This is a genomic window from Aquimarina sp. AU119 (genome assembly GCF_900312735.1).
GTDB classification, from domain to species: Bacteria; Bacteroidota; Bacteroidia; order Flavobacteriales; family Flavobacteriaceae; genus Aquimarina; species Aquimarina algiphila.
The window spans coordinates 634,385-692,055 of the sequence record NZ_OMPF01000022.1; the positions used below are offsets into that span (position 1 = coordinate 634,385).

At 32.3% G+C, this 57,671-nt stretch carries 41 protein-coding genes (2 of these 41 running past the window's edge); 12 read left to right on the plus strand and 29 right to left on the minus strand.

Annotated features, from left to right (window positions below; translation table 11 throughout):
- A protein-coding gene (locus DK442_RS20605) for a LysM domain-containing protein (protein WP_109437769.1) crosses the window boundary here: on the plus strand, positions 1-5,927 show its 3' end. The gene continues 6,202 nt to the left of window position 1, outside the view; only the last 5,927 of its 12,129 coding nucleotides appear in the window; the start codon falls outside the window, past its left edge; it ends in the stop codon at positions 5,925-5,927.
- Between the two features lie 102 nt (positions 5,928-6,029).
- Here the strand turns inward: DK442_RS20605 and DK442_RS20610 are convergent, their stop codons facing one another.
- The 12 genes from DK442_RS20610 to hisS form a co-directional block, all read right to left on the minus strand.
- On the minus strand, positions 6,030-8,414 hold the full coding sequence (locus DK442_RS20610; RefSeq protein ID WP_200825147.1) for a hypothetical protein: 2,385 nt from the start codon (positions 8,412-8,414) through the stop codon (positions 6,030-6,032).
- Between the two features lie 403 nt (positions 8,415-8,817).
- Positions 8,818-9,252: a lipocalin family protein gene (locus tag DK442_RS20615; RefSeq protein ID WP_109437770.1), complete on the minus strand. Its 435-nt coding sequence runs from the start codon at positions 9,250-9,252 to the stop codon at positions 8,818-8,820.
- A gap of 178 nt (positions 9,253-9,430) precedes the next feature.
- Positions 9,431-10,099 (minus strand): hypothetical protein, encoded by a 669-nt coding sequence (locus tag DK442_RS20620; RefSeq protein ID WP_109437771.1) that lies wholly within the window; start codon positions 10,097-10,099, stop codon positions 9,431-9,433.
- A gap of 6 nt (positions 10,100-10,105) precedes the next feature.
- Entirely contained in the window at positions 10,106-15,040 is a 4,935-nt protein-coding gene (locus DK442_RS20625) for a hypothetical protein (protein ID WP_160114272.1), read from the minus strand.
- A 66-nt stretch (positions 15,041-15,106) separates the two neighbouring features.
- The gene (locus DK442_RS20630; protein WP_109437773.1) at positions 15,107-15,547 is read right to left on the minus strand and encodes a hypothetical protein; all 441 of its coding nucleotides are present in this window, start codon (positions 15,545-15,547) and stop codon (positions 15,107-15,109) included.
- A gap of 6 nt (positions 15,548-15,553) precedes the next feature.
- Entirely contained in the window at positions 15,554-17,752 is a 2,199-nt protein-coding gene (locus tag DK442_RS20635) for a fibronectin type III domain-containing protein (protein ID WP_160114273.1), read from the minus strand.
- 48 nt (positions 17,753-17,800) lie between these two features.
- A complete protein-coding gene (locus DK442_RS20640; protein WP_235011000.1) occupies positions 17,801-19,126 on the minus strand; it encodes a PKD domain-containing protein in 1,326 nt (441 codons plus the stop codon).
- Positions 19,127-19,194: 68 nt separating this feature from the next.
- Positions 19,195-22,644 carry a T9SS type A sorting domain-containing protein gene (locus tag DK442_RS20645; RefSeq protein ID WP_109437776.1) on the minus strand — a complete coding sequence of 1,150 codons (3,450 nt, stop codon included), beginning with the start codon at positions 22,642-22,644 and terminating at the stop codon, positions 19,195-19,197.
- A gap of 3 nt (positions 22,645-22,647) precedes the next feature.
- Entirely contained in the window at positions 22,648-24,702 is a 2,055-nt protein-coding gene (locus tag DK442_RS20650; protein ID WP_235011001.1) for a fibronectin type III domain-containing protein, read from the minus strand.
- 77 nt (positions 24,703-24,779) lie between these two features.
- Positions 24,780-29,564 carry a hypothetical protein gene (locus DK442_RS20655; RefSeq protein ID WP_109437777.1) on the minus strand — a complete coding sequence of 1,595 codons (4,785 nt, stop codon included), beginning with the start codon at positions 29,562-29,564 and terminating at the stop codon, positions 24,780-24,782.
- 526 nt (positions 29,565-30,090) lie between these two features.
- Positions 30,091-30,597 (minus strand): hypothetical protein, encoded by a 507-nt coding sequence (locus tag DK442_RS20665; protein ID WP_109437779.1) that lies wholly within the window; start codon positions 30,595-30,597, stop codon positions 30,091-30,093.
- Positions 30,598-30,677: 80 nt separating this feature from the next.
- Entirely contained in the window at positions 30,678-32,048 is a 1,371-nt protein-coding gene (hisS, locus tag DK442_RS20670; RefSeq protein ID WP_109437780.1) for a histidine--tRNA ligase, read from the minus strand.
- Between the two features lie 226 nt (positions 32,049-32,274).
- On the opposite strand from hisS, the gene DK442_RS20675 reads away from it, so the two are divergent.
- Positions 32,275-33,510, plus strand: coding sequence for an ABC transporter permease (locus DK442_RS20675; RefSeq protein WP_109437781.1), 1,236 nt, complete (start codon positions 32,275-32,277; stop codon positions 33,508-33,510).
- A 30-nt stretch (positions 33,511-33,540) separates the two neighbouring features.
- Here the strand turns inward: DK442_RS20675 and DK442_RS20680 are convergent, their stop codons facing one another.
- Positions 33,541-34,020, minus strand: a complete 480-nt coding sequence (locus DK442_RS20680; RefSeq protein WP_109437782.1) for a DUF6495 family protein — start codon at positions 34,018-34,020, stop codon at positions 33,541-33,543.
- A gap of 201 nt (positions 34,021-34,221) precedes the next feature.
- On the opposite strand from DK442_RS20680, the gene DK442_RS20685 reads away from it, so the two are divergent.
- A complete protein-coding gene (locus DK442_RS20685) occupies positions 34,222-35,475 on the plus strand; it encodes a M20/M25/M40 family metallo-hydrolase (protein ID WP_370444673.1) in 1,254 nt (417 codons plus the stop codon).
- Positions 35,476-35,551: 76 nt separating this feature from the next.
- Here the strand turns inward: DK442_RS20685 and DK442_RS20690 are convergent, their stop codons facing one another.
- From DK442_RS20690 to rpsF, 4 genes are all read right to left on the minus strand, one after another.
- Positions 35,552-38,773, minus strand: coding sequence for a carboxypeptidase regulatory-like domain-containing protein (locus DK442_RS20690; protein ID WP_109437784.1), 3,222 nt, complete (start codon positions 38,771-38,773; stop codon positions 35,552-35,554).
- Between the two features lie 103 nt (positions 38,774-38,876).
- Entirely contained in the window at positions 38,877-39,329 is a 453-nt protein-coding gene (rplI, locus tag DK442_RS20695) for a 50S ribosomal protein L9 (protein WP_109437785.1), read from the minus strand.
- An 18-nt stretch (positions 39,330-39,347) separates the two neighbouring features.
- Positions 39,348-39,647, minus strand: coding sequence for a 30S ribosomal protein S18 (gene rpsR, locus DK442_RS20700; protein ID WP_189457518.1), 300 nt, complete (start codon positions 39,645-39,647; stop codon positions 39,348-39,350).
- Complete coding sequence (gene rpsF / locus DK442_RS20705) at positions 39,647-39,985, minus strand: 30S ribosomal protein S6 (protein WP_062059209.1); 339 nt, start codon at positions 39,983-39,985, stop codon at positions 39,647-39,649. Before rpsF ends, rpsR begins: the two co-directional genes overlap by 1 nt.
- Positions 39,986-40,225: 240 nt before the next feature.
- Between rpsF and DK442_RS20710 the strand changes: the two genes are divergently transcribed.
- Positions 40,226-40,909 carry a LytTR family DNA-binding domain-containing protein gene (locus DK442_RS20710; protein ID WP_345742918.1) on the plus strand — a complete coding sequence of 228 codons (684 nt, stop codon included), beginning with the start codon at positions 40,226-40,228 and terminating at the stop codon, positions 40,907-40,909.
- A gap of 199 nt (positions 40,910-41,108) precedes the next feature.
- Complete coding sequence (locus DK442_RS20715) at positions 41,109-41,816, plus strand: LytTR family DNA-binding domain-containing protein (protein WP_109437880.1); 708 nt, start codon at positions 41,109-41,111, stop codon at positions 41,814-41,816.
- On the opposite strand, the gene priA is transcribed toward DK442_RS20715, so the two are convergent.
- From priA to nadC, 7 genes are all read right to left on the minus strand, one after another.
- Positions 41,813-44,266, minus strand: a complete 2,454-nt coding sequence (gene priA / locus DK442_RS20720; protein ID WP_109437787.1) for a primosomal protein N' — start codon at positions 44,264-44,266, stop codon at positions 41,813-41,815. The genes DK442_RS20715 and priA overlap by 4 nt on opposite strands.
- Positions 44,267-44,405: 139 nt before the next feature.
- Positions 44,406-44,972 carry a chalcone isomerase family protein gene (locus DK442_RS20725; RefSeq protein WP_109437788.1) on the minus strand — a complete coding sequence of 189 codons (567 nt, stop codon included), beginning with the start codon at positions 44,970-44,972 and terminating at the stop codon, positions 44,406-44,408.
- Between the two features lie 115 nt (positions 44,973-45,087).
- Positions 45,088-45,519 carry a DUF2147 domain-containing protein gene (locus DK442_RS20730; RefSeq protein WP_109437789.1) on the minus strand — a complete coding sequence of 144 codons (432 nt, stop codon included), beginning with the start codon at positions 45,517-45,519 and terminating at the stop codon, positions 45,088-45,090.
- 109 nt (positions 45,520-45,628) lie between these two features.
- Complete coding sequence (locus DK442_RS20735; RefSeq protein ID WP_109437790.1) at positions 45,629-46,189, minus strand: chalcone isomerase family protein; 561 nt, start codon at positions 46,187-46,189, stop codon at positions 45,629-45,631.
- A 155-nt stretch (positions 46,190-46,344) separates the two neighbouring features.
- On the minus strand, positions 46,345-46,911 hold the full coding sequence (locus DK442_RS20740; protein WP_109437791.1) for a chalcone isomerase family protein: 567 nt from the start codon (positions 46,909-46,911) through the stop codon (positions 46,345-46,347).
- 26 nt (positions 46,912-46,937) lie between these two features.
- On the minus strand, positions 46,938-47,861 hold the full coding sequence (locus DK442_RS20745; protein ID WP_109437792.1) for a YihY/virulence factor BrkB family protein: 924 nt from the start codon (positions 47,859-47,861) through the stop codon (positions 46,938-46,940).
- A gap of 3 nt (positions 47,862-47,864) precedes the next feature.
- Positions 47,865-48,722, minus strand: a complete 858-nt coding sequence (nadC, locus tag DK442_RS20750; RefSeq protein ID WP_109437793.1) for a carboxylating nicotinate-nucleotide diphosphorylase — start codon at positions 48,720-48,722, stop codon at positions 47,865-47,867.
- 139 nt (positions 48,723-48,861) lie between these two features.
- Here nadC and rlmH point away from each other — a divergent pair, with 139 nt between their 5' ends.
- Entirely contained in the window at positions 48,862-49,335 is a 474-nt protein-coding gene (gene rlmH, locus DK442_RS20755; RefSeq protein WP_109437794.1) for a 23S rRNA (pseudouridine(1915)-N(3))-methyltransferase RlmH, read from the plus strand.
- A 16-nt stretch (positions 49,336-49,351) separates the two neighbouring features.
- Here the strand turns inward: rlmH and DK442_RS20760 are convergent, their stop codons facing one another.
- The 5 genes from DK442_RS20760 to DK442_RS20785 form a co-directional block, all read right to left on the minus strand.
- Entirely contained in the window at positions 49,352-49,768 is a 417-nt protein-coding gene (locus DK442_RS20760) for a hypothetical protein (protein WP_109437795.1), read from the minus strand.
- Positions 49,769-49,796: 28 nt separating this feature from the next.
- Positions 49,797-50,243, minus strand: a complete 447-nt coding sequence (locus DK442_RS28305) for a hypothetical protein (protein WP_143917881.1) — start codon at positions 50,241-50,243, stop codon at positions 49,797-49,799.
- A 68-nt stretch (positions 50,244-50,311) separates the two neighbouring features.
- Positions 50,312-51,517 (minus strand): serine hydrolase, encoded by a 1,206-nt coding sequence (locus DK442_RS20775; protein ID WP_160114274.1) that lies wholly within the window; start codon positions 51,515-51,517, stop codon positions 50,312-50,314.
- Positions 51,518-51,540: 23 nt separating this feature from the next.
- Positions 51,541-52,221 (minus strand): response regulator transcription factor, encoded by a 681-nt coding sequence (locus DK442_RS20780; protein ID WP_109437799.1) that lies wholly within the window; start codon positions 52,219-52,221, stop codon positions 51,541-51,543.
- Between the two features lie 5 nt (positions 52,222-52,226).
- Positions 52,227-53,624, minus strand: coding sequence for a sensor histidine kinase KdpD (locus DK442_RS20785; RefSeq protein WP_109437800.1), 1,398 nt, complete (start codon positions 53,622-53,624; stop codon positions 52,227-52,229).
- A 268-nt stretch (positions 53,625-53,892) separates the two neighbouring features.
- Here DK442_RS20785 and DK442_RS20790 point away from each other — a divergent pair, with 268 nt between their 5' ends.
- From DK442_RS20790 to DK442_RS20815, 6 genes are all read left to right on the plus strand, one after another.
- Positions 53,893-54,795 carry a geranylgeranylglycerol-phosphate geranylgeranyltransferase gene (locus DK442_RS20790; RefSeq protein WP_109437801.1) on the plus strand — a complete coding sequence of 301 codons (903 nt, stop codon included), beginning with the start codon at positions 53,893-53,895 and terminating at the stop codon, positions 54,793-54,795.
- A 3-nt stretch (positions 54,796-54,798) separates the two neighbouring features.
- A complete protein-coding gene (locus tag DK442_RS20795) occupies positions 54,799-55,386 on the plus strand; it encodes a Maf family nucleotide pyrophosphatase (RefSeq protein ID WP_109437802.1) in 588 nt (195 codons plus the stop codon).
- A 42-nt stretch (positions 55,387-55,428) separates the two neighbouring features.
- On the plus strand, positions 55,429-56,361 hold the full coding sequence (locus tag DK442_RS20800; RefSeq protein WP_109437803.1) for a septum formation inhibitor Maf: 933 nt from the start codon (positions 55,429-55,431) through the stop codon (positions 56,359-56,361).
- Positions 56,362-56,385: 24 nt separating this feature from the next.
- Positions 56,386-56,673: a 4a-hydroxytetrahydrobiopterin dehydratase gene (locus DK442_RS20805; RefSeq protein WP_109437804.1), complete on the plus strand. Its 288-nt coding sequence runs from the start codon at positions 56,386-56,388 to the stop codon at positions 56,671-56,673.
- 131 nt (positions 56,674-56,804) lie between these two features.
- The gene (locus tag DK442_RS20810; protein ID WP_109437805.1) at positions 56,805-57,524 is read left to right on the plus strand and encodes a YebC/PmpR family DNA-binding transcriptional regulator; all 720 of its coding nucleotides are present in this window, start codon (positions 56,805-56,807) and stop codon (positions 57,522-57,524) included.
- 120 nt (positions 57,525-57,644) lie between these two features.
- Positions 57,645-57,671: the 5' portion of a site-specific integrase gene (locus tag DK442_RS20815; protein WP_109437806.1), read on the plus strand. 1,164 nt of this gene lie beyond the right edge of the window; only the first 27 of its 1,191 coding nucleotides appear in the window; it begins with the start codon at positions 57,645-57,647; the stop codon falls past the right edge of the window.

The following is a 57,671-nucleotide window of genomic DNA, read 5'->3' on the forward strand; positions in this document are numbered from 1 at the left end:
GTATTATCGTTGATTATGCAGGCAAAGATTCTATTGTCGTGCAGTCCGGTAATTCATTGAATAGTTTAGCAAAAGACTTTGATGTTACTTTAGATGAATTACTAACGAACACAGATATATTAACAAAAGAAGGGTTGTTAATGCCATCTTCGGTATTAACAGTATCAGATTTTAAAGGGATGACTCAAGACGGAGATACCTTGATTACTTTCTCTGCAAGATACGGAGTAAGTATTATTTCTTTGGCAATTACAAGTAATGATACTATCATTGATTTATTTAATAGTAGTGATAATAATGGACAATTAGTCTTAAATGACCTGCCGCAGTTTGAAGTTGGTAAATTGATTGCAGAGATTCAAGCTGATAGTGGATTACAACAATTATCTGGTATGGCATCACGTTATTATCTTTCAGGTTTACGATTACCAACTTCGGGTATTACACCAAAATATCAGGGGATGTGGTTAGATGACACATTGGTTTATGAACAAGATACTGCAGGTTTATTTGCCTTGACAGGGCAGCAATTCCCTCTACCTACGTTAGCTGATAAAGAATCTTATGATATTACCTTTACAATCCCATCTGATATTACATGGATAAGTTTTGAGAAAACGGGAGATACCTTAATCATAGAAATTACTGATGATTCTTCATCTTACGAACAAATCAATACGGTTAGAAGTTATGCAACTAAGAATTATCTGGATTTGGAAATTCAACATCTGGGATTAGGTGATATGTTTAGTAATAGCTGTGGACATTATACCTTTAGTACGGTAAGTCCATGGAAAGCTGGTTCGGCCATTGCGTTACCCTATAACGGATCGACAAATGAATCACAAATTTTAAATATTTGGTCATTACCAGCAAATTTGATGGAGATCGCAAATCCATCAGGAAGAGCTGTGCAACCCCGATTTGAAGTAGTAACAGGTGCTGTAGATCCTACAACGAATGCGATGAAATCGACGCCAGTTACTAATTATGGTTGGGGAACACAAGTAACTTTTACAATCAAAAAAGTACCTCCGGTAGACAACAGTCCAGCTTCATTAACTACCTATGAGATTAGTGGTGCAGATGGTAATAATGCTTTATTGTTAGAACAAATGGTTACTTATTTAGAGAACAATGATAACCTGATCAATCAATTAGCTTTTGGATATATTCCAAACCAGTCTAATGGCGATAATCCGGGTGTTCAAACAGATCCAATAAATGATCTAACAATAGGTGTTGCACAGGCCAATTTATCTACCTTTACAAGACCAGATACAGCAACAATACAAGCTTTTTTGAAAACATTACAAATTGATAGTGAGGCTAGTAATCTTTTAAACAAACCAACAGACTTGATTACTTTGTTATGGCAAGCCAGTATTACTAGGGATGGAGGATATTATTTATACTATTACAATAGTGAAAATGGTACCGGTTTACCAGATCATATTTTTAATGATAAAGGAGAGGCCAGTCTATCATTGATAGTATTGTATACTGCTCCTGTACTAAGTGACGAGCAGAATATATTACAACCATATATGAATACCTTTGTTACAGGAGAAGCTATTAATGTTAATAATAGTTCTGTATACGCCAAGGCTAACCCGGTAAGTAAAACAGTAGTTTTTAATACGGGAGATACGCTAAGTGATTTGGCGTACCAATACTATACTAATATTGCAGACGTCGTAGAAGACAATTTAACCGCTATACTAACGGCAGGATTATCAATAGACGTGCCTGAAGGAACTTATCAGGTTGGACAAGATGGTAGTGGACAAGGGGAATCTCTAGAGGCTATTGCAATTAAGTTTGGAACTACAACAGATGCTATCAAAAAAGCAAATCCTTTAGTGACTAACTGGCCGGATGTACTACCCTTATATTTTGGACTTAGGTTACCTTTATTAACAATAACTTCGGGCGAAGACAATAGTAAAACATTACTAGATATTGCTACGTATTATGGTATGGATTTAGCTGCTCTGGCACATTATAACAGTACATTGGTTAACTTATTTTCTAATGGTACTCAATTAACAATGATTGGTGGTCCTATTACACGTGTTGCCGCTGTACCTGCAGGAGTAGTATCTCTAGAAGGTAAACGTATAGAACCGGCTGAAGTACCAGATAAGTATAGTGACCCTGATTATGCAAAAATCTTCTTGCAAAATGATTTTTCTATATTGAGTTTTCAATTGATCAACAATGATTGGTTCAAAGCCAGTAAACCAAGTTTACCAACTGGACCAACAGCTCCTAAATCAAATGATGGTGACAGTTGTGGTAAACAACCCGATACTAGTGGAAAATGGATGTTCCAGCAATCCGTGCCATACAGCAAATTTGCCAATACACTGCAAAATAAAGGAAGGAATGGATTACCAGATACTTCTAATAGCCCATATAAAGGCATTGGATATCTTATACAACCAGACTTCATGTGGATGGATATTTATGGAAATACTGCATTAACTACTATTTCAGAACCACCCCGTACATCGGATGATATTAGTAACAAAACTCCAATATTAACAAGGTATACTGATGCTATTTTAGGAATTAACCAATGGCCTTCTGTATCTTCGCAATGGATCGTAGCCAAAGATACTACTGCAGAAATTCAGATTCCGTTGACTTTTGATATCTCTGCGTATAATGGATTACTTTCTGCAAAGGCAACAGATAATACCACGATACTATTGACCTTCACAGAAACTTTAGATGCTACTACAGCAACTTCTTTAGGTAATTATGAAATCAGTCCAAATCTGGTCATCAACAATGCAAAATTAGGTGCTGATACAAAAACGGTAGTACTCACTGTAGATGAGATGTCTGAAGGTGTAAAATATACCTTGGGTATAGGAAACATTCAAAATGAATCAAAGAAAACCACGTTTAATGGTCAAGCTACATACAGCTACCCTGATATGAGCGAAGAATCTAGCTCTACAGTATTGTCACGAGCAACAAACGACTTTATAGTTTATGAAAAGTTAGCATATCAACTTACAGATCCCAACGGGATAATTATAAATATGCGAACCAGTTTGTTTGATTCGGTTTTTGAAGTTGGGGATGCTATGTATTCTGATTTGGTATATGACTGGATTGCATCTATTTATAATTTCTTACAAGATCGAAAACAAGGAGGAACAAGCGTTGCTCCTCCATCTCCGGTCTTTACATTCAAATTTGCTATTGACCCCACTCAGGTAATTAGTGATCAAATTATAGAATTGACACTTGATATGAACATTTCTAGAGTTGGAGGTGCAGTTATGGGTGAATTTGAAACTACTGGAGGTATCAAAAAAGTAATAACTGAAATTGCACCATCATCTAATGATAGTAACAATAACTCTAGAGCATTGAATGCATTTGCAGAGGCTTTTGAAGAGATAATGACTATAGACAACCAATATTATCTAAAAATAACAACAGGAGCCAATAGAGAGAACAACAACCAACAAAAATCAGATCGAACCATATGGGCGGTGCGATTAGGAATAGATCATAAACAACCTATTTCATATCAGGTAAATACTCCTGGAGTACCTCAGTTATTTGCGCCTAGACCTGTTTCTAATAAACTTGAAAGTAGAAATGGAGTTTCAATCTATAACTATACTACCGGAAAAGGAATCAGTACTGAACCAGATTCTCAAAAGGATTTCACAGAGATTGATATGGATCAGTGGGTAAGTCAGTTATTTACTGCAATTGATGATATTCTCACACCCGAATTTACCGGTCCAATACAGTTAATTGATAAAAAATTAGGCGCTACTAACCTAAAAAATATACAAGATACAAAGGAGTCGTTGGCAGAAATTACAAAAATGCTAATGGTCCATGTTTTCAAAGATGAAACAGGAAGCGCTTCTGCTATACAAGAAGCTTTCTTACAATCATTACTATCACAATTATCAAATTTATACAATACCAGTTCTGGTATCCAGTTTGATGTTAATGTTAAGGCAGATAAACCTGTGGAAACTGCACCTAACTTATTTGGTAATATCATTCAAAATACTGTGTTTGAAGGTGCAGTTTCTTCTGAAGATAAATTGACTATAGTAAGCTTGTATTTTAGTGCTCCATTGGATAAAACTAGTGCAACCAATATCGTCAACTATACAATTACAAATCCATTAACAGTAAAATCAGCAATTCTTGATGATGATGCCAAGAGTGTGGTACTAACCATTTCTGGTAATGTTGTACTAAATAATACCAGCGTAACTATTGGCGATGGTTTACTTGATGTTAATTTAAGACCCATCGAAGGAACTAAAACCTTAACTATAACAACTAATTTCGTAAGTTACTCCAAACCAGACCAGTTAACCATAACTTCAGCAAAAATTGAGCTGAATAATGATGATCAATCATTAGCTTTTCTATTGAATACTCCGGAAATTGTACGTAGTGAAGGTGGAGAGGTATTATCCAAAATAAACCTGAACCTGAATTATAAGGGAACGAATATAGAACATCAGATTGCAACTCCTATTAATGGATTTACACCTTCTACCTGGTTAAATTTTGTCATACCAGACAAAAATATGCCATTAGAAAATGAATTAGGAGGGTTTGAAGTGCCAATGATTTTAAGAGCTTTCCCTCAAAATCCTTCTTTAGTAAACCAATTAGGTGAGGCCAACAACCCAGAATCAACCGATATTAGTAAATTGTTAGAATGGAATTATGAATTCGAATATTCCCAACCATTCCACTATCCCCAGGATACGCTTTATTGTACCGTAGCATTCAATATAAAAACAAATGATCTCAGGGCAATGGCACTAGAAATGGATATATTTGATGCTCTTGCAGAGTTTATTATGGTATACCCTTCTGTAGATAAAGATCTAAAATCTTTGGTTACCAAGATTGATGCCCAGGTATATAATGAGAGCAACTCAAGTTCTGAGGAACTCTTTACAAATGCCGGTATCGCCATTAGTTCATTCACAGAACTCATCGATAATGTCACTCAATCTGCTAATAAAGCTGGTGGATTGTTAATTAACAACACCAATCGTATCTACAAAGCAGGAAATGAGGATTTATCTTATGACTTCCAGATCCGAGAAGCCGGCCAAAGCCTAAAAGTTGGAGAAAACATAGAGCAGGTACAGGTCATTACAGTATATGGTAAACCACCTAGTGGTGTCAGTATTCCTGAGATACATATTGATAATTACACTATGCACCTATGGACACAAGGTACTTGTGATGGTATTGTTTGTTATTATTATACTGATTCTGATGGGAAACCGCTATTAAGTGATGAGGCACAAAGTATACAGAAACGAACCGTTATATTACCAAAACTAAATATCTTACAACGTCAGGATGCGATGACATCTATGTATTTAACACGTAATGAGGGGTTAATCCCTGGTAAAACCATTAATTCACAGTTTGTATATACTACAGGAGAATTATCATTCTCTAATCCATTGTTACCCACAATAACGAATATGCAAACTATTAAGATTGCTAATTTACCTAATAACCAAGGTTCTCCTACGGTAAGATCATTATACGAGCAATTACAGGTATTAATGCAAACACTATTAAAAGAAAACACAGAACCATCTTTACGGTTTCAGATGACTTGTAGTTATGATTATCAAATTAATAGTGGATTAAACCCGATTAATTTACCAATATTAATGCAATCCCTTATTTTGGTAGAATTGACAAGTGAATTAGATCCAATGTTACAAAGTTGGGCAGATGCCATTAATGATTGGTTTAAGTCCAATAACCCTAGCAGAGTAAGTGGTATTCTAAACTTTGATTTAGTTATTTTTTCTAATTTGACTCAACAACCATATCCATTATTACATTTGACGAATTTGGTTTTAAATTTAAACTATATCAAACCAGCATTAGGATAACCTGAACATAAAAACACCCTATGCTAATAAGCGCATAGGGTATTTGCTTCAATACAGTATACCTACATCTTATAGGAAAATAAGAAGTAATTATAATTACTCTTATTCTTTGAGCACTTTATGAAATAAATCCGCTAATCGTATTTCAATAAATTTTATGATCTTTTCTTCGGAAACTTCATTCTGATACATTGTAAACACTTTTGAAGCATTACGCTTTTTGAGCAGTTTAATATCACCTTCTGGGTTCTCGATATCCTCAAGCTTCAAATTCCATTTTAACAACGATTGTAAAAGTTCTGTATGCGATTCATATCGTTTTTCGAGTATTTTCTGTTTTTCAAGATCTTCTGGATCTTTCTCTTCTGCACTATTAATTCTGGCACTCAATACTGTAAACTCATCTCGTATTTGGCGATCTATTTCTCTTGCTTCATTAACCAGTTTAACGTAAGATTCATAGATTTTTTTATTATAAAATTCTGCAAAATCAAGATATTCGTCCATCGCTTTAAGATAACTAATAGCTATTTCTTTATATACTCTTTTATCTTTTTCTTCAGTTTCTTTAAGTTGCTCTCCTAATTCACTTAGCCTTCCTTTTTTATCTTTAATAATATGTGCAAATCCCTCTTTTTCTGGTAAATTTAACAGTTGAGGGGTAATATCTTTTGGTAAACCTTCGTAGCGATATTTTCTATATTGAATTTTAATCGAATCATTATCTTCCTTCGGTTTTTTCTCCTTCTTTTCTCTCTTCTTGAAGTTAATTTTTGGTTTCTTAAGTCCGAAAGCATAGTTGTATCCAAAAGTAGCAGTAAACTCACTTAAACCACCACTATTCCCGCCATTTCTAAACAGTTGAACAGCGTTAAGATTAAAATTGTGCCTTTCTTTCAAAGTATAAGTTACCGATCCCCTAAAATTGGTGACATTAGTATTTGCTGTTGCACTATTTGAACTATTGTATCCTGCAGAAAGTCTGGTGTTTAAGGTTTTTTCAAAATACCTTTTCCCAACGCTTATGGTAGGTCCCCACGTAGTAGATTCTTCTCTACCAATGGTATTATATGTACCATTTACAGAAGTACTAATATTAAGGTTTCTTTCTGAAAAATCTATGGTATGCCCTATATTCATATTATGAAAAGTAGAAGCATCTCCAAGTCTTACAATCCCTCCTTGTTCATTAGATACATCATTTAACGTATAATTAGTAATAAGGTTTTGTCGTGAGGTTTTCTTATTTGAAAGGACATAACTAACGGTAAGGGTAGCAGTTTGAGACAACTGTTTATAATCCAACTCTTCAATCTGTTCGTCTAGAAGATCTCCATCATTAATCTCATCAAATTGATTGGGTTTAATATTAGTAAACGTACTAAAATTAGAATACGATCCAGAAATATTTAATCGTTCTGATACTGAGAGTGTAGCATTTAATGATCCTACAGTACGATTTGTATTATTAGCTTTTAAATTATCTAGATCATCTCTTTGGTAGCCTATATTAAGAGCCAAGGTTAATCTATCTCTAAAAAAAGTATTAGAAGCATCCAAAGTGATATTTTCGAAATCATTATTGAAAAAATATGCTCCAAGCGTCTCATAACCTGGATCGATACGCTCATATCCTAAACCAAGATTTACCCGGCCAAAAGCATATCCTAAGCGAGTTTTTACCGCATTATAATATTCTGTAGAGGCACGGTTATTAAAAATTGCTGCTATTGGTGAAATCCCTGAATTATCTGCTTCTTCTGCTCTGGTATCTTTGGTTATCGCTGTAGATGCATATTCTGCTTGTAGGCTAAAACTTTTTCCTAGTTTAACCTCTCCTTCCAGACTTATCACCAGGTTTTCTTGTGGTAAAACTCCTTTAACTTCTGGTATTGAATCAATAGAATTTTGATCATCTTTTGCATAAAACCCTATTACTCCAATTTTATATCGTTCCTTTTCAAAGCTTGTTTTCAATCCATAACCCATTCGATTAAAAGCCGGGATGGTTCTGGGGTCATCATCATCATTTGTTGCTTTGAGCAAACGACCAGCCATGGCACTAACCTTTAACGGGCCAGGTGGTGTAAGGTCCACTCCACCTCCTGTAAACTGATGACCGCTTAATGTATAAGGAGAAAAAGTCATATTTACATTACCTATATGTCCTGTTACCCATTTATACTTTGGATGTATACTTATACGATTAAAATCAAAAGGTATTTGATATCCTAAATCTTCTCCTTGATTAGAGAAACTATAGGAAATAGGAATAGAGAAGCTATAGATATTGATATTAAGTGCTCCTTGTAAAAAATAGGTAAAAGGTTCTCTGTTATTATTTTGATTAGAATTATAATACACTCCTGTAGCAGATATTTGTCCACTAACTTTAAGCGGTTTACTTTGAGTTATAGATTCATAGTCTAATGTTTGACCGATAGTCAAAAAAGGTAATCCGAAGAATACTAGTAGTAGTTTTTTCAAATACTTAACATTAGCAGGTGTACTCAAAATAATTTAGGCTTAATCCCTTCAATCTCTTCATTACAAAGAAATTGCAGGCGCGAATTTACTAAAAAAAACATATAATAATAACAAAATCTTATGCTTTTATAATTGATTTTTTCAACTTAAATGCCTATAAATAAATCCTGTTTTTCTTTATTATATTACTAAAAACATTTCTTGTTTATTTCTATGAACAAGTCATGATATCAAAAGTATTTGATTCTATATATTTATTATAGAATCAATTTATATTCGCTTTGATTTCGTATATATTAGAACGATAAACTCTATCTCTCAAAAGTCAAAATAAAAAACCACTCTATTATAGAGTGGTTTTTTATTTTGACAGATACTTTATTAGTAACAAAAATCAATATGATTATTGTCTATCAAAAGACCTTTCTATAACGACATTTCCAGTCGAAGGATCTGTGTCTATTATTTCTAATTTGTCTGCTGCTACAGAAAAAGTAAATTGTGATTCAGTTGATGTAATTACTGCACCTTGGGCATCAAGAAACTCAATTTTATCCCCATTAGTTCTATAACTAGCAGAATTTTCTGCTACAGGCAAACAATCTGTTCTATCCTGATTTGCTTCAAAATTTCTTTGACTAAAAGTATTATCAGTAAAAGTATATATTGTATTTTTCTCGCAATCCAGCAGATTAATTGGAGCACCATCAGTATCAGTTGCATTGGCTAATTTCCAAGCACCTACTATAGAGTTATTGATCTTATCATCATCGTCATTTTTACAAGAAGTAAATGCTATTGCTACAAGTAGGATACATAATAAAAAAGGCTTTTTCATATTTAATAAGGTTTTAAGTTTACGTATTTAATTAGTGGGTCAAAAGTAAAAAAAAAGAACGTCTTCTAATAGTATTTTATTGTATTCATTAAATATACTCCTGTTGGTAATTTTTTTATATTAATCTTTAAATTATAGTATTCATTTACAACACTTAACATCATAAAAACAGAATATTTTATACGGATTGAGAAAGTTCATTCTTTAATTTTGCTAGATTATCAAGTATTAAAGAGAATGTTCTTTGATTTTTTAATGGAGCCAGTTCTTTCACAGTTTCATCATAAAACTCTATTCCATCTTGTGGATTTACAAAATATTTAATAGCCATAATGCGCATAAATGTAGAGTTATTTGTATTCACTATCATAGAAGCTTTTGTTTCACTTGGTAATAAATTCATTTCATCTATAATATTTTTTAAATCTTGATATTTACTAAAAAAAGATTTTACTTCATTTATAAAAAAATCTTCTATCATTTGAGAAAATAATTTTATTTGAGAATAATCCTCAATAAAAAACGAATTTATGAAATGATTTTCATTTTTAACAACTTCAAAATCTGAAGGTATCTCGCCATTCCATAATTCTCTTATGGTATAATCTAAAGCGTTATTATTAACAGAATTCAAACATTTTTCTATTTTATTAAATCTTTTGAAAGCAGTAATGTTTTGTATTAGAAAACGATTATATTCTGCCCAAGAAAAACTAATCGCATAAGCTTCATCTTGCGATTTCTTTTCAAAATAAATACTAGTTTCAATGTGCACAAACTCATATCCTAAGTTAATTAACCATTGAAAATCCTTCTTCACTTGTTTTATGAATAAATCTCTATCCATTTTAAATTATTTTAATGAATTTATACCATTGATTACCTTTCCGTCTCCATCGCTCCAAACCTTAATAAAATCATTAATTTTTAGGTTATCTTGATTAGTTATTTTATATCCTCCTGCATTAACTTTTTCAACAGATCGTACATCAAAAGCATTAGAATTGGATTTAACTTTTGCTAATGCATTACCTTGAGGAGAAGTAAGATTAGTTCCTGAACTTAATTTAGTTTCTAAAACGATCACATCATCAAAATCTAAAACCTCAACCTCAATTCCTTGAACTATTTTGGTCTCTCTTTTCACCATTACCATATCTGCAACAAAATGTTCTGTTCCTACACCGGTTTTTATCTGAACTTGAGTAAAAATCTCATATTCGTTTATGTTAATGTGAGGATATTTAGCAGAAATTTTTGTGCCTAAAGTACTTAAGTTGCTAATAACAAATTCTTCAAAATCTTTTCCTTTTTGAGTTATTATTTTAAAGAAATTAGCTTTTGACCATTTTGTCCATAGACTTCCTCCGTTTTGAGAAATTCGAAATGCATACGAAGGATCTTCTTTTAATAATTTCCATGCATCAATATCCTCTGCTGTTTTAAGCAAGCCTCTTAATTCAGACCCATTACTTGCTGAAAGTAAATCTTTATCCAGGAGTTTCCAATAATCACTTCCAATTTCATCTAGTTTATTTAATAAGTTAGCATCCGTCACATCATCCAGACTCCCAATCCAACCTTTTAAAGAAGCATACGAATTATCTATCCTATCCAGTAATCTACTTCCTGTACCTGCTCCAATTAATTTCTTTGCGGGAAGGTTAACTTCTTTCATAAATTTTTTCGGATCCTTTGATCTCCAATTATCTACAAATTCATATTGATGCCCTCCTCCCGGATAATTTTGTCCAGCATTCACTCCAGTTTTCTCTACTTGGGGGCCTATTGCTCCGCTCCTTGTTTGTAGAGGTTCTATAGCTTGATATTCTCTTACTACAATATCATCAACTGTCGGGTTTTTCCAATCCTCTAATACAGCTAACTTTTTTCTTAGTTCTTCTATTGTTGTAATAGGTTCATTAGATCCAAAACCACCTGGAACGTCCTGTCCTTTATATTCTACCACATAAAATGTCTCTCCTTTTTGTATGGTAAAATCTGTAACATCTGTACCGTCCATATAGGGAGGGCTATTACCGCTACGTACATGTAATTCATTAATTAAATCTCCTTTTCTTACAAAACCTTCTTCAAACTTGGGTCGAAATATAGGATCACCTCTATAATTTTTTACAACCTCAATATTTTCTTGATAGACTTTGCCTTTTACTTTTACAGAAATTTTAAAACTTCCCGCTACATCATTATAATTTTCGGCTTCTTTAAATAACTTTACATCTTGTAAAATTCCTTCTGGAGAAAGCTTAAAAATAGTTTTTCCTTCAAAAGAATATACAAGAAGTTTATTTACAATAGCTTGTTTTAGCTTTGCACTTGGTAAGGTATTAATAACTGTCTTAAATGCCTCAGGTGCTTTATCAAGGTAAAACTGAATTGCCATTCCTTTAGAAGCGTCATAAATCTTTTTAAATTCATCAGAAGCTCCTGTCCCCAATCCTGCTAACTTTGTTCTAAGATTACTTTCTAAATCAGATACTTTCTTAAAAAGCTGAGCTCTTGCCGTAGGGTTATTTTTTAATTCTTTTAAAATAGCTGGTAGCTTAGTTATAAAAACTTTTGTATCAATAGTTATACCTGCTATCTTTTGTCCTGTGCCAATCACAGCTCCTCTTCCATAATTAATAACAGTACCTGCTTTAGTTCTTAGCTTTACTAATCCTTGTGGTAAATTTTTCAAGGCTACAGGTAAATTAGCTAACCCATAAATCATATTGGCCATTTCTAACGCATGAGTAAAATCACTCCCCATTGTGGCATCAATTTCTTTCTTATAAATTGCAATAACCGCATCTGTACTTGCAAAGAAAATTTCAGCAGTAGCAGCCATTACAACTGGTGTTAATGTTCCTCCAGAACCTGCTATTGCTATAGCAGAAGCTACAATAACCACTCCATCCATAGTTACTCTTGCTGCCACAGAGTTTTGTTGTGCCCCAATACTACCATCCATCCAAGCAACATAGAATGCAGGAACAGCTATTATATCTCCTTTGGTAAAAGAAGCTTGGGAGTTAACCTCTGTATTTTCAACAAATTCGACGAAAATATATTCGAAAGGGTCGAAGGATTTATTCATTATTTCTTTTCCTCCTATTTCTAAATCGATATTAATCAATTTAGATGCTTCCGGTTTCACCTCTGCGTCTAAAACATATCTATTCTCTCCATCTGTATAACCAAAAAAGTTGGCTCTTGACATTGGAAGATAATTTGTCTTTATTTTGTCTATTTTGTTAGGGGAAGCCGTTAAGTATTCTTGTTCTTCATCAAAATGCTTTTCATATTTTGATTTTTCCCAACCTATTTCCTCTTTAGATAGCTCTAAAATTTTTGATAAATTAATTACAAAGTTGGCAAATCTCTCATTATCACTATCTATGGATGCCCACCAATTTTTGGTTTGGAGAATAGTCCAGATTTCCTTAAACAAAGAATAATTATTAGCTTTTAATGCTGTTACAATTGACTCTGCATCTCCAGGCGTAAGTTCATTAAACATTGAAGAGATTACATCTTCGGTATCAGAATACCAGAACCAACTCCAATCATCACCTTCTGCTACTGCATGTTTTATAATTGCAACCCTGTCATCTACATCTCCAAAACCTTCGAGTATTAAACTAATGTAATAGTTAATAAAATCAATCTGCTTATCATAACCGCTTAGAACTCCTTCAGCAGTCATCTTATTAAAATATTCGTAATTTTTCTCTCCTGTTCCTAAAATCCCCCCTTTATAAGTTAAGAAATTATAAATTTCCTGACGATCATTTTTATTTTCAATATTCTTAAAAATATTTACTACAAGATTTTCATGAGCTCTATTAAAACCAGAATCATTATCTATTGCCCATTTGGCCAGTTCAAGACGAGTTTTAATATCTTTTTGGGAATCAAGAATTTTTGTTAATCCTTCATAAAAAACATTAGCATAGAGTTCGTAATCTTTTTCAGAAGTCTTTTCTATAATTAGCTTAAGGTTTTTAAGCTTTTCTCCACCTTCTTCCTTTGTAAAATATGCATATATATCAGAAGATTCTACAGGAACATGTCCAAACATTCTAAAAACAAGTTCAGCTATCCTTAGACGTCGAATAGGATCTACAAAAAAGTCTACTTGTTTATTATTAAAAGCTATCTCTAAAAACTCAACATATACTTTTTGGTTCTTTCTTGCCGCAAAAAACTCACCTAATGCATCTCCAACATCTCTTAAGTTCTGTTGATCATGAGCGACAACATCCCATGTTAAAAATTGCAATATATTAAGTAACTCTTCATATTCATTATCTATCAAGAATTTTTCAAAGTTTTCATCATCATTATCAATGTTAAAACCTAACACTTTGGTAATAGCTTTTGCAATAGGATTTTTATCCCAGTTAAAATCCTTCTCTGCAACTAAGAACGTTTGTAAAAGGTACCCTCTTTCTTTTTTAAGATATTCTCCTTGATTTTGATTTCCAATAAAAAGCAGAGATCCAATAAATGAGGTGTAATTATCTCCATCAAATGGGTTAATGGATCGATCATCCATTTCCTTTAAAAGTGTTCTTAACAAAGCATTTTCATTTGCCTTAAAATCGGCAAATAAACTACTATAATCTTTACTTTGGATATTATGCAAAAGATATAAAACAACAGCTTCTTCTTTATCATTAATATCCTGCTCTGAAATACTCTTTATCGCTTTTATAATTACTGAATACTCGACATTTGTTAATACACTAGAGCATAGACGTCTTGTAGCGTCAACAATTTTCTCAACATCCTTGGTATTTACTGCTGCAATAAACTTAGCTTTTTGACTTTTTCCTTCTTCACTGCTCAGGCTACTGCATTTACTGTTATTAATCATTCCTTTGAGAATCTCTTCTAAAAATTGAGATTCTGGAAGATCTGCATCTGTTAGGTAATTATACCAGGCATTAATTCTTTTATGATTTTTATCACCACTCGTACTTGAAAGGTTTGCAAAATGAGCCTTAAGCAAATCTCCATCAATTTTTTCTACTTTATTCCCAAGTAGGTAGTTTTTGAATGACCACCAGGAAATATTTGCTTTACTACCTTCTTTCCCTTTACCTCCTTTTAAGATAGCAAAATAATATCGTGATAATGCAATAGCCTTTGTCCCCCCTTTACTTAAAGTTTGTTGTATAAGAGCTTTTTTATTTTTATCTGCCTCTCCATTTTTCTTAAAAAACTCCTTTAACGTTTCATACGTTTTTCCTGCGGCTTCAGAATTATCTGTCTTTACCGGACTGTCAAATGCCTTTTTGTAATAATCCCTAAGTTCTGTTGTGGAAGAAGATGAAACTTTGTATTTATCTCTAAATGGAAAAAAAGGCGCCGCAATAGCTTTTTTTCGATTTGCTACCCCATAATAGATTACCGGTTTGCCAACATTTGTCAATTTTTCATTGACTTCAATAAGTTTTTGATTAAGTTCTTCTATTTTTAATGGAGTATTACTTACTCCAATATCGGTTAAATCTAATTGATTTTCTACATAACCAGAAAGGAGTGCAGGATTAAAGGTATCATCGCCTACAATATAAACATACCAATTTTTATCACTTTTATTATTTGCTTCGTTTTTTTTATTGTAGTCTATTAAGAACTCTAATTGATTGGAAATACCAACATTTACTTCTTCTATAGTTTTAAAATCAACCGTTTTAGCTGATGGTGCTTTATCGTTTGCAAAAACAATTGACTGTATACCCAAAAAGAATAATACCGTGCAAAAAAATCTAAGCATTGTTTTCGTATAGTATATAGACATAGTAAACTTTTTATATATCATAGTTTTCTAAAAATCTTAATTTTAAAATCTCCCTCCCCAATTTACCAACTTTATAAATTGACAGGTTTCAAGGTCCAAATATTGTAATTCAAAATACATTCCACCATCAGAAATCATCATTTCTGCATATTCCTTTCCTTCTATTATTTTCATTCCCTTAAAAGCATCTAAAAAGCCTTGTTGAGGCTTTTCTTCAAGAACCTTTCCCCAAAAATTTTTCACTTTTTCCTTATGCGGATGAATAATCCAAACATCTCTTCCTTGTCTTGAATGTTCTTCATTTTTAATACCATGTATCATTTTATCTGATTTAAAATATGGTGCTTCTATCCAAGATTTCAAAGTATTATCTTCATAATAGACTGCAGCATTTTTTGGATGTTTATGCTCAGAGTTCCTACCATAAATGATAAGTTTCAAATTATTTGGTAATGAATACTCTTTATTATTATGTATCTGCATAATCTACTATTGTTCCAGATAATTATATTTATACTTATCGATTAAGCCTTTTAGTGCTTTTTCTACAGATTCCATAAGAGTTTCTATCGTCTCAATTTCAGAATCTCCATCATCTTGAGATTTCTTTAAAATTTTAGGTAAATCAATGTCTGTTTCCAAAGCTTTAGTGATAAACTCTTTAATCGTTTCTTTATCCTCTTTATTTTCTGCAATAGCCTTAGAAAAGAAATAAAGATGAAACTTCTCCTGAACATCAAAAGCTTGAGTAAACTCTTCTGGAACATTGCTGATTTCAGCCTCTCCTTCGAATTCAAATTCAAACTCGCCATCTACATTATCTTCTTCTTGTGTTGTTGTATCAGATGAAGAAGCTCCTAAATTATAAATTTCTTCATATGCACTTAATAAATTTGATTCTTGTGATTTATTTTGTCTGTAGTACTTTTCTATTGCCTTAATAATTAAATCAGAAATCTTATCCTTAACCTCATCCAGTTTATCGGCTATCTCTTCATTTAAAGCATCGATTTGATTTTGTATTTCTTCTTTTTCTTCTTCTGTTTCTGCTACTGCCAAATCATCTTCAAGAGTACTTACCTGATCACTCAACTCTCTTACATCTGCTATCTCATCTGCTGGTAAATCTCCATTTATCTTATCCAATAAAGCATCAATATCTTCTCCAGTCAATTCTCCTTCTCTAATTTTATCTGCAACATCTTCTAACACATCCAAAATACTTTCAGTAAGATCTATAACCGCATCAATTTCATTCTGAATATCGTCTACCCCTCCCCAATTTTCATCATAATCAGTCACAACTACACCATCCATCAACTGGTAATCTGTATTAATGCGAATACCGTCAAAACTTACTTTAAGTCTGGTATCTTGCAAATACGGAACAACGATATATCCCCAACCAGAGAAAGATCCGTTTGCTCCTTCTACTTCTTTAACTTTTACTGGGAAATCCCCTGCAGTAAACACTTCATTTACCACTAGTTGTTCTAAAGGGTCTTGATTAGTAATTACAATCTCAGGGGTTATACCACAATTATAAGTAGATGTTTCATCAGAGGTAATTGTAGTTGTAAATTGATAAATTTGAGAATAGGTATATGGACCATTATCAAGACATTGCCCTCCTACTCTAAATTCATAAGTAGTACCTGGTTCGAGATTATAAATCGTAGTATTTTCATTTATAGTTCCATTTTCAAACCAAATTGCATTTTCTGTATCTTTTTTACGGTATTGCACATTATATCTTAAATGTTCTACACCTTGCCAAAGAATTTTTTCTGAAGTAGTGCTTTTAGCCTCTGCAAGAATATATTCTGGCTCTCCACAACTACCAGTATATGTAAAATAGTATATTTCACTATATCCATCATTTTTAAAAACCGAAGTTTCACTAATTCCATCACTAACCATTGCCCTTACGCGCCATCCATATGTCTTATCTGGTAAAAGTGGCGTCTCGCCTGGTCCATACAACAATGTCGTAGCAAAAGTATTCGTCTGATACAAGGGTCGGCTCGCTAAAAAAGCTGCCTGAGGATCCATCTGGTTATCCCAAATTTCTGCTAAAGTAAATTCATATTCTACATTAGTTGCGTTAAGATGGCGAGGAGTCCATTGAAAAATAATATTTTGAGGATCTCGCATTAATACTTGTTCTCCTCTATTAGGAATATTTAAAAAAGGCGGATCATTTAGTACCAAATAAACTGCGGTACAACTTTTTCGTGAAATTTGTTGTCCGGATTGTGCATCATATACTTCAAAACAAAAACGATATAATCCTTCTGGCAAAGGAATACTATATTGTTGTGGATTAATTCCTCTCAGGTTTTGAAGCTGAAAATAGGGTTGTAGATCAATATTACTAAGACGTAATGGCACTCCCCCATCTAAAAATATTGGATTTGCTCCAATAACAACATCGTTACTTTGGATAGATAGTCCTGCATTATTTTCTACATAGAATTTAAGATTAACCTGACGATTAGATTCTGTAATATCAGTCAATAATAAATTAAGTATTAACTTATCTGTAACAGAAGTACTATACTCTGATAGTTTTAAACTATATGGTGGTATTACTTGAGGAGTAACATTTACAGGGAAAACTTGCGCCTGTGCCACATAGGAAAACATTAAAACAACAAGTGCTATTATGCATCTATATTTTGTAAACATACATGATTTTTTTATCCTATTTATTATACTTAGATCCATAAAAATCAATTATTCTTTTTGGACTTTAATATCTACGGAGATGAAAGAGTTTTGTCCATCATTGACAAAGTTCTTAATCTTTATTGCTCCTTTTTTTCCTTCTTGAGTCTGAAAAAGAACAATTCTTGGCAATACACTATTATCAAAATCCTGAAGTCCACCTGGAGTTTCTTCTATCAGCAAGCTGCTTAATAAAGTATCATCTTGCATCGCATCAAATTGAGCAACCGATAATGAAGCAGAACAACCACATAGTTCTTGAGAATTTATAAAAATTGTACTCTTAGGATTTTGCAAAGCATCAAATGTTGTTCCTGACAACTCATCAGGGCTCACAAAACGATTACGTACAAATGTACTACTTAGTCCAAAAAACACAATATCAATACGTTCTGATATCGCCGTAGTAATTTCTTCTGCTGTGTACACTGTTCGATCCGCTATACTATAAAAACTACCTGTAGTATTAGAAGTATGCGCTGTGTTTATTCCTAACCTAATATCATTTAATTCTCTAAGGTTAGTGTTCGTGAAAAATGAAATCTCTTTACTAAGTGATTTTGTTTCTTTCCCGTTTAAAGCTGTCAAAGTAATGGTTTTTGGTCCCGTTTGATTGAAAACAACCTCGGGGTTTTCATCATTGGATGTTAATACATTAGCTCCTTGAAATTCCCATTGATATGAGGTTGCACTTATTGACTTATTTTCAAACTGTATTCTTACGGGTATTTGAAGATCATCATCATCAAAAGCTATTTCAAAATCAAAATCAGGAACTAAAAATGGCGCTACTGTAATTGTTTTTTGTTGACTATATGTCTCCCTTCCATTACTTATCTCCAAAGTTATTTCATGATCACCTGGTTCTGTAAATACAACTTCACCTGGATTTTCACTAGAAGAATTTGCCGGAGTTCCTCCTTCGAATGTCCAAGAAAAACTGTCGGCTCCTGAAGAATTATTTTGAATACTAAATGTTGCTGGAGAAAAATTATCTACCAAATTTGTTACTTCAAAATCAATTAATACAGGATCATCTATTTGAATTTCTAATATCTTGGTATCCATTGACCCATCCTGATTACTAGCTGTTAATTCTATAGTATATGTTCCTTTTGCTTCATATTGTATCACTCCTGGATTACGGTTCACCGATCTTGATGGCACTCCTCCTTCAAAAGTCCATTCATAATCCTCTCCTCCTTCTGTTTTATTAAAGAACACTACTTGCACCGGAATTGAAAAATCATCATTAAACACATCAAATTCGAAATCTACAATGACAGGTACTGCCTCTTCTTTGGCACAGCCATAGAGAGTAAACACTAGTATCATTAATATAAATCTTATTTTATTCATCGTATAAAAGATCTCTTATATTAAGTGTAAAAAAATTGAAAAAATCATTCAAATACCAATTTACGTGTTTCTGATCCTTTCGGTGTTTCTAATAACATTAAATATACGCCCGTTGGTAATGCAAGAGAATAATCTAATAAAAAGTCTATATTATTTTTTTCTGTTCTTTCATCCATCGTTGCTCCCGATATAAGATTCACAATTTTTAATTTGATATTAGATTCCTCAGCTAGACTTATTTTTGTTTGAAAAGTTCCATTATTTGGGTTAGGGTACACTATAAATTCTTCTATAAATTCTCCTTGAGATGCAAATACTTCTGGGCTTTCTAATGCCGGTTGCACCAAAATTGTTTTTGTAAAATCCTCATAACAGTCTAATTGAAACGATCTCAAATTAATATCATAAGCGCCTTCTTGTTCAAATTTAAGGACCAATTTCTCATCACTTTCAGAAACGATTTCAACTCCTTCTGGTATGGTCCACTCTACTTTTTCTCCCATAGGCTCACTTACATTGACTAATATCACCTCTTCCTTACTATAGGCCTGTGTAGTTAATAAAAAATCTGAATCAATTGGAACATCAAAGACTTCAACATCTATTTCTCCAATTCCAATACAGCCCAGACTACTGGTAATTGTAGCAATATATCTGCCTGATTCGGTAATCTCGACACTACTTTCTGAGCTTGTAAAACCATTTTCACTAGACCATGAATATACAGCTCCAGAATCATCAATAGCAATATCTAGATTAAGTGATTGGTTACCACAAAGTGAACGCTTATCCTCCATATTTACTACAACAGGATCCGGATCAACAAGTGTTTCTTCATAAAAAGCTTTACACCCCTTCCTATCAATTACTTCTATTCTATATGTACCTGATGATAAACCATTAATAGAAGTTGATTCTGTTCCTGTATTCCATTTATAAGTATAAGGTGGATTACCTCCTGTAATATCTACTTCTATTCTACCGTCATCTCCTTCAAAACAAGTAGGTGAGACTGCTGTTGTTGCGGTTATTTCCAGCCCATTAGGCTGTTCTATCTTGATACTACCTTCTATTTGACATCCTTTACCATCGGTTACAAAAACTATATATGTACCCGCAATAAGGTTATCAATTGTCGCTGTTGTTTCGCCATTACTCCATTCATAAGTATATGGTGTTGTTCCTCCTACAACCAATGCTGTAGCTTGCGCATCGTCTCCATTTGCACAGGTAACAACAGAACTAGTAAATGAAATTCCTAATTTATCTGGTTGTGGCAAATATCTAGTACTATCAATTTCTTCTACAATTCTATACTCTCGCGAACCGTCAGTATCTGTAAATGACTCATATCTTCCTAAGACAATTCCATTACTATCTTCGATATTAAGTGCATATGTACCTACGCTTTGATAGGTAATAATACTATCATTCACAGGAATATCTTGCCATACACCCCCCACATTCTTTTTCCATCGATAGCAATACCTTCTAAATGGTGTTCTACATTGCCCTGTGGTATTACCACTTGTTTTATCAAAAGGAACTCCACCTGTTACAGTAGCAATTAATGCTCCATCCTGAAATTGATCTGGTATACCAAAAGGAGCATTAAAATCAACACCATCACTATATTCATTCTCTATATGACATGAAATAGGGTTATCAATATTAATAGTTACTTCTAGAGGATTAGGTTCTCCTAAATTATAATCCGCATTGATGAAGAAACAACCATTTTTATCTGTTGCAGAATCAAAATTAGCATCCCAAGCACTTAAACTATATACTCCTTTTCCAATAGAATGAAGTATTACCTCATATCCTTGATCACCTGGCAAAACATTTGTAATCGTTGTTGTTAAAAGTGTTCCTACAGCATCCCTCCATTCAAATCTATACGTATCATCACTTTCTGCAGTACCTCCAAAAATTCTTGCTCTTATTCTACCATCTTCAAATCCAAAAGCTCTTGGTTCATTAATTAGTGTTAACTCAAAATCAAGAGGCGCATCAGGTTCATCTATTATTACAGTCTTTACAATTTCAGGACCGAGTTTAATTTCTCCTGCTACATCTATTTGTTCTTTTGCAACACATTTATTAGCATCCCGTATTTTTATTTCATAGGTATCTGCGGATAGTCCTGTTATCGTATGAGTAAATTGCGTTGAGAACGGTATCCATTGGGTATCATCGTTGTCATTCCAAGGTTCTCCCGGTTTTCGAATAATATATCTATAACCTCCTACTCCTCCTTCTGCTCTAAGATCTATAGTCCCATCACTTCCATTGATACACCAAACATCTACTTTATTTGCATCATCATTAGGTTCTCCTACAAATGCCACTGGAGAAGGTCTGTTAATATTAAAATCTCTAAAATGATCTACACCTTCGGTGTAATAATTACTACCATTATAGAATCCTAAAACGTCTACACGAAATCCAAAACCAACTGCACTTGCAGGAAGCCCTGAAATGGTATGTGTATTCCCAGGTCCAAATGAAGTAATATTATTATCATTTTTAACTACACTATTAGTTCTAAGATCAATGACAGAAAAGTTAACTTGATCTCTAGCGGGATCTAATGGCCTGTCAAAAGTTAAGGTAATTGCCCCATCTCCATTACCACTGTCGTCTATTGAGTCATAACATGTGACATCTTTAGTACTTATTCCAGTAATATGAGGTGCCGATTTCCTAACTTGATATCCTACTAGATTTGATGCTTCTTGACCACAGGATTGAATTCTAAAAAAAATCTCTCTTCCTATAACATCTTCTGTTAAAAAGTCTTCTAAAACAACAGAAGCATTTGCAGTGTTTGTGATAGGTAATTCAACCCAATCATAAGTAGGAACATCACAAAATCGAATAGGAAAAATCCCACAGAGTACAGAAACTGTTCCTGTTTGAAAGCCATATTGCCAATTATATACACTATTATTAAAACCAGGTGAAGCTATAATACTAATTGGATCTTCAAACCCAGCAATATTTGAAGCACCCGGTGCTCTAGCAATTGAAGGTAAAGATATAAGCTCAACTACAACACGACTACTAACAGAAACGTCACTACTATTAGAAGCAGAAACATTTAAAACTCTTGTACTACAAGGATTAAGAGGTACATTTCTATCATCTGTATCCTGTGCTACTCTTGCTCCATCACAAGTATCACCAAATACTTGATCCCTTGCATCGCTGGAAAAAACATATAGTTCTACCCTGTTTACAATTCCATTTAATGTAAAAGTTCTTTCAGCTGTACTAGAACCTTCAAATGCTTTAGGCTGGCCATTTGTTAAGTATAAGAAATCATCTGAACCTCCTCCTTGATAATATGCTCTAAGGCGTAATTCTTCTCCACATCGACGATCTCTATAATAAGAATCATATTCGTACTCATTAATTTTAATTATAGTCTGCTGTCCAAAAGACATTGAACAGAAGAATATTACAAATACTATGGTTAAAATCCTTTTCATATTCTAGAAAATTACTTCTTTTGTTTTCATTTTAGAATGATTTCCTTGTTTTGTAATCACCTTAAGGCTATACACATAGGTATTACCAGGAGATATCGAATTATCTATAACTTTATTTGTTGAATTCGGCATCTGTTTAAACAAAATAGGTTTCTCATCCTTTTTTGACTTATATATCGTAATTTCAAGGACATCTTCAGGCAACTTTCTCCAAGAAATTGAAATATTTTTATTTACTCTATCCGCAACCAATGAAAAACCTTTTATTAAATCTTCATCTGTAGAGGTCTGACTTGTTATCGTTATTGGTGTTGATGGAACGGATTGCAAACCGCTATCATCTTCAGCAAAAATCGCATATCGATATTTAATTCCTGATTCTATATTACTATCAATATATTGGGTTATCGTGTCTGTTTCAAAAATTGGAAGCCAACCTTTTTCTGATTGATCCATACGTTGTCTAAAAAGCTTATGAGCTACAACATCATCACTTGTACTATTTATCCATTTTAAATATATGCCTTTAGGATCAACTTTATACCCCTTAAAAACTGGTGATGAAGGAGGAACTACATCCGGTTTTTTCAAACGCAATTTTTCAGAATAGTCAGACATATTAAATCGCTTATCCACAGCAACTATTTGATAAAACACACTACTATTCAATGACTTAACCTGTACCGTATCTATAAACGTAGTTCTATTTATTGGATCAATTGTAATTTGAGAAAGTTCTTCTTTATCTAAATTTCCTCTAAACACCCTATATCCTAACATATCCTTTTCTAGATTTGCTTCCCATTGTAATTTCACCAAACCCAATGTATCTACGGTACCTAATAGACCTATTGGTGCGGCGGGTGGTATTGAATCAATAGTTTGCACAAATGCTGTTAGTGATGTTGTCTTTTGGTTGTTTTTCCCCAGAGCAGTAACTCTAAAGTAATTAGAAGGCTCTGGTTCTGCATAGGTTGTTTTTCTACTACTTGCTGGAATTCCTGTTTTAACCACTTTATAAGGCCCTTTTTCCTGTGCAGCCCAATTTAGTTCAAAACCTGTTATTTCATTTTCAGTTTCTTTTGCAAAATCCCAATTTATAATTACACCTCCTTTGTTATCAAATTCATGACGAGATATATGAGGTACAGAAGATAATTTTTTAATTCCCTGAGCAGAAACTACCTCTGAAGGTGTTCCTTGCTCTCCAAAAGGAGAAACCCCTATTACTCTATAATGAAATGTTTTATTATTTTGAGATAACGTATCTACATAAAACATTCTACGCGCAGGAGCGCCTGGTTTATCATTTAAATTCACTAATGGCGTATCTCCACCTAATCTTTTAAAATCTATTCCATTTTCAGAACGTTCTACAAAATAAGCATTATAGATAGACTTAAACATTGCATACTCCCATGTAAGTAGTATGTTTTTATCATCAGGAACAGCAATTAGATCAATAGGAGCAGGTAAAGGTTCTGCTTCTTTAATTTTTATAGTTACTATACCTGGTTCTATCTTCATTAATTCTTCTGGAACTAAAGAAATTACCTTATATAAATATTCTTCATTATTTTTAATATCCACATCTTCATAACCAAGAGCTGCCATTTTTGAAGCTTCAAAGTTTAAATCTGCTGCAAATAATGCAAATGAGAATCGTTGCTCTATTTCTCTGGATTTATTGATGATCTGCGCGAGTCCGCCTTGAGTTTCTTCAACTTCAAAAGTTTCTCCATATAAAGCTTGTGCCATAATTGCAGCATAATCATTTTTTTCCACTGCTTCCTTCCATTGTTCAAGTGGCATCGGTATTGCAGTAGCTAAACTCTTTTTTTCTGGAGGATTTAATAAATTTCCATCACGAAGAACAGTATATCTTTCAATTAAATATCCATATTTATTTCCTCTTAACCATGAAGAAGGTGTTGTAGCAGCCCATCTCAATAGAACTTTATCTGTTTGGACTCTGGCAATAACTTTTATTTCATTTTTTTCATTATCCTCTTGACTAAAACCAGTAATGGATATGCCGTATGTAAATAATACGATCACACATTTAAAAATGTATCTAAAATCTATTTTATTGATTATAATCAATTCTATTAATTTATGTTGTTAATTTTATTTCTTTACTGTCTTCCCAAAATTGGGTTTTTATACTTGTAATTGGCAGAAGTTCCTTTTATTCCTCCTGGCAAATTATATTGTAGTTTTATATTGTATTTACCATACAACATAAATTTATACTCCTCTGATATAATACTTAATTCTTGTGAGCCACTTGAGATCAATCCATTTGCATAATCATTAATCACTCGATCTCTAACGTCCAAATAATCAATAAAATATATATCTGGAAGATTGTAACGAAATGGAAAACGTGTAGCCCTCCAATTTAAATCTACGTTATTTTCTAAACTGGTTATATAATTACTTAAAATAGGTAGTGCTCTTTTAGGTGTGTATCCATATTCAGAAGCATCTCTACTAATACTATATCGTGAACCTTGAGTATATTTTTGATAAAGTATAGGATTGATATCTTTTTTGAAATAATCATCTTGTAAATCAGACTCTACTTCTACCAATGCTTTATTATCAGAATAAGAATTACCAAGAAGTTCTACGATATCAAATCCTTCATTGTATTTTATCTGTGATGTTAAATAAATTACAACAGAGTTTATTTTACCCCAATTGTCGTCATTTACTTTTATACTCTTTATTTTATCGGCAAAGGTTTTGTATTGACTTGATTTAAACTCATAAGCCAATCGTTCTATTTCTCCTTCTTTTAAAACATTTTCTGCGTTATTTGTTCTTACTTCTAAAGTATTATCATCTCCATAATCTGTAGTTTCAGAACTTGTTTCATTACTAGAAGAACCTCCAGAAGATTTTGTACTACTTATAATTGACATATTATAACCAAAATCATTTTTTACTTTTGGAAATTTATAACTTACCTTATTATCACTATTACTATAGTTAAAATCTGCTGTAGAAACGTCTCCATTTTCATCTATGTACTTAACAACACTCTCCCATTGACTATTATCAAAAAGGTAATCTTGACCTCTTTGTAATTGAATATATCCATTATTATGTTCATCAGGATAGAATAGTTGCTGATCTACAACAGGATAAGAATATTGAATATTATGCAAAGGAATGTGATCTGGAGCAGTTCCCGTAGTAAAATTTCTTTCTTCTACTTCAATGGCCTTTTGACCATCTTCTAAAATTGTCTGGAACGAACCATTAACTTTTTCCTGAAAACTAACTTCTACAGTAACTTTTAGTTTTGTTGCTGGAGGTAGAATATCATCTGATATAAAAGTAGCACGATCATTCATTTGTCCCCATTCTAATGTCCCTACAATTTCTTTTCCAGACTCATCGGTGACATTAAATTTTTCTAAAATTACCTTGTATACATTATCTCCACTATCTTCGGGAATAACAATAGGTTGATTAATTTTCATTGCAAATGCTGCTTGAGGTGCGGCAAAAACGTCAATATCCCCATCACCTTCTTTTGGAGTTACATCGGTAATCATCTTAATACCACCCATTGGAGCTGTATTCTCTAGTTCACACTCTTTTCCTATGGTTAGTTTAAATCTAAAACTTCCTTTTATTAACCCTCCAAGTAAATTATAATATCCACCGGCATATCCTCTAAACCAAAATGGATTTGGCCCTTTTCCTTGTAATAATACAGCTGCTCCTCCTTTTATAATCGGGATCTTTTTCTTTATAAAAAATAACTTAATATTTATACCCAATTCTCCTTGCAGGTAGGCATAGGACTGTCCATTAGCATACCATCCATTAATACCAACCTCATCTCCTGTATTTACACATCGAGCATCTCCATAATCCTTGAGCATAATATCAAAACCTACTCCTGCTTGAAAACGTGCATACAATATCAAAAACCGGAGATCACCTGTATCGATACTAAAATCAGCACCAAAAGCAAATCCTCGACCTTCTCCCAACGCATTTTCATCACGCATATAATTCAATTCTTCGGCATCTACTCCTAATATTTCTGCGACAATTGCAGGTGGTGGCGGACTACCTGGGATACGATCTCCCATCATAAAATATCCTCCTGTCTCAATAGAAAAACTACCTACTCCCATCTTGAGACCTAGTCGATCTGTCGGTGTACCCATATGTACATACCATTCTTCTTTAGATATATGTACTACACCCCAACCAGCACGTCCACCAGAAGCCCTTCCTTGTACAATACCTCCAGCTACGTTTACATATAGATCAAAAGTTGCATGGAATGAATCATTAACAAAATCAAACTCCATTCCCATTTTTGCACTAATTGCCGCTTCTCCAACTATTTCTGGTTCATATTCTAAATCGGCCTTATCCAAAAATGTTTTACCTGCTTTACTATCCATCACTCCATTGATCAACTCACTATCGACCATTCCACTTAGCTTATCTGTAAGCTTACCTACAGGATTAGGGAAATCAAATGCTTTCATCAGTTGAGCTTCTCCAAATAATCCTAACCTATTTACTCCTCCGTTATTGTTAAATTCTATTTCGAAACCAGCCCCTACTGCTATTGCACTTTCATCTCCTATAGCGGCAAAAACCATTGCTTTTACACCAAGACTCGAATTTTCACTAGGAACATACGAAAGTCCAGAAGGTGAAAAGTCTGGTCCCGCATTTGGTCTTCTTGTCATTTTATAAAATGCTCCTCCGGCAAATCCTGATATTTGTAATGGCCCAACTTGTATCTTTAACCCTCTTACTGCTGCATCAACATACCAATATCTAAATTCATTCTTCCCAAAAATTGCTTTACAGGTAATAGGGCCAAAACTACCAAATGTACCTTCTATTTCTGCAGAAAAACCATCTCCATATACAGGGTCATTATTCATAAGTTCCAATCCACCTTTTAGCTGGATTGCACCCATATTTGCTTCGATATTGATCCTGGATAGATCTAACCGATCATATTTCCATCGTTGCTTATAATTTTCTTCCTCAAATTTACCGAAGATTCCTAAGCGTGCATCTGCAGCAAAACCTTTACTTTCTTTACCCATGAGGTTAAGCATGAGATCAAACTCAATCCCCGCTTCATACTCATTAGACATAAAAGCGATATTGGCAATAGAAACCGGAAAATTAGCAAGCTTCACCTCATCCTTATAACCAAAATAATCGACTTGAATAACGGGAGATGTGGTTTGTAATACCAAATTTTGAAACTCTATTCCTTTAAACTGAACCGTATGTTTTTCCTTTTTATCCCCTTCACCAGTTGTATATGTACTCCCTTCATTAGCCAAAGATTCTTTCTGACTAGCAGAAATGGCCATACGACCATTAAGAACAGCTTTTGGACGGAAGTTTCCATCAATTACCATTAGTTCTACCGATGAGTTAGGTAATAATTCTGCTTTTGCTTTAAATACATCAAAACTTAAGGTATCCAAAGTAGAAACTACCAATCCGTATTCATTTTCAGAAATGATACCAGCATAACCTAGTCCCATTCTACCATCTTCACCTTCTGCTGTTGTTCCATTTTTATCCCCTTTATCAGAAATAGGAAGTAATATTCTTCCATTAAAATCGGCACCAATCAATCGGTTTGATGCCAATTCAATACCTATCTTATCTACAGAATATGCCCAAGATTTGGATTCTGAAGTTCTACCTGATTTTATTGGAATTATATTTTCTGCAGAGAAATACCCTGAAACACCATAACTATCAATTAATAGATTAGCCGCTTCAAAAGTTATTCTATTTTTTTGTGATATACTTTCTTCTGTTTTGAATTCTTGTGGGAGACCTACTTTTAATGATTGTACATACACTCCTCTCCAAGTATCGGGGTTGGGTAGTAATAACCCTTCATCATAATAATGCTGGGGGAAATTAACATTTTCTGTTCTTAAATCACTAAAATCAAATACTGCTTGATTTACAGAAAACATAAATTTATCAGGTTGACTAGCCATAACAAATGGAGATAGACTAATCTCGACAATCATATCATTCCAGTCTGAAGCAACTGCTTTAAAAGCTCCTCTAACTCTATTAGGTATTTGTATTGGTTCTCTAAGCGCACCTTGGTAAGAAACTGTTTCTGGTAAAGGTTTTCCTGCGACATCTACTGGTAAAATCATATTACGAGAGAATTGCACCTCTCCTTCTATCCCCATTTCTTTAACACCATCACAATCTATAGTAACATAGGTTCTGTTTTGGGTATCTCCAGTTTTATAATCAAATCCTCCTTTGAGGATAAGTAACCAATTACCTCCATTAAAAGGTATAAATATATCTCCAAGTAAGACAAGATTAGCTTCTCCAATAATCCCTCCTTGATGAGATAACTTAACATTGTTTGCTCCAAAAAAGAGTTCTATTGGCAACCCTTCTTCATCTGATTGAGGTAAAATAATTTTTACAAAAACAGTAAGTTCTGTATACTCTTTGGTAAATCTTGCTTTAGTAAACCCTAATTGATATTCGACTTCATTAAGTTTATGCTTAATTCCTACTGGTAATACCTGAATATCTTCATTTCGAAAAGAAGAAATCCATCTACCCGTGCTATCAATCTCATTAAATCCTTTTTCAGCTTCTGATCTAGAATCGTTAACACTAGTAACCGGAGCTGGAAATTCATTTTTGAGATTAGCAAAAGTAAACTCTGGCAAAGTAATTTTATTAACTAAATTTTCTATTGGGAATTTTTTATCCAACTCTGGAAATTGGACAAATTGTGCTGTCTTTTGTTCACTTGTAGGATGAGTATTCTTTTTTAAGGATAAAGAATCTTTTTCGTTTGAATAAAGGTTAAAAGAGTTTAAACTAACAAAACATATAACAAGTAGTAATAATTTTATTTTCATAAAACAATGTTAAGATTCAGGATTGCAATAATACGAAAAATATGCAACCTTAACAACTGAAAACCAATCAACATAACACATAAAAGACTAGTTTTCTAGTAAGGTTTTCATTAAAAAAAAGTGTATTTTCGACACCTATTCAAGTACGATAATAGTACATAAAAAACAAAGAAAAGTTCTGGATATATAACATGTTTAAGATACAGAACTTATTTTTTGTTAAAATCTACCGTTAATTCTTAAATATTTCATATCTAAGATTTATCTTCATTATCAAAGCTTGTTTGATTTAATATTGCTAAAGTAGACCATATAAGGATTAACCAGAAGATGAAACATAAATATGATTTATCTGAATCAATATTCGATAATATTTGCTTTTTATTCGCAAATAAAGAATTAGAGTACATTTCAAAAAAGTCAAACCCTCCAAAAACCTCATAAACAATAACTTTAAAAACTTTAGTCAACAAAAAAACCATCTTAACAGAGTCAAGATGGCTTATGATTAAAACTACTGTAGCTTTTACATTTTAGCAGACAATGCATTTAATTGTTTGGATTTTGCTTGCATGTACTTACTTATATTTTCTATTTCTTCACCAGAAAGTTGTGTCATTAAACTATTATACTGTTTGGTAAGATCACTACTCGCTTCGTTTAACTTTAAAAAAGACTCCATATCATGTGCTTCTACCGCTTTTTTATAGTTTGCTACATATTTTTCATAGTCTTTAATATATTTTTTTGCTGCAGAATTTTTGGTATAACCAGATGTACCTGGAATAGGGATTAACTTGTTCGTTTTTTCAAAATCCTTTTTTCCATCTAAGTCCGATTTCTTTTTCTTATTAGGTTTTTTCTTTTTTTTAACTTCGGGTTCTTTTTCCTTATCAACCTCTTCAACAAAATCAGATGTATCTCCTCTGGCAACTTCTACTGTATCCAAAGTATCCGATTTAGGATCTTTTTTACAGGAAAACGCAGATAGTAGTACTGCACTAAGAAAAATAGTTAAAATGGTTTTTTTCATAATTTCAATTTTAGGACTATCAATGGTTAAAGTATTTTTTATATAGGTACTTTCTATTATAATTTTAAGATACTAATTTTTTATTGCAAAAGTAATTTTAATTCTTCAAAATTCACCTCTTCTTGGGTTCCAGACTCCATATTTTTAACAGTAAATGTTTTAGTATTCATTTCAGAAGTCCCTGCCAGCACTACAAAAGGTATTGTCCTTTTGTTAGCATACCCCATTTGCTTTTTCATTTTTGCACTATCTGGATATAATTCGGCAACAATACCATCAGCTCTTAATTTATTTACAGCACTCAAACAGTATAATGCTTCAACTTCACCAAAATTTATAAAAAGTGCTCGTGTTGATGGTGCGACCGTTTCTGGAAATAGTTGTAATTCTTCCAGAACCAAATAAATTCTATCGAGACCAAAAGAAATTCCAACACCACTCATATCCTTTAATCCAAAAATACCCGTAAGGTCATCATATCTTCCTCCTCCTCCTATCGATCCCATTTTTACAGTATCAGGCGCAGACACTTCAAAAATAGCACCTGTATAATAATTTAATCCTCTTGCTAACGTAACATCCAAGTCTAATATTGCAGTTTTTAAAGGAATTTTATTAATCGCGTCAACAATAAACTGTAATTCTTCTACTCCCTGCATCCCTTCTTGAGAAGAAGCTAGCATATTTCTCAATTTTTCTATCTTCTCTGATGTCGTTCCGGTAAACTGAAATAAAGGTTTTACCTTTTCAATTGCATCTTCAGAGATTCCTTTACCAAGCATTTCTTTTTTTACACCATCTTCGCCAATTTTATCCAACTTATCCAATGCTACTGTGAAATCGATTAACTTATCACTAGCTCCAATAACTTCTGCAATACCAGAAAGAATTTTTCGATTATTAAGTTTAATAGTAACTCCCTTAAGGTTTAATTTGGTAAAAACTGCATCATACAAGGTTATAAAATCAACCTCTTGCAATAACGATTTACTTCCTACTACATCTGCATCACATTGATAAAACTCTCTAAACCTTCCTTTTTGAGGCCTATCTGCTCGCCAAACCGGTTGAATTTGAAATCTTTTGAATGGAAAATCAATTTCATTTTGATGTTGTACCACATATCTTGCAAAAGGGACAGTTAGATCGTAGCGAAGTGCTTTTTCACTAATCTTAGAAGTCATTCTAAAACTATCTTTTGCTTCATATATAACATCATCTACTTTATTTAAATAATCACCACTATTCAATATCTTAAAAATCAATCGATCACCTTCTTCTCCATATTTCCCCATCAAAGTTTCACTATTCTCAAAACTTGGTGTTTCTATAGGCTGAAAACCGAATAATTTAAATTGATCTTTGATTGTATTTATAATAAAGTTTCTCTTAGCCACCTCTATAGGTGAAAAATCCCTGGTCCCCTTTGGTATTGACGGTTTTTGTGCCATTATACTTGTTTATGATCTATAATAAATAGAAGGTAGCACACTGATAATCAGAAACAAACATACCTCAATGCATGTATCTTATTTACCACTACCACCTATCGAAGCTGCAAATATCTAAAAAAAGTATAAAGCCCATCACTAATACTCTCAAAAAAATCTAGTTTTTTTGAGTAACTTTAATCATGTTTTGTAGTCTTATAGCAAGAACACACTTTTAAAAACTATTATGTTTTCACTTTTTAGAGAAAATATCAGAATTGCAATGGATTCTATAAAAGGTCAAGTTTTACGAACTGTCCTCACCATACTCATCATTGCAATTGGGATAACATCATTGGTAGGAATACTTACATTAGTTGGAGCCTTAGAAAACACTATTTCTGGAGATTTTGCCTCTATGGGAGCAAATACATTTAATCTTCAGCGTTATGAATTCAATACCCGAAACAATAGAGATAGAGAAAAAATCAATCCGATTATCAGTTATCGCAATGTAAAGGAATTTAAAGATAGGTTCAGCTATCCTTTTTCAAAAACTTCTATTCATTTTACAGGCACTCGTAATGCAGAAGTAAAGTATGAAAATGAAAAAACAGATCCTGAGGTTTCCGTAGTAGGTATTAACGAAAATTATCTTGAAAATACCGGAACTGAAATTGACAATGGACGAAATTTTACTTTTTTTGATGTTGAAAACAATAACCATGTATGTTTAATTGGGTCCGACTTTAAAAAAAACTTATTCAAGAATATTAATCCGATTGGTAAAACGATTAGTATTCGAGGTGTAAAATTTAAAGTTATTGGTCTTCTTGAAAGCAAAGGAGCTACTTTTAGAAACAATCAAGATTTACGAGTTCTTATTCCTTTGCAAATAGCAAGATCCATATTTACACTTCCTAATATTAATTACGGAATCAGTGTAAAAGTAGATGACAAGCAATTTATTGAAGGCGCTCAGGATGAAGCTATTATTACTTTTAGAAACATTCGAGGTCTTAACCCTGTTGAAGAAAACAATTTTGGTCTAGAACGCAGTGATGACCTCCTTAATCGTATTGCAAGCATTACAGTATATCTATATTATGCTGCATGGATAATAAGTATTATTACTATTTTTGGTTCTTCTATTGCCTTAATGAATATCATGCTCGTCTCTGTAACAGAGCGAACACGCGAAATTGGGGTTAGAAAAGCATTAGGCGCTAAAAAACACACTATAGCCGGTCAATTTTTTATGGAAACCATAATCATTGGCCAGATTGGTGGTCTTGTTGGTATTATCTTGGGAATACTTATTGGAGGAGGAATATCATCCTTAGCAAATTTCTCATTTAGCACACCCTGGTTAGCTATTATCGCAGCAACTACAATTTCTTTTGTAATTGCTGTAGTATCTGGACTATATCCTGCTGTAAAAGCTGCAAAACAAGATCCTATAGAGTCTTTACGTTATGAATAACACCCTATCTCTAACAGTTGAATCTTAAAATTACTCTCTACCTTGAACTAGTTTAGCAAAGTAATGATACAATTCTCCTTTTGTAATATTTGCTCCTTTTTGTATCAGTTTAAACTTATCAAGGTTTTTATCTTCTGTATACTCTTTGGACGCATTATAAAACACCACTTCGTCATTTAAAAGATTTTGTTGCAACCACTGATACCCTTCTTTTGTAGTGACATCAATTGCATCATTATTAATTTTTATAGCAATAAGAAGCATTTGATCTTCTGTTAACTCAAATAAATGTATTTGATCTTTTGAAAAATGCTCAAGATACTTTGCGTTTTGAAGTGCTTTTTCCCATACCAGATCGCTAAAAACATCGATTTCATCTTCTGCCACCTGAGGTTTATCGATTTTAATCTCATTCCACTCTTCTGCAGTAATAGATTGTGTTGCCAAAAAGTTGATAAACTCTACATGCAGTTCTTCTAACTGCTCTTTACTTAATCGTTGATATTTCATCTATTCTAAAAAAATTGACTGCAAAAATAAGTATAAAAAGATAAAAACTAAATAATAATCCAATCCTTATAACACTCGTCCAACCTTTATGTATAAGTAAATCGTAAAGTTCTTATATTTATACATCAACACATAAATATTACATGAAAAATGAACTCATCAAGAGCAATCTCCACCTTTTACACCTGCCTTTTTCTATTCATGTGTAATAGTATAAACGCACAAAAATTATCTAAAACTGAAAAGAAGATAATTACCACTATAGAAACAAATCACGAATCTGCTATTAAGTTTTTAGAAAAGGTAGTCAATATTAATAGCGGAACAATGCATCACGAGGGAGTAAAAGAAGTCGGAATGGTCTTTAAAAAAGAATTTGATGACATAGGTTTCAACACCCGTTGGATTGATATGCCAACCGAAGTAAATCGTGCTGGGCATTTATTTGCAGAAACCTCAGGGACCAAAGGAAAGAAACTCTTGCTTATTGGACATTTAGACACCGTGTTTGAAAAAGACAGTCCTTTTCAAGAATACAAAAGAGATGGAGATATTGCTTACGGGCCTGGTACAAATGACATGAAAGGCGGAGATGTAGTTGTTTTATATGCCCTAAAAGCTCTTTATGAAAACAAATTATTAAAAGACTCACAAATCATAGTTGCGTTTACGGGGGACGAAGAAAGCACAGGTAAACCCCTAGATATAAGCAGAAAAGATCTAATTGATGCTGCCAAAAAAAGTGATATCGCGCTAGGTTTTGAAACTTCTACAGGCTTCAATTATGCTACTGTTGCTAGAAGAGGGTCTTCTGGATGGGAATTACAAGTTAAAGGCAAAAGAGCACATTCTTCAGGAATATTTAATGAGCGTGTTGGAGCGGGTGCTATTTTCGAAGCGTCAAGAATTTTAAATTCTTTTTATAATGACGTAAGAGGAGAAAAGTTTCTAACTTTTAATCCAGGAGTGATATTAGGAGGAACTGATATAGAGTTTAACAACTCCACAGCAAAAGGAGTTGCTTTTGGAAAAAGTAATGTAGTATCTCAAACTGTTCTTGTAAAAGGAGGGCTTCGATTTATTTCTGAAGAACAAAAAGAAAAGACACGTTCTAAAATGAAAGAAATAGTATCAAAAAACTTACCTCATACAAGTGCTTCGATCTCGTTTAAAGACAGCTATCCTGCAATGCAACCAACTAAGGGTAACATAAAACTACTAACACTCTTAAACGAAGTGAGTAAAGATCTTAACCAAGGTATTGTTGAAGCATATGACCCAGGTAAACGTGGCGCTGCAGACACTTCCTTTGTTGCAGATTATGTAGATTGCTTAGATGGACTAGGTACTATGGGTAGTGGTGCGCACACTCCAAAAGAAACTTTGGACCTAACTACTTTTGAAGCCTTAACTAAACGTACAGCATTATTAATTTATCGATTAATTACTCCATAGATACTAAAGTAGTTTAATCATAAAAAAAGAGGCTCTTAACATAAGGCCTCTTTTTTATAAATTATTTTTATTTTTTTTAGTTAAAGATATACCTCAATCCAACTTGTGCTTGCCATCTTGAATCTAAACTAAAATCATTAGCAAACGTACTGGTTTGTGTAGCATCAAAAGTATATGTAGGAGTACCTGTATTATCTACACTAACTCCAATCGGTTGATCATTAACAGGAATCTCTATCACTCCCCAATCAGAATTTAATAGGTTTCCAAAATTCAAAATATCTAAACTAAACTGAATAGTATTTGTTCGATCACCAACCTTTATATCATAATCCTGAAGCAGTTTTACATCCCAACGTCCTCTCCAAGGACTTAGTATCCCATATTTTTCTGCATAACTTCCTCGACGTTCTCTTAAATATTCGTCTTGTTGAATATAAGCTTCTAATGCAACTCTTTGAGCTTCTCTTTCATTAAAAGAAGTACCGCTAAAATTATAAGTTGCCAAATCATCTTGCGTTGGAATATAGATTAAATCATTTAAAGGAGAACCATCTCCATTTATATCTCCAGAATATGTGTATGAGAATCGTCCTCCTTGAGCATATTCATAAAATGCACCAATAGATGTTCTCCATTCTTTGTTTTTACCATAACTAAATGCTTTATTAATCTGACCAACTATCCTATGTTTATCTCCATAACGAGCAGTAGAACTTACAGCCTGATTTACATTTCCTAATGCCGGGTTTCTATCAAACGCATCACTAGAAATCTCTGCATCCAATGAACTTGCATCTTCTGCTTCTAGGAAATTATAAGCAATACTTGCAAATATTCCGTTACTAAAGTTTTTTTGCAATTTAAACGACCAGTTAAAAGAATACCCTACATTAGTATTTGTAAACACATAAGCATTTGTAGGTCCTCCAAATTCATTAACAGCCCTATCAGATGGCAAATAGATTTGTCTATTATCAACCCCATTTAATGTTCCTGATGGCGTACTAAGACCATAATTTCTAACCATTTGAGCATTCACATCCTCTGTATAAATAAGGTCTGTTGATGCTACAATTCCATTTTTAAACTTGTAATCCAAACCTAAACTATTTCGCCATACCTGTGGAAATCTAAAGTCTGGAGAAGAGGTTGTATAGAAAAAGAAATTAGGATTTGCCACTTGATTCCCTATCCAAACAAAAGGCAAACGACCTGTAAAAATTCCTGTTCCCCCGCGAATTTGAAAAGTTTTATCTCCTTTTACATCATAATTAAACCCAAGTCTTGGAGATACTAATAATCTTCTGGTAGGCAGATCTAAACTATTCAACTGTAAGCTACTTCCATTTTCATCAAAGTAGGTAATTCCTGGTTGATAATTTCCATCAGGAAATGTTCCACCAGCACCTCTTTCTATATTCTCAGCAATTTTATCTTCGGTATCAAAATATAACGGCTGATCTATTCTCAAACCATATGTTAATGTTAGTTTATCATTGATTTTCCATTTATCCTGAGCATAAAAAGCCAATTGCCCTACATTAGTTTCAGCCAAAGCCCAATTATCTGTGGTGTTATTGGTATCAAATACGTTTTGAGCATTTGCCAGAGCTGCTGCTATTGTTCCATTGTTTATAGCTTCTTCAAAACTAGACCCTACTGGTAATGCAGGATTAATTCTTACACTTTGAAAAGCATCAAAAAATGTACTAACCTGCCCTTGACCTAAAGCATCATTTCCTCCAAAATCGTAAACACCTAAATTAAATGAATTATCAAATTCAAAACGCTCAAAAGACCCTCCCAGCGTGATTGTATGATTACCTGTTACTATATTTAAATTATTAGTTACTTGATATACTTTTTGCTCTAATCTATTATTGATTGAAAAAGGTTCGTGACCCGCAACAATATACCGTACTCCATCTTGCTGAATGTTGATTGGTGGAGCTGGAGTAGAAAATGGATCCCTACTATCATCAAAGAAAGTGTAACCAGCCTGGAACTTATTAGAAATATTACCCTTAAAATTAGAGTTTAATTCTACTAGAAATGAAGTAATTTTATTGTTAATTCTATATCCAGAATTTCTAAATTGCAATGTTGTTAAATCTGGTCCCCTACGTCCGATTGCTTCTCTGTTTGCCGGTAAATCTCTTGAAGCATCCAGAAAATTGTAAATAAAAGCTGCACGATGATTATCATTAATATTCCAATCTAGCTTAAGAATCCCTTTAATAGATTCTGTATCGTGTGTATACCCCTCGTATGCACCGGTCTCATATCCTAAAGCACTTAATTGCTGTGACACATAGTCCAAGTCTTCTGCAGATACTCTAGATACATTTGCTCCTGTTAAACCCGGTCTTGATGCCAAAAAATTAGAACCTAAATCCTCTCTGTCATCTTTTTCAAAATTACCAAAAACAAATAATTTATTCTTAATGATAGGACCACCAATACTAGCTCCATATTGAGCTTGTATTAAATCAGGTACAATAATATCATCATCTCCAACTTTATCACCAGTCATATCTTGATTTCTATAAAACCCATATACAGTTCCTTTCCACTGATTAGTTCCACTTTTTGTTACTGCATTTACAGAAGCTCCTGTAAATCCAGCCTGTGTAACATCATATGGCGCTGTAGACACCTGAATCTGATCGATCGCATCTAATGAAATAGGTTGCGCATTAGTCTGCCCACCTGGAGTAGCAGCATCCAATCCAAAAGGGTTATTAAATATAGAACCATCTAAGCTAAAATTGTTAAACTGGTCATTCCTCCCTCCAAAAGAACCATTACTTGAAGCCGTAGGTTCTAATCTATAAAAATCAGCAGCAGAACGCGTAATTGTTGGCAAGGCTTTTAACTCTCTCCTGCCTATACTCGTTTCAGCACCTGTACGTTCACTACTAAAAGTAGTACTCTTTTGTGAAGTAATAACAACTTCTTCTAATTGATTATCATCTTCAACCATCACTACGTCAACATTAAAGGTCTGACCTAGCTGAAGATTAATATTATCTACTAAATGTTTTTTAAACCCAACATAACTAATAGTAACTCGATACGGTCCACCTACTCTAAGGTTAATCAAATCAAAACGGCCATCAAAATTTGTAACTCCGCCATAATTTGTTCCTGTAGGTTGATGAACTGCAGTTACATTTACACCTGGTAACAATTGATTATTATTATCATAAACTACTCCCGAAATATTAGATGTAGTTACCTGAGCATTGATTGTAACCCCTGTTAATACTAAAATAAAAAAGATAATTTGTTTCATGTAGCAAAAACTTTATGTTAATTAAATAAATTTAAAATAAAAAAATCGCTCATAAGAGCGATTTTTATAAATATTATAAAACAGTTATTAACTGTTTTCTACCTTATTTATTTTGAGGCACTACCTCAAAAGAAACAGGAACGATTACTTCTCTATGAAGTCGAACAGAAGCCTCATACTGACCCAAACGTTTGATTGTTCCACCTGGTACAGTAATAAATTTCTTTTCTAATTCTACATCCTGCTTAGCAAATGCTTCAGCAACATCAGCATTAGATACAGAACCGAATAATTTATCTCCAGATCCAACTTTTGCTGCTATTTTGATTTCTAATCCACTAAGTTTCTTACCTACTTTCTCTGCATCTTCAATCTCTTTCTTCTCTTTAAAAGCACGTTGTTTCAATGTTTCAGCAAGTACTTTTTTTGCAGAAGGAGTTGCTAAAAGTGCAAATCCATTAGGGATTAAATAGTTACGACCATAACCATTCTTAACTTCTACTACATCGTCTGCGAATCCTAGATTCTCAACGTCTTTCTTTAATATAAGTTCCATAATATGTTATGACGAATTTTATTTTAATAAATCTCCAACGTATGGCATCAATGCTAAATGTCTTGCTCTTTTAACAGCAACACTTACTTTACGTTGATATTTTAATGAAGTTCCTGTAAGACGACGTGGTAACAATTTACCCTGTTCATTTACAAATGCCATTAAGAAATCAGGATCTTTATAATCAATATATTTTATACCTGATTTTTTGAAACGACAATACTTCTTAGTTTTTGTAGTATCTATATTAAGAGGAGTAAGATACCTGATCTCTCCGTCTTTCTTTCCTTTAGCTTGTTGTTCTATAGATGACATAATTAAGCTTTTTGTTTGTTTCTAGTTCTTCTCTTCTCTGCCCAAGCAATTGCATGCTTATCAAGACGTACGGTAAGGTAACGCATTACTCTTTCATCTCTTCTGTACTCAACTTCTAAAGCGTTTATAGCTTCACCAGGTACTTGGTATTCAAATAAGTGATAAAAACCACTTTTTTTGTGTTGGATTGCATAAGCAAGCTTTTTAAGCCCCCAATCCTCTTTTGATATCATCTTGGCACCATTAGAAACAAGAATGTCTTCGTATTTCTTAACTGTTTCCTTTATCTGATCTTCAGATAAAACGGGATTCAAGATGAAAACAGTTTCGTATTGATTCATAAAAATCTAAGTTTAAATTAAAATTGGCTGCAAAAGTAACACTATTTTTTGAATATTCAAACCCCCTGAGCACATCTGCAAAAATCTTCAATTCACAACAAATCAATGAAATTCAATTTATCGACAAAAAACACAATTCGTCGATAAAATACTCAATTAATGAATATTTAGATTATTTTTTACTACTATTGTATTGTCTTAAATCCCAAAATAATGAAACACCCCTTAATACAATGTGCTGTGGTTGATGATTCAACGACGCAACGCTTATCCGTTATTAAACTTATCAAAAAACACCCTAGATTAGAATTGGCTAAAGAATGGAACAACGCCATTGAGGCAAAAAATGGTTTATTAGACACTAAGATAGACGTTTTATTTCTTGATATCGAAATGCCAATCCTTAACGGTTTTGACCTTTTAGATGATTTAGAAAATAAACCCCATATTATTTTTGTTACAGGAAAAACAAAATATGCACATAAAGCATTTGATTATCATGCTTTAGATTTTTTAAAAAAACCTATAAGAAAGGAACGGTTTAACATTGCTATAGAAAAAGTTATAGATACATTCACCATAAAGTCTCAACCCCTTCCCCAAGAAAATGATCCGTTTGTTTTTATTAAATGTGGAATAAAAAAATATAAAGTGTTTCTAAATCATATTTTATATGTTTCTGCTTTAAAAGATTTTGCCAAAATACATTTAGAAGACAGTAGCCCTCTAGTGGTACTTGGCACTATGACTTCTCTTGAATCATTATTACCATCAAATCATTTTTTCAGAGCACATAGATCATACATAGTCAACCTTGATAAAATAGAACGTTTTAGCGCTCATTATATGGAAATAAATGACGAGAAAATACCAATAAGTCGTATGAAAAAACAAAAATTGAAAGAGGCATTGAATCACTTATAAGAAATTAGTAACCCTACTCAATATAAACAACGCACACCATATTCATTAATTGACACCTATCTAGGCCTTATATAACGAAGTAGCATAGGGTATCAAAGCTATTTCGATGAAACACTATTTTTATCGATAAAAAGCCAAAATTGTTTGTGCAAATAAGATATATTCATTAATATTGTATTTAGAAATTAACACTAAACAAGTGGAGCAATCTCAATTAAAATGTGCGGTAGTAGATGATTCCCGCCTCCAAAGACTAGCTATTGTAAAGCTAATAGACGAACATTCTTCACTAGAATTAGTGGCTGAATGGAATAATGCTATTGAAACCAAAAATGGTTTACTTGATACTCAAGTAGATTTGTTGTTTTTAGATATCGAAATGCCAATCCTTACCGGTTTTGATCTTTTGGATGACTTAGAAAACAAACCTCATATTATTTTTGTTACAGGAAAAACAAAATATGCTTTTAAAGCTTTTGACTATGATGCGGTAGATTATTTAAGAAAACCTCTTAAGAAAGATCGCTTTAATGCAGCTGTTGACAAAGCATTAAGTATGTCTCGCCTAGGAGGGGAAAATGCTGCTGTTGAGGATGATGATTATATTTTTGTAAAAAGTAATCTAAAAAAGCGAAAGATTTTCTTAAATCAATTGAAGTATGTAGAGGCTTTGGGTGATTATGTAAAACTAATCATGGAAGAAGGTGATCCTATTGTAGTTTTAGCAACTATGAAGTCTTTTGAAGCGCAACTTCCTAGTGATCGCTTTTTAAGAATTCATAAGTCTTATATCGTGAATTTGGATAAAGTAGAGCGATATAATAGTCGAAATATAGAAATCGCTGATGAAAAAATTCCACTTAGCAGACATAAAAAACATTCTTTAATTGAAGCTTTAAATAGTTAATAATTATCTACGTTTATTATTATTCTCACTCCAGAGAATTCTTTTATACTTTTAAAAGATGTATTTATCTTTTTTATCACCTCTTTAGTTTTTTGTAAAGACTGTTTTTGTGGTATTTTTATGATTATATTTTTATGATACTGATTTCTTATTCTTGATATTGGAGGGAACTCTGGACCTAATACATTTAATTTAAACACATTTCTAAACGATACTCCTAACCAATCCATAGCATCGTTTACTTTATTATAGTCCTTATGTTTACCTGTAATTTTTATAATTTTATAAAAAGGAGGATATTTATATTGATGCCTTTCTTCGATTTGATCTTTATACATCCCTAAATAATCATTAACCGATACCTGTTGTAGTATCTGATGATATGGGTTATATGTCTGGATTAATACTTTCCCTCTTTTTTTGGTTCTCCCAGCTCTTCCTGCTACTTGTTGCATGAGTTGAAAGCTGCGCTCATGCGCTCTAAAATCAGGAAAATTAAGCAGATTATCAGCATTCATTATACCTACTAAACTTACATTTCTAAAATCTAATCCTTTCGAAAGCATTTGTGTTCCCACCATAATATCAATATCCCCCTCTTCAAAACGATTTATAATCTTTTCATAACCGTGTTTCCCTCTAGTAGTATCCTGATCCATTCTACCTATAGCATGATCAGGAAAAAGTTCTTGTAATTCATTCTCGATTTGCTCTGTTCCAAAACCTTTGGTTGTCAAATCAACACTCTCACAAACTATACATTTTTGAGGCATTGCGATATGATATCCACAATAATGACATCTCAATTGATTTCTATAGCTATGAAACGTTAGACTAACATCACAGTTAGGGCATTGTGGTGAATGACCGCAAGTATTACATTCTACAACCGGAGAATATCCTCTTCTATTCTGAAAAAGAATTACTTGTTCACCTTCTGCTAATGCTTCTCTTATGCTTATCAACAAAGTATCACTAAAATGCCCTGTCATTTCTTTTTTCTTGTATTTTGTTTTTACATCTACAAGGTTAATTTCTGGCATTAGCACATTACCAAATCTTCTTGTCAATTGAACAAAACCGTATTTTCCTTGATTAGCATTATAACAGGTCTCTAAAGCTGGAGTAGCTGATCCCAATACTACCTTAGCACCAAACATTTTTGCTAAAACAATAGCAGTGTCTCTAGCATGATACCTGGGGGCCGGATCATATTGTTTAAATGTATTTTCGTGCTCTTCATCAACAACAATAAGCCCTAAATTCACAAAAGGTAAGAATATAGCCGATCTCGCTCCAATAATCACTTGTGCTTTAGATTTTCCAGCTTTTACATTATTCCAAGCCTCTACCCTCTCATTAACAGAATATTTAGAATGATACACTGTTAATTTCTCTCCAAAATACTCCTGCAATCTAGTTATGAGTTGTGTTGTCAAAGCTATTTCTGGTAACAAATACAGAACTTGTTTTCCTTCTTGGATAACTTTCTCTATCAGTTTTACATATACTTCTGTTTTTCCTGATGAAGTAACTCCATGAAATAAGCACACATCTTTCTCTTTAAAGGAGTTTTCAATTTCTAGAAAAGCTTTATGCTGATATTCATTTAACTCCTTTGACTCTCCATTTTTTCCAGTTTCGTATTCAACTCGATCCCTTTGCAGGTGGTATTCTTCTAAAATGCCCTTATTGATAAGAGTTTTTACAACCGATGATGAACTATTGGAAGTTTTTATGAGTTCACTAACCTTAATTGGCTTATTAGCTTGAGCTTGTAATGTAAAAAGGTGCAACAATACTTCTCGTTGTTTTGGAGAACGAGTCATAGAGTCTAACAAATCACGTAGAGATGCTTCTTTATTATACTCCTTGTGCAATCTAACAAATCTAACTATTTTGGGTTTATACTGTTCATAAATCTCTTCCTGAACAGTAATTACCTCTTTTTCTAACAATCTTTTAATCACTGGAAGAACATTCTTTTTACCAATGATATTCATGATCTCTTGTACCCTCAATACACTTTGATATTGTAATGCTTCAAAAATCAAAAATTCATCATCTTTTAGCAAAGATTCATCAAAAGACGTTTGTTCATTTTTAAAAACTATAGTTTCGCTTTCTAATAAAAATGCACCAGGGAGTGCTGCTCTCATCACCTCTCCTTTTGTACACATATAATACTCAGAAATCCAAGCCCAGATCTTTAATTGCTGAGGTGTAACAATTGCAAATTCATCAAGAATATGCTCTATTTCCTTGGCTTCATATACCAAAGGAGGTGTTTCATGGATTTTGGTTACCAAAGCAGCATACACTTTACTTTTTCCAAACTGAACGGCAACACGCATTCCTGGCTTTAAAAAAGCAGCCTCGGCTTTATTTATACTATAAGTAAACTCTTTATCGAGAGGTATAGGAAGAATTACATTTATAAAATATGACATTATTAAGTATAACGAGAACCAAAATAGTTAAGTGTATAAAACAAAAATACGAGTTTAACTCATAGAACAAAGTTTAATTTTGAGAATAAAAAAATCCGACTTAAGAATAAGTCGGATTTTCTATTATTTTATGTTGGTTTTACTTGCTAACTCCTAGCATTCCTCCCTTTATAATTTCACATGCTGGCTCATTTCCTAACCATATTTTAAATAGCGCATATTTAAAATCTCTACCTTCAATAAATCCAAGTTCTTTTCCGTTTTTATATGTCTTGATACCTTTTCCTTTAAGATAAACAAGATCATAAAAATCATTAACTTCCATTTTTGAATTAAATAATTTAAGAAAATCTTCTATTCTGGCATCTAAACTCTGAGTATTTCCAAACATAGCGTCATCAAATCCTTTTCTAAATACTTTAATCATTCTCTCATTAGTCACTTTTTTGGAAGCAATATTTAAACGAATTGCCATAGTCTCGTCAGAATCTAATACTTTCTTATCGTTATCATATTTATTTTTTGTGTATAAAGTTCCAGCATAAGTTTTAAAAGATAAAACTTTTCTCATTGCTCCTCCGTTATATATCAATTCTTCTCCATCAAAAGTTACTTTTTCGGGAACTACTACACTTCCTATTCTAATTTGTGCTATAGCAGATACTGTAAAGATGGTTGCAATCGCTAGAGTAATTATTTTTTTCATTGTTAGTTTTTTTATAGATTACTGGAGGTTTAGTCCTTAATATTTTAAAAACTAACACTAAAAAAATGTTAAAATGTAATTTATTAACAAATAAAGGCAGAAAAAAAGAATGTAATTATACTCTAATCCATTTTTGGGTCCTATACAAAAACGCTATATATCCTCTTACATTAAGGACATTTGGATCGCTTTCATCAATCCAAATTTTACATCGATATACTTTTCCATTTTCTGGATCCAAAATAGTTCCATCTTCATATTCATTTCCATCTTTTTCCAGGCCTTTAATAATTACCATGCCTTCTATAGGTTGGTTATAATCTTTTCCTTTACATTCTACACAAAGGTTTCCTCGTTCGGCTTCATCAAGTATATTGGATATTTTACCAAATAATTTATCTCCTTTTTTATAAATTTCAACAATAGATCTTGGCTTTCCTGTATTATCATCAATTGTTTTCCATTTTCCTATAATTTGTTGTTGAGCAGTTGTTACTCCACAACTAAATACCAGTATTACAAAAAGTAGTTTAAAAAAAATCTTCATATTTTGAATATTTGTGTTTATGAGTTACATATAAAAATACTGTAAAAAACCAAAAAAGCTATCTTATTATAGATAGCTTTTTTGGTCTATTTTTATCGGATTATTACTATTATAATCCTAACATTCCTTTCTTTAATGATTCACTAGCCGGATCTTCTCCTAACCATATTTTAAATAATGCATATTTAAAATCTCTACCCTCGATCAAACCTAGCTCTTTATCATTTTTAAAAGCTTTTACGCCTACATCTTTAATATAAACCAAGTCAAAAACATCTTTTTTGACGATAGGCTCAGAGAAAAAACCAATGAACTTATTAATTCTTCCGTCTAACGCTTTAGTGTTTCCAAAAGTGGCTTTTTCGAAACCATCTTTTACTGCTTTAATCATTTTAGACTGAGTTACAAAACCAGATATAATGTCTAGTTTTATTGCCATATTTTCATTCGCATCAAGAACAACTTTAGAGTCATTTGTTTTATTTGTTAAATAAAGACCTCCCGCATACAGGTCAATCCAAAGCATTTCTCTCTTTCCGTATCCGTTTATCTTAAGATCCACATCACCGAATTTCTCTTCAATAGGTAAAGTTGCTGAACCCACCTTAATTTGTGCCGTAGTAGTAGACAACGTGATAAGCGCTACCAATACTAAAGTAATTTTCTTCATTATAAATAAGTATTTAATTTGGGAGGGGTAATTAATATTTTTTTATTATTCCAATTTTCCAACGGACAAATATATAAAAATATTATGCACGCACAATACATTTTGACTTATTTACAGTGATTTTTAACAAAAATACGATTATATCGTATTGATTACTAATTACCTAGCATTTTTATCTTGAGATCTTTATCAGCAGGTTTAGTTCCTAACCAAATATTAAAAAGTGCTTCTTTAAAATCTAACCCTTCTACATGCCCTCTCTCTTTACCATCCTTATAGATTACACTTCCTTTGCCTTTTTCATAAACAATATCATAAATTTGATCTACTTCTATCTCTTCTTTTATAAAGCCAATAAATTTTTCTATTCTACTATTTAGTTTCTCTGTCTTTCCATTGGTTGACTTTTTAAACCCGTCTCGTAATGCATTAGCCATTTTACTTCTAGACATCATACCAGATACTATATGTAATTTAATTGCCATAGTTTCATCTGTTTTAGCAATCGTACTTGCACTACTGCTTTTTTTCTTTAGATATAAAGCGCCGACATAAATATCAAAAATGAATTTCTCTCTAGTTCCTGCTCCATTAATTACCAAATCCTCTCCGTTAAACTTAACATTATCTGGTAGGGTTACATCTCCTACTTTGGTCTGAGCTGATACAGAAGTAGAAATAATTGTAATTAAGATAAAAAATAATACGTTGATTTTTTTCATTTTGAAATTAGTTTAAGTGTTTATTATTAAGTGTTAAAGTTTTTTCTTAATTGATTTAATGATGCGTTTAATTCGAAACCTAACAATAATAAATTAGCGTTAAGCCATATATACAACATCAAGATTAACATAGCTCCTATAGAACCATATAGTTTATTATAATTTGAAAAATTATCAATATAAATTCCAAAAAGGTAGGTCGTTATAACAATCAAAAAGGTGGTCATAAATGCTCCGGGAGAAAAGAATTTATTTTGCTTTCCCTCAGAAGTTCCGAAATAAAACAATGTAGCAATAATTACAAATATCATAAAAACAAATAATGCATATTTCCCCAATGTTAACCAAAAAACGGTATCATCCACAACTCCCATTCTATTTAAATCATCTACCAAATATGAAAAATATAAGGTTCCTATTACCGTAATTAACAATAAAGATGCCACAATTATGGATACTCCTAAAGCTACCAAGTACTGTCTAACAAAATTTCTATTAAGTGTAACATGATAAGAGTATTCGAAACCAGAAAAAACAGCGTTTACTCCGTTTGTCATAAAAAGTATAGACAATATAAAAACAGTAGATAGTAAACCTCCTCTTGGATTAGAAGCGATATCCTGAAATATTCCTGAAAAAAATTCAGAAGATTGTGCAGGCAATGCCCCATTAATAAATTCGAAAAAATTGTTTTCAAAATTATCAATTGGTACGTACGGAATTAAGTTAAGGAGAAATAGTAAAAATGGAAATAAAGAAAGAAAAAAACTCCAGGAAATAGCACTAGCTCTAGCCGAGAATGTACCCTTTATGATGCCAATTGCATAAATTTCTATCAGATCATAAATGGATAACCCTTCAAAACCAGGAAGAATAAGCTTTTTCCCTATTTTAACCAAAAGGTTGATCACAGGGATTTTATTAAGCTTATCTTCTACAGTTTTTGACATAAATTATACTGCTTTCAAGCTTAAATCTAAGTTATACACTGAATGCGTAAGAGCTCCACTACTAATAAAATCAACTCCACACTCGGCATATTTTCTTACTGTGTTTTCATTAATACCTCCACTAGATTCTGTCAAACATGAATCTCCTATTAATTCGACAGCTTTTTTAGTATCTTCATAATTAAAGTTATCAATCAATATTCGATATACACCTTGAGTTTTAAGAATCTCTTTAATCTCATTAAGATCACGAGCTTCAACTATAATTTTGAGATCCAGATTATGTGTAGAAAGATATTTTTTTGTCTTCTCGATCGCCTTAGTAATTCCTCCTGCAAAATCAATATGATTGTCTTTTAGCATAATCATATCATATAAAGCAAATCTATGATTCTCTCCTCCTCCTATCTTAACCGCCCACTTCTCTAATGCTCTTATTCCCGGTGTGGTTTTTCTTGTATCTAAAATTTTAGTCCCGGTACCATCCAATAGTTTAACAAAATGATTTGTCTTTGTTGCAATTGCACTCATTCTTTGCATCGCATTAAGTACCAATCGTTCTGACTTAAGTATAGATTGTGAACTTCCTGAAACAAAAAAAGCAATATCACCATATTTAACAGAGGCCCCATCTTCTATATGTACCTCTACTTTCATATTTGGATCCACATAATTAAACACTTTCTTTGCAAAATCAACTCCTGCAAGAATCCCTTCATCTTTAATCAAAAGTTTTGCTTTACCAATTGCTGATTCTGGAATACAGGCCAACGAACTATGATCTCCATCGCCAACATCTTCGCGAATTGCATTAGAAATGATCAAATCAATTTCTTTATTGAATTGGGTTTCACTAATCATATTGAATGGTTATTTTTGCTAATGTAAAAAAAGAAGTCGGAAGTACGAAGTTAGAAGCATAAGGGATTTCTATTAAATTTTAACAATGCTCTCATAATCCACCTGATTTTAACGTAGAAATATTACAACTCAACACAAAATGAATATTAAGTTAATTGCAATAGGAAAAACCGACAACAAACAACTTGAAGACCTTATCGCTAACTATATCAAAAGGTTAGGACATTATATTAAATTTAGTATGGAGATCATTCCCGATCTTAAAAACGCTAAAAATCTTAGTGAATCTCAACAAAAAGAGAAAGAAGGGAAATTAATCTTAGGAACTGTAGTAAATTCTGATATCCTATTATTATTAGATGAAAACGGAAAACAATATGATTCTGTAGGTTTTTCTGACGTACTTCAAAAACATATGAATAGCGGAATCAAGCAATTAGTTTTTGTTATTGGAGGACCTTATGGTTTTAGTCCGGAAGTATATCAACGTGCAAATGGAAAATTGTCTTTATCAAAAATGACATTTTCTCATCAGATGATACGTTTATTTTTTGTAGAGCAACTATACAGAGGATTTACAATTCTAAAAAATGAGCCTTACCATCACAGATAAGACTCATTATTAATTTTTATTCTTTTACGATATCTTTTAGATCACTAAACATATCTATTAAGTTTTCAACCAAATCAACAGATATATGCTCTTTATTCAATAGAACATTAAGTTTTCCTTTTTTAAGTTTTATTGTATACCCCATTTCTCCTTTGGTAACATAATTCCAGGTTGACATTGTACCATTTTTTGTCATTTTGGTATCCAAATGATCTTTTAAAAATCTCTTTAATTTTTCGGTTTTTGCGGAAGGGAAACTAGCTTTTAAACTATAAATATCATCTGTATTAGAAATAGAGATATTTACTTTATAATTCTTTTCTCCAGGTTCATCATTAGAATAACTAATAGAAACTTTAGAGTTTGATGATGATTGAGCATTTCCTATTGAAATTGCCAATATCAAGCTTGCAAAATAAATAAGTGTTTTCATACTGTTCGTTTTTTGATTAATGATTGATTTAAATTTTTGATTCTTTTGATGTAATCGTTTTCAGTTCCTTCCCCATCTGTTTAAATTTTTTAAGAAATTTATCAGAAATCAGCTCTTTATCCACACTAATTCTTAATCGATTATTTTTGAGTGTTACTTCATAAACTTCTTCATTTTCAATTTCTTTTTTCCATAAATACGTTTCATCCCTGAATATCATATTTTCCTCACCTAATTGATCAATTAAGTACGATTTTACTTCATCTGTCATATCTTTCATAAATCGGACTTTAATTCTATAGCTATTATCCATATCTATGATAGCAAAAGATCTATAATAACTTTTCTTTTCTGTATCACCATCATAACTAATGGATACCTTTGTTGTAGATTTTGACGAATTACTGGTAGTTTGTGCATTAGCTGATACTAAACTTAAAATCAAGCTTACTATCCATAAGATTATTGTTTTCATACTATTCGATTTTAATCCCAAATGTTTGGGGAAGATTGATAAATATTTATTGAAGACTGATGAGGTCTTTATTTTTTATTTTCCTTTTGATATTTTCTAATCTGAATCCATATTTGTTGAATTGACTCTGATGCTTCTATATTACCATCTATATCAGTATTTGTAAAAATAATCCCTCCTGCTCTATCTTGTTTTTTAAAATACATAAGGGTAAATATTCCAGGATCAGATCCATTATGCCCAATTGTACCACTTGGTTTACTCTCCCACAAAAGCCCTTGATTATCTTTGAGCTCCTTAGTGTTGTATTGTTTTTTTGTGAGTTTCGGGGTCATCATTTTTTCATATGAATTCTTTTTGAGAATAGAAGATTCTTCACCATAATATCCTTTCATCATGGTATTTAGATATTTTGACAAATCTATAATACTTGTTCTAAACCCTCCATCTGGGTAAGTAATCAGACTATACTCAGGTACTTTGTTTCCACTTTGATAATAAGTCTTCGCATGTTTACTCTTATCAATAGCTGTGTATGACCAACCCGATGCGCTCATCTCTATTGGATTTAGAATATACTCTTGAGTAAACTTAACAAAAGGAATACCTGTTGCTTCTTCAATTATATAAGCTAATAAAGCTGATCCACTATTAGAATACTCATATCGTTCACCTGGTCTATTTTTTAAAAAGTTCTTTTTTGAATACCATAATCCATCTTTTGTTAAATGATTAATCAAAAAATCCTTGAGAGCATATCTTTTATTCTTTGCAATGACCTTCAATTCTTTATACTCATTTTTTTCGAATTTCTCTGGGGTAATCTCATTCAAGTTTTCAAAAATGTAACTTTTATTATAGTTCTCTGTGTCCAAAATACTTGATGTATGTGTTGCCAAATGTTTTACTGTTATTGGCACATCTGGATATTTTGGATTATTGACTGCAAATGGTAAAATTTCATTTATAGGCATATCCAATGTTAGTTTCTCCAATTCAATGGCTTTCATTAATGCTACTCCTATAAAAGTTTTTGATACTGAACCTATGTTTTGAACTGTTTCGATAGTATACGGTTCTTTTGTTTCCTTATTTGCATATCCATACCCTTTTTGAAACGTTATCCCACTTGGCGTGACCAAAGCAACTGCGAAACCAGGCAAATGTCCTTTTTCATAGATCGAATTCAACGTTTTATCAAGCGCATCTATTGATCCTTGTGAGAAACCCATATAGGCAAAAAGAAATACTAATAAACTTATAATACCTTTCATACTGTTCATTTTTTGATTGATGATTAAATTACATTAAATGTGAGTCCTACTCCGCGTACGCTTTCTATATTTATATTATTATCTTCTTTGAAGTATTTGCGTAATCTACTAATAAACACATCCATACTTCTGCCAGAGAAAAAATCATCATTACCCCAAACATCTTTAAGCACATCTTCTCTTTTTATCATTCTATTTCTATGCTCCCATAAGTATTGAATTAGGGTCGTTTCTTTTTCAGTTAATCGTTGTGATGTTGTACCAAGTTTTAGCTGATGATTTATAATATCAAATTCATAATTTCCAATACATACAACATCTTCCTTTATCTGTGTTACTTTTCTTGTTCGTTTCAAAATGTTTTGAAGTTTTAAAACAAGAATATCTGCTTCAAACGGTTTAACGATATAGTCATCTGCTCCTAATTTTAATCCTCGTATTTTATCTTCTTTCATTTTTTTTGCGGTAAGAAATACGAACGGAGTTTCTGGATCGATATTAATAACTTGTTCTGCTAATGTAAATCCATCAATTTTGGGCATCATCACATCAAAAACACAGATATCAAATTTTCCTTCTTTAAATATTGTTAAAGCCTCTTTTCCATCTTTCGCCCAGGTTACCGTATAACTATGTATTTCTAAATACTGTTTTAGAATACTTCCAAAATCAAAATCATCTTCTGCTAGTAATATATGTTTCATAAGTATTAGATTGTTGGTATGGTTATTATAAACTTGGTTCCTTCATCGGTTTTACTTTCGATATCAATTTTACCCTGATGTGCTTTAATGATCTGATTTGTATAGAATAGACCTAAACCTAATCCTTTCACATCATGAACATTACCTGTAGCAACCCTATAAAACTTCTCAAAAACTTTGGTATATTCTTTTTCGGGAATTCCAATACCATTATCCTGGATTGAAATCTCATAAGAGTTATTCTTAAGCTCTGTGCGCATTGTAATTTTCACTTTTTCTTTTCCATATTTAACCGCATTCTCCAAAATATTAAATACAGCTGTTGTAAATAAAAACCTATCTATATTTAGAAACACATCCCTATATTCGATTTTGGCGTTGATTTCTACTTCTTTATTACCGACTGATAATTTAAAATCTTCCAGGATTTCATTAAAATATTTGTTATCTAAAAAATTCTCTTTTTTCAAAATAATATCTTCTGATCCCAGGGTATTAGTCATAACCTGATCAATTAATTTCTGCAATCTGGTATTTTGACGATCAAGAATATCCAAAGCATTAGCAAATATTTGCGGAGAATTTTGAGTTTCTTTATTTCTTAAACTTTTAGAAGCGATCCCAAGAGTGGCTAATGGTGTTTTAAGTTCGTGTGTAATATTATTAATAAAGTCATTACGTACATCTGCGATTTTCTTTTGCTGGATAACTGTTTTTATAGAATAAAAAAGTAATGCTACCACAAACAAAAACAATAATATAGAGATTAAAAATAAACTTGACATCTGCCCTAATACTATTCTTTTCCATCCAATAATGTTTATAGTATCTTCTGTTCGAATTTCGACATCTAATTTGGTTGGTAAAACCTCTTCTTTACTGTCATCTTCATAATCATGTTCTGTAAACCATCTTGCTTTACTAATAACGGTACCTTCTTCGTCAGGAAAATCTTCTCCAAATAGAAAATAATTATCCCCATCTTCTGCAGAAAAGATAGTATCCAATACATTATCATCGTGAATTACTATACTTTTTATAGTCTTCTTATACTTTAATTCATAACTCAAATTAACCTTCTTCATTTCCTGATTATAATATTCTTTAAAAAGATCATTTAAAGAATCCGTAAAAGGCTTAAAATGTTTTATCGTTTCATTTTTAAGTAAGTTATTCTTTTTATACTCGGTTAAGTTTTTTGTTAATTCGTTATACCATAGCTCAGAAATAGAATCCATCTCCTTGGTATTATCAAAACTCGAAACTGATTTCTTAGTTTCTTTTATAAAGACATCCTTTTTTAACTGATAGGTATTAAAAATCAAATATCCCTGGATTCCAGAAAGAGCCAATAATGCCAGAATAGATGTTACAATTAATATGTTTATTTTTTGTTTTACCATGATATCTTCTTAAACCCAGATATTTTTAAATTAAACTCAATAAAAATGTATTACGATTGTTCTGCTTTTTTTTTGATTGATGTTATCAAAATTAAGACAAAGCCTACCTGTAGCCATGTAATTGGAGCTCATTAACCCTCCATTAACGTTAACAAAAACTATTATCCCCATAATACTAGCTCTTAAAGCTCCTATGTTAATAGTATAAAAATTAGAAAATCATATCGTATAATTATTACATTTGCGGACTAATTAACCAATCATTTCTATGCTATCCTATCTAAAGCTGATAAAATTTAACAATCTACTCATCATTGCACTTGCTCAATTATGCATAAAATATGGGCTTTTTGAACCTTTTAATATTGCGATTACTTTAAATGGGTTCGGGATTGCTTTACTTGTTATTGCCACCATTAGTATAGCGGCAGCAGGTAACATTATTATAGAAATATATGATCAAGAGGATTCAAAAGTAAAAAACCTATTGTACGGATCAATATCAGAAAAATCTGCCAATAGATTATTTATCATTTTTAATGTTATCGGAGTTCTTATCGGCTTCTATTTATCAAACCTTATTGGAAGATCTGGATTTGCTGCATTATTTATTATAATTTCGGGTATATTTTATATTTATGCTTCTTATCTAAAAGAGATTTTTGTGCTAAAAAATATAATTCCTGCTTTATTGGCTGCATTAAGTTTAATAGCTGTTGGTATTTTTGACCTTCTTCCTGCTATAACAGAGAAAAACAGAGAATCCCAAACTGTAATTTTTTCAATCATCCTAGATTATTCAATATTTGCTTTTATACTTATATTGCTAAGAGAAATTATCAAAGATTCTTTACATATCGATAGAGATCATAAAATAGGAATTAAAACACTTCCAATAGTTTTAGGAAAAAACAGAACTACAAAACTAGTTGGCTTATTAACCCTACTTCCGATTATTGCGGTTGTTTATTACATATACACCTATCTCTTTTCTAATAGCAAAGCTGTAATTTTTGTACTCATTACAATTATTGCTCCATTGTTATATTTCATGATTAAGAGTTTTAGTGCAGAATCTGATAAACAATTGAAACAATTACTACTGATTTTAAAAATTGTTTTGATCACAGCAGCCTTCACTCTATTAGTTTATCAATTTGTTTTAAAATAAATCATGCTAAAAGATATTTTAAAAAATAAAAATGTAATTCTTGCCTCCGGATCTCCCAGAAGACAAAAATTTTTCAAAGATTTGGATTTTAATTTCACCATTCAATTAAAAGAAATTGAAGAAATATATCCTGATCATCTTAAGGCTGAAGAAATTTCTGATTACTTAGCAGAACTCAAAGCAAATGCTTTTACAGATCTAAAACCTAATGATATCCTTATTACAAGTGATACTATTGTTTGGCATAATAATAAAGCACTGGGGAAACCAAAAAATCTTAAGGAAGCAATTACAATAATCACTTCACTTTCTGACGATACTCATGACGTTATAACTTCTGTATGCTTTAAAACTGTTCATCAAACAAAAGTAATGCACAATACAACTAAAGTTACTTTTAAAAAGCTTACTACAGAAGAAATTGAATATTATGTAAATAAACATCGCCCCTTAGACAAAGCCGGCGCGTATGGTATACAAGAATGGATAGGGCTCATAGGAATATCCAAAATAGAAGGTAGTTATTTTAATGTTATGGGACTTCCTACTCATCTTGTGTATGAAATGTTAACTACACTTGCCAAATCCTAAGTTTGTTGTACTTTGTTATTCAAAAAAGTAAAATACACCGTCATGAAAAAGTCGATATTCATATTCTCAATCCTGGGCGTATTAGTCATCATAGCTTGTAGTAATATTAAAACAGATACAATTTCTAAAGTTGTAGACGATACTACCTTAGAAAACACAAAACCTGTTAAACAATTATCAGAAGAATTTAAAAAATACTGGTATGCCGGAGAGGCAGAAATAACTTCATATCAATTAGAACAAGCACGCTATGGGGAAATGAGAAAAGGTACTGCTGTACTTATTTATGTTACAGAAGATTTCTTACCCAAAGAACAAGTAAAAGCTGACAATCAAAGTACTAGTAATATACCGGTATTAAAGCTTAATGCTACTAAGAAATTTAACACTGGTATCTACCCATACTCCATTATGCAAAGTACATTTTTTCCAGTATCAGATGACAAACATGCTATAAAAATCTCCAGTTCGATGCAAGAATGGTGCGGTCATGTATATGCACAATTGAATAATAGAAAACAATTTGAAATTATGTCTCATTCTTATTTTCAGAATGAAGCTGATCAGGAATACAAATTAGATAAAGCCATTTTAGAAAACGAACTTTGGGCCAAAATTAGAATTAATCCAGAAGGTTTACCTCAGGGAGATATTCAAATTATCCCTTCTTTTGAATTCACAAGACTAAAACACAAAGAAATTAAAGCATATAGCGCCAAAGTCTCCTTAAGTAAGAGTGGAGCTACCAATACCTATACAATCGAATATCCAGAACTTAATAGAAGCATTAGTATTGTTTTTAATGCATCTTTCCCTTATGATATTGAAAGCTGGACAGAAACTTTTAAAAGTGGGTTTGGGGCTAATGCAAAAGAACTTACTACAAAAGCAAGCAGAATTAAAAGTATAAAATCACCCTACTGGGGCAAAAACAGCAATAAAGACGAAGTTTTAAGAGAAGAACTAGGTCTATAATACAAAACTTAATCACTACCTATAATGATAAAATTATCAGAATCTGAAATAAAAGAAAGATTAAACGAAATTGATGGATGGGAATATCATGATAACGCCATCCATACTACATTTGAATTTAATGATTTTAAAGACGCATTTTCGGTAATGACCCGTATTGCTTTTGAAGCTGAAGCACAACAACATCATCCTGACTGGTCAAATGTTTATAATAAACTACAAATAAGTTTATCTACACATGATGCCGGAGGGATTACTGAAAATGATTTCAAACTCGCAAAAACTATTGATAATATAATAGAAGCTGAATAAATCTCAACTTCTGTATAACAATGTAACCTTTTTAGTAAAAAAATAGTATTAATTTTAAACTCATATCAAACAAACATTTGTCAAAAACTTGGTTTCTACTTATGTTTGTAATTAGATTTTAAAACTAGCATATGGGAAGAGCTTTTGAATTCAGAAAAGCACGTAAGATGAAACGTTGGTCAGCAATGGCAAAAGCGTTTACTCGAATTGGTAAAGATATTGTAATGGCTGTAAAAGAAGGTGGTCCAGATCCAGCTTCTAACTCCAGACTTAGAGCAGTAATTCAGAATGCCAAGTCTGTAAATATGCCCAAGGACAATATCGAAAGAGCAATTAAAAAAGCTTCTGATAAAGACCAAGGAGATTATAAAGAAGTGCTTTTTGAAGGATATGCTCCGCACGGGATCGCTATTTTAGTTGAAACAGCTACAGATAATAACAATAGGACAGTTGCCAACATAAGGTCATATTTTAATAAATGTGAAGGGAATCTTGGTACATCGGGGTCTGTTGAGTTTATGTTTGATCATACCTGTAATTTTAGAATCAATGGAGAAGGTATTGATCCAGAAGAACTAGAATTAGAATTTATTGATTTTGGTGCCGAAGAAGTGTTTCAGGATGATGATGGAATACTAATCTACGCTCCTTTTGGCAGCTTTGGTGCTATTCAAAAAGAATTAGAAAGTCGAGAAATTGAAATTTTATCCTCTGGATTTGAACGTATCCCACAGGTAACTAAGAAAATCACGCCAGAACAGGCTGCAGATGTAGAAAAACTTCTTGAAAAAATTGAAGAAGATGACGATGTACAAAATGTATATCATACTATGGAGGAGCTCACCTCATAAAAATCAATAGTTTTCTAGGTTTTTAAGCTAATTCAAAGATAAACAAAATATTTGTAAATATTAGTTTATGCTTGATTTTGTTATATTTGTTTACAAATAGTTTACTAAAGTTTACAAATAATGACATTAGACTATATACTTAATGAC

Excerpts from the sequence above, each read along its gene's own strand:
- DK442_RS20615 (WP_109437770.1), bottom strand. The coding sequence starts at position 9,252 with ATGAAAAAGCCTTTTTTATTATGTATCCTACTTGTAGCAATAGCATTT.
- DK442_RS20620 (WP_109437771.1), bottom strand. The coding sequence starts at position 10,099 with ATGGATAGAGATTTATTCATAAAACAAGTGAAGAAGGATTTTCAATGG.
- DK442_RS20625 (WP_160114272.1), bottom strand. The coding sequence starts at position 15,040 with ATGCTTAGATTTTTTTGCACGGTATTATTCTTTTTGGGTATACAGTCA.
- DK442_RS20630 (WP_109437773.1), bottom strand. The coding sequence starts at position 15,547 with ATGCAGATACATAATAATAAAGAGTATTCATTACCAAATAATTTGAAA.
- DK442_RS20635 (WP_160114273.1), bottom strand. The coding sequence starts at position 17,752 with ATGTTTACAAAATATAGATGCATAATAGCACTTGTTGTTTTAATGTTT.
- DK442_RS20640 (WP_235011000.1), bottom strand. The coding sequence starts at position 19,126 with ATGATACTAGTGTTTACTCTCTATGGCTGTGCCAAAGAAGAGGCAGTA.
- DK442_RS20645 (WP_109437776.1), bottom strand. The coding sequence starts at position 22,644 with ATGAAAAGGATTTTAACCATAGTATTTGTAATATTCTTCTGTTCAATG.
- DK442_RS20655 (WP_109437777.1), bottom strand. The coding sequence starts at position 29,564 with ATGAAAATAAAATTATTACTACTTGTTATATGTTTTGTTAGTTTAAAC.
- DK442_RS20665 (WP_109437779.1), bottom strand. The coding sequence starts at position 30,597 with ATGAAAAAAACCATTTTAACTATTTTTCTTAGTGCAGTACTACTATCT.
- hisS (WP_109437780.1), bottom strand. The coding sequence starts at position 32,048 with ATGGCACAAAAACCGTCAATACCAAAGGGGACCAGGGATTTTTCACCT.
- DK442_RS20675 (WP_109437781.1), top strand. The coding sequence starts at position 32,275 with ATGTTTTCACTTTTTAGAGAAAATATCAGAATTGCAATGGATTCTATA.
- DK442_RS20680 (WP_109437782.1), bottom strand. The coding sequence starts at position 34,020 with ATGAAATATCAACGATTAAGTAAAGAGCAGTTAGAAGAACTGCATGTA.
- DK442_RS20685 (WP_370444673.1), top strand. The coding sequence starts at position 34,222 with ATGTGTAATAGTATAAACGCACAAAAATTATCTAAAACTGAAAAGAAG.
- DK442_RS20690 (WP_109437784.1), bottom strand. The coding sequence starts at position 38,773 with ATGAAACAAATTATCTTTTTTATTTTAGTATTAACAGGGGTTACAATC.
- rplI (WP_109437785.1), bottom strand. The coding sequence starts at position 39,329 with ATGGAACTTATATTAAAGAAAGACGTTGAGAATCTAGGATTCGCAGAC.
- rpsF (WP_062059209.1), bottom strand. The coding sequence starts at position 39,985 with ATGAATCAATACGAAACTGTTTTCATCTTGAATCCCGTTTTATCTGAA.
- priA (WP_109437787.1), bottom strand. The coding sequence starts at position 44,266 with ATGTCATATTTTATAAATGTAATTCTTCCTATACCTCTCGATAAAGAG.
- DK442_RS20725 (WP_109437788.1), bottom strand. The coding sequence starts at position 44,972 with ATGAAAAAAATAATTACTCTAGCGATTGCAACCATCTTTACAGTATCT.
- DK442_RS20730 (WP_109437789.1), bottom strand. The coding sequence starts at position 45,519 with ATGAAGATTTTTTTTAAACTACTTTTTGTAATACTGGTATTTAGTTGT.
- DK442_RS20735 (WP_109437790.1), bottom strand. The coding sequence starts at position 46,189 with ATGAAGAAAATTACTTTAGTATTGGTAGCGCTTATCACGTTGTCTACT.
- DK442_RS20740 (WP_109437791.1), bottom strand. The coding sequence starts at position 46,911 with ATGAAAAAAATCAACGTATTATTTTTTATCTTAATTACAATTATTTCT.
- DK442_RS20745 (WP_109437792.1), bottom strand. The coding sequence starts at position 47,861 with ATGTCAAAAACTGTAGAAGATAAGCTTAATAAAATCCCTGTGATCAAC.
- nadC (WP_109437793.1), bottom strand. The coding sequence starts at position 48,722 with ATGATTAGTGAAACCCAATTCAATAAAGAAATTGATTTGATCATTTCT.
- rlmH (WP_109437794.1), top strand. The coding sequence starts at position 48,862 with ATGAATATTAAGTTAATTGCAATAGGAAAAACCGACAACAAACAACTT.
- DK442_RS20760 (WP_109437795.1), bottom strand. The coding sequence starts at position 49,768 with ATGAAAACACTTATTTATTTTGCAAGCTTGATATTGGCAATTTCAATA.
- DK442_RS28305 (WP_143917881.1), bottom strand. The coding sequence starts at position 50,243 with ATGAAAACAATAATCTTATGGATAGTAAGCTTGATTTTAAGTTTAGTA.
- DK442_RS20775 (WP_160114274.1), bottom strand. The coding sequence starts at position 51,517 with ATGAAAGGTATTATAAGTTTATTAGTATTTCTTTTTGCCTATATGGGT.
- DK442_RS20780 (WP_109437799.1), bottom strand. The coding sequence starts at position 52,221 with ATGAAACATATATTACTAGCAGAAGATGATTTTGATTTTGGAAGTATT.
- DK442_RS20785 (WP_109437800.1), bottom strand. The coding sequence starts at position 53,624 with ATGGTAAAACAAAAAATAAACATATTAATTGTAACATCTATTCTGGCA.
- DK442_RS20790 (WP_109437801.1), top strand. The coding sequence starts at position 53,893 with ATGCTATCCTATCTAAAGCTGATAAAATTTAACAATCTACTCATCATT.
- DK442_RS20795 (WP_109437802.1), top strand. The coding sequence starts at position 54,799 with ATGCTAAAAGATATTTTAAAAAATAAAAATGTAATTCTTGCCTCCGGA.
- DK442_RS20800 (WP_109437803.1), top strand. The coding sequence starts at position 55,429 with ATGAAAAAGTCGATATTCATATTCTCAATCCTGGGCGTATTAGTCATC.
- DK442_RS20805 (WP_109437804.1), top strand. The coding sequence starts at position 56,386 with ATGATAAAATTATCAGAATCTGAAATAAAAGAAAGATTAAACGAAATT.
- DK442_RS20810 (WP_109437805.1), top strand. The coding sequence starts at position 56,805 with ATGGGAAGAGCTTTTGAATTCAGAAAAGCACGTAAGATGAAACGTTGG.